The sequence below is a fragment of the Streptomyces sp. JK94 genome (assembly GCF_053613315.1).
In genome coordinates this window covers 281,545-339,215 of sequence record NZ_JBSICH010000006.1, presented here as the reverse complement: position 1 = coordinate 339,215, position 57,671 = coordinate 281,545, and the positions used below count along the sequence as shown (strand labels likewise).

Sequence of the window (57,671 nt, the reverse complement as noted above, 5' to 3'; positions counted from 1 at the left end):
GTGCCGGACGGCGGCACGGAGGTCGAGCTGGAGATGGAGAGGGCGGAGAAGACGTCATGAGCGACCCGACCGAGGGGAACGGAACGGCGGGAGCGGGCGGGGCGGACGAGTCCGCACAGCCGGCGAACGGCGGCACGGGGGAGCGCCACGTGCGCGTGGTGCTCGTCGACGACCACCGCATGTTCCGCACCGGCGTCCAGGCCGAGATCGGCCAGACCGCGCAGACGGGGGTCGAGGTCGTCGGCGAGGCAGCCGACGTCGACCAGGCCGTCACCGTCATCACCGCGACGCGGCCGGAAGTGGTGCTCCTCGACGTGCACCTGCCGGGCGGCGGCGGGGTCGAAGTGCTGCGCCGCTGCGCTCCGCTGATGAGCGACGCCGAGCAGCCCGTCCGCTTCCTCGCGCTGTCCGTCTCGGACGCGGCGGAGGACGTGATCGGCGTGATCCGGGGCGGCGCGAGGGGGTACGTGACCAAGACGATCACCGGTACGGACCTGGTCGACTCCGTCTTCCGCGTCCAGGAGGGCGACGCCGTCTTCTCCCCGAGGCTGGCCGGGTTCGTCCTCGACGCGTTCGCCTCGACCGACGCCCCGCCGGTGGACGAGGACATGGACCGCCTCACCCAGCGCGAGCGGGAGGTGCTGCGCCTGATCGCCCGCGGTTACGCGTACAAGGAGATCGCCAAGCAGCTGTACATCTCGGTGAAGACGGTCGAGTCCCACGTGTCGGCGGTGCTCCGCAAGCTCCAGCTGTCCAACCGCCACGAGCTGACCCGGTGGGCGACGGCGCGACGGCTGGTCTGACCACCGGCCCGGCGCGTCACACCACCCGCGTCGCCCCCGCGAACGGCATCTGGTCGACGGGGGCGAGGCGGACCGGCGCCGAGGGGTTCGGGGCGTGGATCATCCGGCCGTTGCCGACGTAGATACCGACGTGACTGATGCCGGAGTAGAAGAAGACCAGGTCGCCGGGGAGCAGTTCGGAGCGTGCGACGCGGCGGCCCGCGTCGATCTGGGCGTAGCTCGTGCGGGGCAGGGAGACACCGGCGGCGCGGTAGGCGGCCTGGACGAGACCCGAGCAGTCGAAGGCGTCGGGGCCGGTGGCGCCCCAGACGTAAGGGCTGCCGAGCTTCTGGTGGGCGTAGGCGACGGCCGCGGCGGCACGGGAACCGGGCGCCCGGGCCGCCGCGGAGAGGCCGGTCCGGGGGTCTGCCGGGGAGCGGGAGACGCGCTCGTCCGCGCCGTGGCCGAGGCGGGCGCGTTCCGCGGCCGTCAGCCCGGACAGCAGGCGGCGGGCCGCCTCCAGCTTGCCGGTGACGGTCGCGCGGTGACGCTTCAGCTCGGCCCTCCGCGACGTCAGCGAGGTCACCTCGACGCGTGCGGCGGCGCGCAACTGCTCCACGTCCCGCAGCTCCTCGCGCACCAGGGCCACGGTGGCCGACTGCCGGCTGCCCGCCCGTGCGACGAAGGCGGCGCCGTCGAGATACCGGTCGGGGTCGGCGGAGAGCGCGAGTTGCAGACCCGGGTCGAGGCCGCCGCTGCGGTACTGGGCCGCGGCTACCGAACCCAGCGCCTCACGCGCCGAGTTCAGCCGGTCCTCCTTGCGGGCGACCTCGTCCCGCAGATCCTCCAGGCGCCGCTCGGCGGCGTCGGCCCTCTCCTGCACGCCGTTGTACTTCTCGGTGGCGACCTCCGCCTGCCGGTACAGCTCGTCCACCCTGGCCTTGACCTGCGCCGGTGCCGGCTGCGGATCGGCGTGCCCGGTCCCGCCGCCCAGGCCCGTCGCGGTGGCCGCGCCCGCCAGGGCGATCGTGGCGGCCGTGCGGGCCGCCCCGCCGCCCGCCGGGCGCTGCTGCCGTGGCCTGCGGTGCGCTGCCACTGGAGCCCACGTCCTTCCGCACTCGTCATCCGCTCGTGCCGGCCGGTTCCGGTCACTCGGGGAGGACGGTAGGCGGGCGCGCGCAGCGACGGCGCCGAGTTGCGCGGAACTGTCGGTACCGGACCAGTCGATGGCCTTACGTGACCGCGGAACCCCCGCATGGCCGTCTGCTTCACGCAGAGTGATGACCGATACGCCGTTCCAGGGGCGGGGGAGGCGCCTGAGGTGTTATGCGGCGCGCCTGTGCGGCGAGGACGGCCCCGCCCCGTCCCGCATCCGCCGGTCCGGTGTCGGCGGGTGTCCGGGCCCGTAGCTAGGCTCCGGCCTCATGGACGTACTCATCCACCTCTTCGTCGGTCTCCACATCATCGGTATCGCGGCGCTCCTCGGAGGCTTCCTGACCCAGATGAAGGCGATGGGCCGGGGCACGGCCCGCTTCATCCCGGCGATGCTGCACGGGGCGCTGACGATGCTGGTGACCGGAGTGGCCCTGGTCGGTCTCCACCAGGCCCAGGACCACTCCGTCGACAACATCAAGATCGGCGTGAAGCTCGCCGTGCTGATCGTGATCCTCGGCCTGGTCTACGTGAAGCGCGACGACCAGAAGGTGGAGAAACCGCTGTTCGGCCTGGTGGGCCTGCTGACCGTCGTGAACGTCTTCATCGCGGTGCTGTGGACCTGAGTTCCCCGCCGTCCGCGCCCGCCGGCCGCAGCCCCGCCCGGGCCTGGACGACCGCCCCGGCCCCGACCGCCAGCCACGCGGCCACCGCGATCCACAGCAGCACCCGACCGGGGGCGTCCAGCCACGGGACGTCGACGGCGGCGGCGACGGACAGGGTCGCCGCCGCCGTCATGCCGAGGGGAAAGGCGGTCGACCAGCGGCGCACGTCGTAGCGGACCCGGGGCCAGGCGATCTCGGCGGCGAGGAGCACGGCGTACCAGGCCAGGTCCAGGGCCAGCAGGAAGACGGTCAGGTCGTGCAGGACGGCGCTGTCGTCCTCGTTCCACATGTACATGCCGGTCCCGGCCGCCGCGAGCAGCTGGGCACCGGCGAGCGCGGAGATGGCGAGCGCGCCGCCCGCCAGCCAGTGGTCCCCGTTCCCCCGGGCCACCTGCCGCAGGTCGAAGCGGAACAGCGCGATCAGGTACAGCACGATCCCCAGCCAGAACGGCACCAGGGACGCGTACGCCAGCCAGGGCGCCGAGGTGGCGGCGGCGAGCGTGGCGCCGAGCACGGCGAGCCCCTCCGTGGCCACGCAGCCCAGGAACACCGCCCCCGGCATCCGGCGCCCCCGGCGCCGTACGACCACCAGCAGCAGAACCGGCCACAGCAGTACCGCCAGCACCAGCAGGGCCGCCGCCGGGACGGGCCAACCGAGCAGGGAGAGGCGGGTGCCGAGCACGGTCGTCGCGGCGACGGCGGTGAGCGCGCCCGGCGTCCCCGCCCGCGTCACCCACCGCGTGCGCTCGACCAGCAGCAGGTGGCCGAAGTTCGCCGCCAGGGTCAGCCAGGCCGCGCAGGCCAGGACCAGGGTGACGCGGGACAGGAGCTGGTGGCCCGTCAGGTGCAGGCCGATCGACAGGATGCCGGTCGCCATCACCGCGGCCCCGGCCGCCGGCGGACGCTGCGCCCACCAGGCGCGCAGAGGGTGGGGGGTGGTGCCCGATGACATGCGCCCGATGCTAGAGAGCCGTGCGGCTCAGGCCGGGCGCACCACGCTGTGGACCGACGACTCGCCGTCGTAGAAGATCGACTCCTCACGGACGTACGCGCCCGGCTTCGGGGCGTGGATCATCATGCCGTTGCCGATGTAGAGGCCGACGTGGCCGAGGTTGTCGTAGAAGAAGACCAGGTCGCCGGGTTGCGCCTGGGAGACCGGGACGGTCGTGCCGGCGTTCACCTGGTCGTAGGTGGTACGCGGCAGCGTCACGTCCGCGGCCTTCCAGGCGGCCTGGGTGAGGCCCGAGCAGTCGTAGGAGCCGGGGCCCGCGGCGCCCCACACGTACGGCTTGCCGATCTGGGCGCGGGCGAAGGCGAGTGCCTTCTCGGCCTTGGTGCCGTACGAGGCGTCAGGCGGGGTGGCATCCGACGTACCGGTGCCGCCGGAGGACCCCGACGAGCCGGAGGAGCCGGAGGCGGAGGAGCCCGACGAACCGGAGGCGGTGCCGCTTTCCCGCTGGGCGGCCCGTTCCTGCCGTTCCCGCTCCTCGGCCTGCTCTCTCGCGAGCTCCGCGGCCTTGCGGGCGGCCTCCTCCTGCTTCTTCCTCTCGATCGCGGCGAGCCGGGCCTTCTCCTCGGCGGTCAGCTCCGACAGCAGCTCGCGCGCGGTGGAGAGCTTCCGCTGGACGGTGGCCTTGGCCGTCTGCAGGTCGTTCTGCGACTCGGTGAGCGTCGCGAGGCTCTCGGTGGCCTCGCGGCGCTTCTGCATCGTCTCGGACTGCTGGGTGACGTAGTCGTCGACCGCGTCCTTCTGGCGGTCGGTGAGCCTGCCCAGCAGGTGGTCGCGGTCGACGTAGTCCTGCGGCGAGTCCGCGAGCAGGAAGGTCGCGGTCTCCGGGATCGCGGAGCCCGTGCGGTACTGGGCGGCGGCGAAGGACCCCAGCTCCTCGCGCGCCTCGTTGAGCCGCTGGGTGCGCTTCGCGACGTCGTCGAGGAGGGTGTCCACGCGCTTGCGCTGCTTGGACGTCTTCTCCTTGGCCGCGTTGTACTTCTCGGTCGCCGACCCCGCCTGGCGGTACAGGTCGTCGACCTTCTTCTCGACCTCTTCGAGGCTCGGCCTGCCGTCGTCCGACGGGGCGGCGGTGGCCGTCTGGGACAGCAGGGCCACCGAGGTGATGGCCGCCGTGGCGAGGGCCGGGGTCCGTATGCCTGCGACGCGCGTACCCGTGGGACGCGACTTGCGGTGCGACGCCAAGGAGGCGACTCCTTCCAACCGTCCGCCTACCGGGTTAGCTGTCGGGTTCGGGCGGTGGTTCGGAAGGGTTGCCCTACGGCGGGTCCGCCCCGTCGGGGGCGTTCGGCCGATTCACCCCAAGGTGCTCGGTTGGGTCCCCGGCTCCGGGCGCCGTGCGGGCACGCCGGACTCGGCGGAGGCCGCGCGGCCCGGCGACGTTCGCCGGAGGGGGCCGTGCGGCCTGCCCGCACCGTAGCCAACTCGTGAGGCCGCTGTGAAGGTTGGTGGGTGATATGCCCGATACATTTTCGTGACCTCCGGTGCGGGCGTCACTCTTGGTGCGAGGACCCGCAGCAGGGCGTGCCCGAAGCCGGGATACCGGCCGTTTTCCGGGGTGGCGCCGGGTTGTCGGTGGGGCGCCCTAGACTCGGAGAGCGATGAGCAGCCTCTTTGACGACAGCTTCCTGGCGAGCCTCCAGACCCCCCGCGGTCACGAGGAGGAGCCCCCGCCCCCGCCCGAGGACGATCACGCACCGGAAGCGGTGCCGCACGATCTGTTCGCCGGGAAGTTCGACACGCCTCCGGACCGCGACACCCACTACCGGGACGGCGCCCCGCGCCCCGCCCTGGACCCGGCCGCGCTCCTGGAGGGACTGAACGAGAACCAGCGCGCCGCCGTCGTCCACTCCGGCACCCCACTGCTCATCGTGGCCGGCGCCGGGTCCGGCAAGACCCGCGTCCTCACCCACCGCATCGCCCACCTGCTGGCCGAGCGGAGCGTCCACCCCGGCCAGATCCTCGCGATCACCTTCACCAACAAGGCCGCCGGCGAGATGAAGGAGCGCGTCGAGCAGCTCGTCGGCCCGCGCGCGAACGCGATGTGGGTGATGACCTTCCACAGCGCCTGCGTCCGCATCCTGCGCCGGGAGTCGAAGAGGCTCGGTTTCACGTCGTCGTTCTCGATCTACGACGCCGCCGACTCCAAGCGCCTGATGGCCCTGGTCTGCCGGGACCTCGATCTCGACCCGAAGAAGTTCCCGCCGAAGTCCTTCAGCGCCAAGATCTCGAACCTGAAGAACGAGCTGATCGACGAGGAGGACTTCGCCGCCCAGGCGAACGACGGCTTCGAGAAGACGCTCGCCCAGGCGTACGCGCTCTACCAGTCGCGGCTGCGCGAGGCCAACGCCCTCGACTTCGACGACCTGATCATGACGACGGTCAACCTGCTCCGCGCCTTCCCGGACGTCGCCGAGCACTACCGCCGCCGCTTCCGGCACGTCCTGGTCGACGAGTACCAGGACACCAACCACGCCCAGTACTCCCTGGTCCGCGAGCTGGTCGGCACCACCGAGCACCCCGTCGACGTACCGCCCGAGGCCGAGGTCCCGCCCGCCGAGCTGTGCGTGGTGGGCGACGCCGACCAGTCGATCTACGCCTTCCGCGGCGCCACCATCCGCAACATCCTCCAGTTCGAGGAGGACTACCCGGACGCCACGACGATCCTCCTGGAGCAGAACTACCGCTCCACCCAGACCATCCTCAGCGCCGCCAACGCGGTCATCGAGCGCAACGAGTCCCGCCGTCCCAAGAACCTGTGGACCAACCAGGGCGAGGGTGCGCGGATCACCGGCTACGTCGCCGACACCGAGCACGACGAGGCCCAGTTCGTCGCCGACGAGATAGACCGCCTCACGGACGCGGGCGAGGCGAAGGCCGGCGACGTCGCCGTCTTCTACCGCACCAACGCCCAGTCCCGCGTCTTCGAGGAGGTCTTCATCCGCGTCGGCCTGCCCTACAAGGTCGTCGGCGGCGTCCGCTTCTACGAGCGCAAGGAGGTCCGGGACGTCCTGGCCTACCTGCGGGTGCTGGCCAACCCCGAGGACTCGGTGCCGCTGCGGCGGATCCTCAACGTCCCCAAGCGGGGCATCGGCGACCGCGCCGAGGCCATGATCGACGCCCTCTCCCAGCGGGAGAGGATCAGCTTCCCGCAGGCACTCAAACGCGTCGACGAGGCGTACGGCATGGCCGCGCGCTCCGCGAACGCCGTCAAGCGGTTCAACGCCCTCATGGAGGACCTCCGTACGATCGTCGAGTCCGGCGCCGGACCGGCGACCGTCCTGGAGGCGATCCTCGAACGCACCGGGTACCTCGCCGAGTTGCAGGCCTCCACCGACCCGCAGGACGAGACCCGGATCGAGAACCTCCAGGAACTCGCCGCCGTCGCCCTGGAGTTCGAGCAGGAGCGGGCCGAGGGCGAGGAGACCGGGACCCTGGCCGACTTCCTGGAGAAGGTGGCGCTGGTCGCGGACTCCGACCAGATCCCGGACGAGGAGGACGGCGGCGGCGTCGTCACCCTGATGACCCTGCACACCGCCAAGGGCCTGGAGTTCCCGGTGGTCTTCCTCACCGGCATGGAGGACGGCGTCTTCCCGCACATGCGCGCCCTCGGCCAGGCCAAGGAGCTGGAGGAGGAGCGGCGCCTGGCGTACGTCGGCATCACGCGCGCCCGGGAGCGGCTGTACCTGACCCGGTCGACACTGCGCAGCGCCTGGGGGCAGCCGTCGTACAACCCGCCCTCGCGCTTCCTGGAGGAGATCCCGACCCCTCACCTGGAGTGGAAGCGGACCGGGGCGAACGGGCCCGCGTCCGCCGCGCCCGTGTCGGGGGTGGCGGCCTCGCTGTCCTCGTCCCGGTCCCGCTCGTCGGCGTCCGGTGCCTCCGGCTTCGCCACGCGACGGACCGCCGAGAAGCCGACGGTCTCGCTGGCCGTGGGCGACCGGGTCACGCACGACCAGTTCGGGCTCGGCACGGTGGTCGCGGTCAAGGGCACGGGGGGCAACGCCGAGGCGACGATCGACTTCGGGGAGCCCAAGCCGAAGCGGCTGCTCCTGCGGTACGCGCCGGTGGAGAAGCTCTGACGGACCGTCGAGGGCGCGCAACGGCATGAGCCCCGTCGGCCGACGGGGCTCATGCGGGCTGCTGAGACGTTACTCCGTCACTGCGGATCGAGGCCGTGGCTGCGCAGCCACGAGAGCGGGTCGATCGCCGAGCCGCCCGAGGGGCGCACCTCGAAGTGCAGATGCGGTCCGGTCGAGTTGCCCGAGTCGCCGGAGGACGCGATCGCTTCGCCTGCTTTGACCGTCGAACCGGAGGGTACCTGGTAACCGGAGAGGTGGCAGTACCAGGTCTCCGTGCCGTCCTTCGCGGTGAGGATCATCATGTTCCCGTACGCGGCGTTGTACTGCGTGCGGACCGTGCCGTCGGTCGCGGCCACCACCGTCGTGCCGTAGGCGACGGGGAAGTCGATGCCGCTGTGCACGGACATCCAGTTGATGCCGGCCTGGCCGTAGTACGCGCTCAGTCCGTGCTGCGCGACCGGGAGCGCGAACTTGGGGCGCAGCCGCTCCTTGCGCGCGGCCTCCTCCGCCGCCCGCCTCTTCTCCAGGGCCTGCTCGGCCTTGAGGTCGATGCGTTCCTGCGTCCTGCTGGCCCGGTCGGCGAAGTCGTCGGCTCCGGCGGCGAGGCTGGTGAGCTGGGTGTCCAGCTTGTTGTTGGCGGTGGACGGCTTCACCGGCGCGGCCCCCGCGTCCGCCGCGGAGGCCGTGGTCTCCGTGCCGTCGTCGCCGGTCAGGCCACCGACGGAGGCGGCGGCGATACCGGCGACGCTCATCACGCAGGCCGACGGGACGGCGATGGTCATCATCGCCGAGCGCTTGACGGGCTGGCGTCGGCGGGAACGGGTCCCCCCGCGGGAGGCGGTGCGTGCACCCGGGGCGAGGACGGCGGGGGCGACCTCTTCCTGGCCCTCCAGGAGGGAGGCCACGAGGGGGAGTTCGCCGGTGGCGGCCGGCTCTTCGTCGTGCGAGCCGGATGCGTCGGCGGGCGGGGCGTCCGGTGTGCCGCTCTCCGGAGAGTCCGGGGCGGCGCCGTCCACGTTCCACTGCGTGGCGTCGTAGGCGCCGGAGTCCAGGGTGCCGTCGTCGAACGTGCCGGTCGCGAACTGACCGGTCTCGAAGGTCTGTGTGCCCCAGTCCCACTGCTGCGTCCGGTCGGCCGGGTTCCCGGACTGGTCCGGCCGGGACCAGGCGCCGGTGTCCCACTGGCCGGTGGCCTCGGTGCTCGACGCCTGCGACGGTACGGCCCCCAACCGGGTCGGGTCGGCCGTCCACTCGGCCGTGTCATAGGCGCCGGCGGTGTCGTGGGCTCCGGTGTCGTAGGTGCCGGTGTCGTAGACGGTCTGCTGGGCCGCGTACGCGTCGTGGTCCAGGGCCGGTCCGCTGCCGGTGGACCACGCCGTGGCGTCGTAGGCACCCGTGGTGTCGTGCGCGCCCAGGACGCCGTGGGTACCGGCGTCCTGGCCCGGAAGGCTGCCGAAGAGAGGGTCCGAGTCGAAGGTCGTGGCGGTACCGGAGGGAAAACCGGTGGTGTCGTAGCCGCCGTACGTGGTGAGGTCGCCGTACTGGGCCTCCCCTGTGCCGTACGACGCGTACTGCGCCGGAGCGGCTTCGGAAGCCGATACCGGGGTGGTCGTGGTCCCCGGCGGGTGACGGTCGTTCACCAACTTCTCTTTCGCCTCGACAACAGGGGCTGCCAGAGCAGTGCGGCGACTGTACCCGGCGGTATACGGGCACGACAATCTTCCCCAGGTTTCACGTCCGAAGGAAACGGGCAATCGCCCGTGTTTTGGGGGACGGCGGGCAACAGTTTGGCTTTGTGTTCGACGTTTGTTCGAAGCTGAACGGGTTGCGGCGGGCGATGTCCGGACCTTCAGCTCTCCGGATGCCCGCCGAGAGGCGTCAGGCGACCGTCAGGCCGTCGGAGTGCCTGCCGGCTCCGGAGCCGGATTCCGGGACGGCGGTGTCGAGCGCCTGCCGGACTCCGGTGGCCACGGCGGGGTGCACGGGCAGGGCGAGGTGGCCGATGCCGCTCACCCGCACGTTCTGGACGGTCAGGTCGGGGTGGTCGAGGCACGCCGTCTCCAACGGGTCCATCACGCGGTCCAGATCGCTCCAGAAGCTGACGAACCGCGTACGGCAGCCCGGCGCGGGCCGGGTCAGTTCCTCGAGCACCGTCGATCCGGGGCGCATCTGGCGCACGATCGGGTGCGCGTTCGCCAGGGGGACCACCCGGGTTCCGGCGTGCGGCGTGCCGAGTGTCACGAGCGTCCGGACGCGGAGGTCTCCGCCGAGCCGCTGCACGTAGTACCTCGCGATCAGCCCGCCGAGGCTGTGTCCGACGATGTCGACCCGTTCGCTGCCCGTCCGCTCGCAGATCTCCTCGATGTGCCGCCCGAGCAACTCGGCCGCGGTGCGGATGTCGCAGGTCAGAGGGGAGTAGTTCAGCGACTCGATCTGGTGCCTGCCGTGCTGGGCCAGGCTGCGGCGCAGGAGCAGGAAGACCGACCGGTTGTCGATGAAGCCGTGCAGCAGGACCACGGGAGAGCTGGTGGGGGTTGGGAGGCGCCGAGCGGGTGGGACGGGGTCCGGGTCCTGGGAGTCCGTCGCCGGCAGGGCGCAGACGGGGCGGCGCTCCTGGATGAGTCCCGAGGGATAGAGCAGCAGATGCCCGGCGAGGATCGCGGCCTCCAGGGCGCTCGCCTTGAGGAGGGTCAGGGAGAGCCCGGTCAGCCGGTTCGGCAGGGCCGCCAGCCCCGACAGTCCCGGCAGCCCCGTCACCCCTGGAAGGGCGGGAAGGCTGGGCAGAAGACGCTGGCAGAGCGGGAGTAGGGGCAGTGCTGCCGTGGTGACCTTCATGGGCCGACCTCCTGTCGGCACGCGCAGGGACGCCTCTGTCCCCCGTGTGCCCTTGTGGAGAGTCGTGACACCAGTGTTTCGTGATGTTTACGAGGTTTGCCCGATCGGGTGTGCCGCTGCGCCACGTCAGGGCCCTGTGAGGCCGGTGGGTCCTGTGAGCCCTCTGGTGTCGGTGATGCGGCGACGAGGCCCGCTGCTGCTCCTGGCCGGCCCTCGCTGCGGCTCTCCGTACGCGTGTTGCCGCCGCGCCCCGGAGTGGTGCGCGGCGAACGTGTCCACCGTGTGATTTCCCCCTCTGTATCCACCGCGAAACAGCCGGTTGCGGGATGCTGGAGATAACGTTCGTTCACTTCCCCGGACGATGTGGTGCGGGGCGTCCGTGCCGTGGAGGCGTGCGACGTGTGCGCCTGGGTGCGATGTGCGCCTTGCGCGTGCCGGCCCCCGCGCTCGTGTGTACGGCGTCGGCGAAGTGTGCGGTACTTGTCGGTACGGATGGATGTAGTCGCTTCATGGAGGCAGTGATGGGTGTGGCAGCCGGTCCGATCCGCGTGGTGGTGGCCAAGCCGGGGCTCGACGGCCACGATCGCGGGGCCAAGGTGATCGCGCGGGCCCTGCGTGACGCCGGTATGGAGGTCATCTACACCGGGCTCCACCAGACACCCGAGCAGATCGTGGACACCGCGATCCAGGAGGACGCCGACGCGATCGGACTGTCCATCCTCTCCGGTGCGCACAACACGCTCTTCGCCGCCGTGATCGAGCTGCTCGGGGAGCGGGACGCGGCGGACATCCTGGTCTTCGGCGGCGGGATCATCCCCGAGGCCGACATCGCGCCGCTGAAGGAGAAGGGCGTCGCGGAGATCTTCACCCCCGGCGCGACGACGGCGTCGATCGTGGACTGGGTACGGGCGAACGTGCGGGAGCCGGCGGAGGCGTAGGCGCCCGCGCGGCCGACGAGGCGGGTGCGGCGACGGTCGGTGAGGCGGGTCCGGCGACGGTCGGCAGAGGCTGTCTGTCCGCGGTCGTCGGGGCCTGTCCGCCTGCGGTTGTCGGAGCCTGTCCGACCGCAGGTGGCGGAGGCTGTCCGACCGCTTTCCGGGTGGGCGTGCTTGATGCCGACGCCGATGCAGGTGGGGCGGTGGGCAGTGGGCGGGCGCGGTGCGGACCGGGCAGGCGGTGCGTGCGGGGTCCTCGGTGGGGACGCCGGCCCGCGTGGTCCGTTCCTCTGCCTGTCTGCCCGCCCCACCGGCGTTGGCGGCGCGCGCCTCATGCCTCCGGTGCCGCCCCCAGTTCCTCGGCCATCGCCGCCCGCAACCGCAACGTCGTGACGAGCCGTTGGAACGCCTCCGCCCAGTACCCCCCGGCTCCCGGCGACGCGCCCTCCGCTTCGTCCGGTATCGCCAGCAGTCCGTCGAGGCGGCCCGCCTCCGAGGGGTCGAGGCAGCGCTCGGCCAGCCCCATGACGCCGCTGAAGCTCCACGGGTAACTCCCGGCGTCCCGAGCGATGTTGAGCGCGTCGACCACGGCACGTCCCAGCGACGGCGCCCACGGCACCCCGCACATGCCGAGCAGCTGGAACGCTTCCGAGAGTCCGTGCGTCGCGATGAATCCGGCGACCCACTCGGCCCGTTCCCCGGCCCCCAGCGTGCCGAGCAGTTTGGCCCGCTCGGCCAGGGACACCGCGCCCGGGCCCCCGGCTTCGGGTGCCGTGGGTGCTCCGAGCAGGGCCCTCGCCCACACCCCGTTCCGCTGACGTACCGCGGCCCGGCACCACGCCGCGTGCAGGTCGCTCCGCCAGTCGTCCGTCACCGGCAGGGCGACGATCTCCTCGGGGGTGCGGCCGCCGAACCGGGACGACCAGGCGCCGAGCGGGGCCGCCTCCACCAACTGGCCCAGCCACCACGCCCTTTCTCCCCGGCCCGAGGGCGGTGTGGCCACGACGCCGTCCCGCTCCATGCCCGGGTCGCACTCGTGGGGCGCCTCGACGCCGATCGCCGCCGGGTCCCGGGCTCGGTCGAGGAACACGCACGTCACGGCCCGTGCCGCCATCCGTGCGGCCAGCGCCGAGTCCGGCAGGGCCGACAGCAGCTCCGCCGCCGTCGCCCGAACGTTGCGGCTGCGGTCGGCCAGTGCCCGCTCGAGGAACGGCTCGTCCGCCGGCTCCAGTCCCGACCGCAGCGAGTCGAGGAACATCAGCCGGTCCTCGGCCCGCTCCGTGGCCCAGGTGGAGGCCAGCAGCCCGCGGGCGCCGGCGGGGTCGCGGGCGCGCAGGGACGTCAGGAGGGCGACCCGCTCGGCGAACAGGCCCTCCTCCCAGAGCCGCCGCACCTGATCCGCGGCGTCGGGGCCGGGCAGTGCGGTGTCCCCGCCCGGTGCCGCGCGCAGGGCGAACCGCCAGTCCGGGTTCAGCCGGGCCAGCCACAGGGCGCGGGGCCCCGCGAACGTCAGCGCCGCCGGACGCAGGTCCGTACGTCCCCGCGCCGCGTCCAGCAGGGCCGGCAGCGTCTGGGGTGGTGCCGCGAAGCCACGGGCGTTGGCCGTCGCCAGCCACTGGGGGAGCAGCTCCATCAGGTCGGGCGCGGTGCCTCGACGGCCGCCCGCCGGGCCGGGGCGGTCTGCGAGCAGCGTCATCAGCCGACGGGCGGCCGCGGCCGGCAAGGGTGGGCGGCAGTCCTCGGGAGCCGGCTCCGGACGCCGGCCCGCACGTGCCGGGCGCAGTCCGGCGCGCCGGCGGACGGTCTCCGCCGCCGCCGCGTCGAGCAACGCCGTCGGCGCGTGCGAGCCGGGCGCACACCCCGGAGGGGTCCGTCGGTCCGTGCCGAGCAGTGCGGAGGTGACCAGGTCCGCCCAGAGTCCGGACGCGCGGGAGGCCGCCGGCCCCGGAGTGGGGGAGGGGGAAGCGGTGGTCTCGGGTTCGGCGGCTGCCGTGGTGCGAGGGGCGGCCGAGGAGGCGCGGGCGGGGGCCGGTACGAGGGCGTCGGCGGGAGTGGGTGTCCTGCTCATGCGGTTCCCTTCCGGGTGCGTTCCGTCTTCATGCGGCGGCACGGGTCAGCACAGCGAGACCGCCGCACCCGGCCCGGCCGGCCAGGCCGTCAGCGGTGTGAAGCCCCGGTGGCCGAACTCGCCGAAGACCCGCACGGGCGCACCGCCCGACAGGGCGACCAGGCGCCACAGACCCGGACGGCCCCCGGCCGGGGCCCACAGCGGCAGCGCCGTGTCCTCGTCGGCGTCCGCGAGCTGCCAGTGGTCGCCGTCCGGTACCGGGACGACCCGCTCCAGGGTCACCGGCACCGACTCGAGCCACGGGTCGTCGCGCAGCACCTCGCCGTAGCGCGCGGCGGCCCGGGAAGCCGTCACGCCCTTCGGGCGTATGTCCGCGGACGTGGGCGGCGCGAACTGCTCGCCCAGGGCGACTCGCTGCCGCCCGCCGCCCGGGTACGCCGACACCTCGGCCTCCAGGGTCGACCCGACCGGCAGCGCCATCTCCGGCGCCCGGCCCGCGGCGCCGTAGGAGAGGAGCAGCGCGGTGCGCTCCGTCCCCGCGCCGTACAGCCAGATGCGACGGGTCGTCAGCCGGGTGTCCACGGTGTCGTGCTGCGCGAGGACCAGCCAGCGGTCCCGCACCGGCGGGCCGTCCGCGGAGGCCGGCAGGCCGACCCGTGAACGGACCGTGGCCGCCAGGCCGTCCGGGAGCCGCTCCCGGCGCAGCCAGCCCTGGTCGAGCAGGTGGAGAAGAGCGCACTCCTCCAGCATCCGCACCGGCCAGCCGGGACCGGACGACGGTATGCCCCCCAACTCCCGCACACGCGCGGCCAGCCCCGGCGCCTGGGCGTCGACCATGCGGGCCGCCGTCTCCTCCCACAGCCCGTAACCCGCCTGCTCGGCGCCGGCCAGGCCGCCGCGCAGCAGGTCCGTCAGCCGCTGCTCCAGCTCCGTCGCCCCCGCGGTGATCCGCTCGGCCCGCTGCTCCGCCCGCCGCCGTGCGGCCTTCGCGTCACCCGGTCCGACCGCGGAACCGGCCGAGCCCGCCGCCCTCGTGCCCTCCGTACGCCCGCGCCGGCCGGCGATCCACCGCTCCGCCCAGTCCGGCGCCCCGCCCTCCGGCACCGCGTCGGCTCCGCCCGCCCAGAGCAGCAACAGCCCGATCGCGTGCTTGCACGGGGACTCGAGGCTCGGACAACCGCACTCGTACGCCGGCCCGGACGCAGCCGCGACGTCGACGACCGTCCGGTACGGTCCGCTGCCGCTGCCGCTGCCGCTGCCGCTGCCGCTGCCGCTGCCGCTGCCGCTGCCGCTGCCGCTGCCGCTGCCGCTGCCCTTGCACAGCCCCCACACCATCCCTTCCCCGCTGCTCCCCACCTCGGACCACGGCGCGGCCACGCCTAGCTCGCTCCCCGCTTCGCGTGATGCGGCGTCAGGCGCCAGTGCCAGCACCTGCTCCGCGGTCCGGCGCACCCCCTGCTGAGTCATGCCATCGAAGGTAGATCCCCCCACTGACAATCGACCGGACGAGGGCGTCGTCGCAGGTCAGAGCAATTGTCAGTGGCGTGGTGCACCGTGGATGCCAGATCGAACCGGCCGAGCTGGAGGGGGACCAAGCCATGCCTGTGTCCGCAGAACCGACGTCCGTCGACCCGGGCCGGACCGGGGCGGAGTCCGCCGCGGAAGCGTTGCGGCCGCACGCCGAGCACGCGTTCGCGGCCGAACTCGCCGCGCTGGCCGCGCAGGACGACCGTCCGCGCCCGGCCCGCTGGCAGCTGTCACCGTGGGCCGTCGCCACCTACCTGCTCGGCGGCACCCTCCCCGACGGCACGGTGATCACACCGAAGTACGTGGGCCCGCGCCGCATCGTCGAGGTCGCCGTCACCACACTCGCCACCGACCGGGCCCTGCTCCTGCTCGGCGTGCCCGGGACCGCGAAGACCTGGGTGTCCGAACACCTCGCCGCAGCGGTCAGCGGCGACTCGACCCTGCTGGTGCAGGGCACGGCCGGCACGCCCGAGGAAGCCATTCGCTACGGCTGGGACTACGCACAGCTGCTCGCCCACGGACCGAGCCGCAAGGCCCTCGTACCCGGCCCGGTGATGCGGGCCATGGCGGAGGGCATGACCGCCCGCGTGGAGGAACTCACCCGCATCCCGGCCGACGTACAGGACACGCTCGTCACGATCCTGTCGGAGAAGACCCTGCCCATACCGGAGCTGGGCCAGGAGGTGCAGGCGGTCCGCGGATTCAACCTCGTCGCGACCGCCAACGACCGCGACCGCGGGGTCAACGAACTCTCCAGCGCCCTGCGCCGCCGTTTCAACACCGTGGTGCTGCCGCTGCCGGAGACCGCCGAGGCCGAGGTCGAGATCGTCGCACGCCGCGTCGACCAGATCGGCCGTTCCCTCGACCTTCCCTCGGCGCCCGACGGCATCGACGAGATCCGCCGCGTGGTCACCGTCTTCCGGGAGCTGCGCGACGGGCTGACGGGCGACGGCCGTACGAAGGTGAAGTCGCCCAGCGGCACGCTGTCCACGGCCGAGGCGATCTCCGTCGTCACCAACGGCCTCGCCCTGGCCGCCCATTTCGGTGACGGGGTGCTGCGGCCCGGCGACGTGGCCGCGGGCCTCCTCGGTGCCGTCGTCCGCGACCCGGCCGCCGACCGAGTCGTCTGGCAGGAGTACCTGGAGACGGTCGTCCGCGAGCGCGACGGCTGGAAGGACTTCTACCGGGCTTGCCGGGAGGTGTCCGCGTGAACGGCACACGGACACGGACGCGACTCCGGACGGGTGCTCCGGTGTCCGGCGAGACGGGGGCCGGCGAGGACTCGGCCCGGACCCGGTGGCGAGGGGGGACGGAATGACGCGCACCGACAGGACCGGGGGCGGCGGGCCGGGCGGGCCCGGGAGCGGTGCGGCAGGGAGCGGTACGGCCGGTGGTGCCGGTGCCGCCGGTGGCGCAACGCTGCTTCTCGGGGTGCGCCATCACGGGCCCGGTTCGGCCCGGGCGGTCCGGACGGCGCTGGAGGAGGCCCGGCCGGGTGTCGTACTGATCGAGGGGCCGCCCGAGGCCGACGCCCTGATCCCGCTGGCGGCCGACGAGGACATGCGGCCGCCGGTCGCGCTGCTCGCCCACACCGTGGACGAGCCCGGCCGCTCGGCCTTCTGGCCGCTGGCCGAGTTCTCCCCGGAGTGGGTGGCCCTCCGCTGGGCCCTGGAGCACGACGTGCCCGCCCGTTTCATCGACCTCCCGGCCACGCACACGCTGGCGTGGCAGGAGCCGGACGGCACGGGGGAGGGGACGGACGGGCCGGATCACGGGGAGTCCGGCCCGGGCGAGAAGGCCGGACCCGCCGCCACCCTCACCGCCGTCCGGGCCGATCCGCTCGCCGTCCTCGCCGGGGCCGCCGGCTACGACGATCCCGAGCGCTGGTGGGAGGACGTCGTCGAGCACCGGGGCGCGGAGGACCGGGACGCGTTCGCGCCGTTCACGGCACTGGAGGAGGCGATGGGGGCGCTGCGGGAGGCGGAGGGGGGCGGCGGACGCGACCGGGATCTCGTGCGGGAGGCCTCCATGCGGCTTCAGGTACGGGCGGCGCAGCGCGAGTTCGCCCAGGGGGTCGCCGTGGTCTGCGGAGCCTGGCACGTGCCCGCGCTCCGGCGCAGGGTCACCGTCGCAGCCGACCGCGCGCTGCTGAAGGGGCTGCCCAGGACCAAGGTGGACATGACCTGGGTGCCCTGGACCCACCGCAGGCTGTCCCGGGCCAGCGGGTACGGGGCGGGGATCGAGTCGCCGGGCTGGTACGGGCATCTGTTCGCCGCGCCGGACCGGCCCGTCGAGCGGTGGCTGACCGGAGTGGCGGGGCTGCTGCGGGAGGAGGACCGCGTCGTCTCTTCGGCGCACGTGATCGAGACGGTGCGGCTGGCCGAGGCCCTTGCGGCGATGCGCGGCCGTCCGCTGCCCGGGCTGAGCGAGACGACGGACGCCGTGCGGGCGGTGATGTGCGAGGGCTCGGACGTCCCGCTGGCGCTGGTGCACGACCGGCTGGTCGTGGGGGACGTGCTGGGGGAGGTGCCCGCCGGGGCGCCCGCGGTGCCCCTGCAGCGGGACCTCGCCCAAATCCAGCGGAGGCTGAGGCTCAAGCCGGAGGCGCTGGAGCGGGAGCTGGAACTCGACCTGCGCAAGGAGACCGACGCGGGGCGCAGCAGACTCCTGCACCGGCTGCGGCTGCTCGGCGTCGGCTGGGGCGAGCCGGCCGCCTCGCGGGGCAGCACCGGCACGTTCCGGGAGGCATGGCGGCTGCGGTGGGAGCCGGAGCTGTCGGTGCGGGTCGCCGAGGCCGGGGTGTGGGGCACGACCGTGCTCGCCGCCGCGACCGCCAGGGCGGAGGCGGACGCCGTCACCGCGCAGGGCCTCGCCGAGGTCACCGCGCTCGCCGAGCGCTGCCTGCTGGCCGAACTGCCGGACGCGCTGCCGCCGGTGATGCGGATACTCGCCGACCGGGCGGCGCTCGACATGGACGTCGGCCACCTCGCCCAGGCGCTGCCGGCCCTCGTCCGCTCACTGCGCTACGGCGACGTGCGCGGTACCGACACCGGCGCGCTGGCCGAGGTCGCCGCGGGTCTCGCCGAACGGGTCTTCGTCGGTCTGCCCCCCGCCTGCGCCGGGCTGGACGCCGACGCGGCGGAGGAGATGCGCCGGCACGTGGACGCCGTGCACGGGGCGGTGGGACTGCTCGGCGACGCCCCGGCGCCCGGCCATGGCGCCCTGCGGTCCCGCTGGCAGGCCGTGCTGCGGACCCTCTCCGCGCGGAACACCGTGCCCGGTGTCGTCCGGGGGCGGGCCGTACGGCTCCTGCTGGACGATGGCGCGCTCGCGCCGGAGGAGACGGCGCGGCTCATGGGGCAGGTGCTGTCCCCGGGGACGGCACCGGCGGACGCGGCGGCGTGGATCGAGGGCTTCGCGGGCGGCGGCTCGGGCGGCGGCATGCTCCTCCTCCACGACGAGGGGCTGCTCGCGCTGGTCGACGCCTGGCTGACCGGCGTGCCGGCGGAGGCGTTCACGGACGTCCTGCCGTTGCTGCGGCGCACCTTCTCGGCGTACGAGCCGGGAGTCCGCCGCAGCCTCGGTGAACTGGTCCGGCGCGGACCGGAGGGGCGGGGGAGCACGACCACGGCCGGCTCCGGCCCACCCGGTTTCGCGGCCGAGCCCGACACCGGGCGCGCCGACGCCGTACTGCCGGTGATCCGGTTGCTGCTGGGGCTGGACGAGGCGGAGGTGCCAGATGCGGTGGACGCGACGCGTGCGGGGGAGGCGGACGAGGCGGGTGCACCCGTGAGGGGCGCGCACGACAGGGACGCGCACGACAGAGGCACGCACGCGACGGGTGGGCGTGCGACCGGTGTGACGCACGCGGTGCACGTGGTTCGAGCAGCCGGCAGGGCAGACGCAGCGGACGTGATAGCCGGCACGCCGGGTGCCGGGCCCGGTGCTGGCACAGGCCCCGGTGTTGAAAAAACAGGCCCCGGCGTCGGACCCGGTGCCGGGACAGGCCTGGGTACCGGAACGAACCCCGGTGCCGGAGCGGTGGCGGGTGGCGGGTGGCCGGGCGCCGGCCACAACGACCCGGTGGGGGTGGACACATGACGACCGAGCCGGCGCCAGCCGACACGGCACAGGAACGACTTCGGCGGTGGCGGCTGGTGCTCGGCGGCGACCCGGCGGACGGCACCGGCTGCATGCTCTCCGGCCGGGACGCCGCGATGGACGGAACACTCGCCGCGCTCTACGGGAAGGGGGACAAGCCCCGGGCGGGGCGGGGCCGTTCGGCGGGGCTCGGGGCCTCCGCGCCCGCCGTGGCGCGCTGGCTGGGGGACGTCCGGACCTACTTCCCCTCCTCCGTCGTGCAGGTGATGCAGCGGGACGCGATCGACCGGCTCGGTCTCACCACGCTCCTGCTGGAGCCGGAGATGCTGGAGGCCGTGGAGGCCGACGTGCACCTCGTCGGCACGCTGCTCTCCCTGCACAAGGCGATGCCGGAGACCACGAGGGAGACGGCGCGGGCTGTCGTCCGCAAGGTGGTCGAGGACCTGGAGAAGCGGCTCGCCACCCGCACTCGGGCCACCCTCGCCGGAGCCCTCGACCGCAGCGCCCGCGTCAGCCGGCCCCGTCACCACGACATCGACTGGAACCGCACGGTCGCGGCCAATCTGAAGCACTACCTGCCCGAGTACCGGACGATCGTGCCGGAGCGGTTCATCGGTTACGGGCGGGCGTCCCGTTCCGCGAAGAAGGAGGTCGTCCTCTGCGTCGACCAGTCGGGATCGATGGCGGCGTCCGTCGTGTACGCCTCGGTCTTCGGCGCGGTACTGGCGTCCATGCGGGCGATCGACACGCGGCTCGTCGTCTTCGACACGTCGGTCGTCGACCTCACCGACCAGCTCGACGACCCGGTCGACGTGCTGTTCGGCACGCAGCTCGGCGGCGGTACGGACATCAACCGTGCGCTGGCCTACTGCCAGTCGCAGATCACTCGGCCCACGGAGACGGTGGTCGTGCTGATCAGCGACCTGTACGAGGGGGGCATACGCAACGAGATGCTGAAGCGGGTCGCGGCGATGAAGGCGGCGGGGGTGCAGTTCGTGACGCTGCTGGCGTTGTCCGACGAGGGGGCGCCCGCCTACGACCGCGAACACGCGGCGGCGCTCGCCGCGCTGGACGCGCCGGCCTTCGCCTGCACGCCCGGTCTCTTTCCGGAGGTGATGGCGGCGGCGATAGAGAAGCGGCCCCTGCCGATTCCGGATGCCGGGTGACGACGGACGACGTGACGACATGTGACGTGATGACGTGACGACATGTGACGTGATGACGTGGCGACATGTGACGTGGCGACATGTGACGTGGCGACGCGATGACGTGGTGATCAGAAGTGGCCTGATCCCTGACAGTAAAACGGACATGACGGCCCATCGGTGACCGCGGGCTTGCGTACCCTCCGGAGGTCCGTGCGAGGATCGCGCGTCGTATCGATGCGTTGTTCGACGCCCGTGCTGTTCGGTGGGTTGTCCGGCGCACGATCCGTTCCGTCACTCGGAGGAATCTTCCCCCTTGACCTGGTCAGCAGTTCTGCCCGGTGCCGCCCTGCGCGTGATGCGTGCGGCGGCCGGGCGGCGTGCGCTGCACGTGGTGCTGCTGGTGGGCGGGTTGTTCGTGCTCGGGGTGCTGTGCGGGGAACGGGCGCAGGCGGCCGAGACGGTGCCGTCGGTGGGGGAAACGGTCCGTGAGGCGGTCGACCTCCCCTTCGGCTCCTCCCGGGCGGAACGGCAGCCGGCTGCCCCGCAGCCTTCCCGGACCGACCAGGAGCACAGCTTGCGCCAGAGTCAGGCCGGGGCCGGGGCCGGGGCCGGGGCCGGGAGCGGGGCCGGGGGCCTGACCCCGGGCTTTGAGACTTCCCGAACCGGTCAGGAGTCACGGGTCGCGCAGACCACCGACGCAGTGGTTTCCGGGCTTCGCCCTGCGCCTGTGGGGGCTCGTCCGATCGCTTCGGGGATTGGCCCCGTCGTGGAAGACGTCGTCCGGTCCGTACAGGAGCGGATCCTGCGGCCGGCGGGAGACGCGGTGGAGACGGTGACCGACGGGCTCGGTGGGGTCGCGCGGGTGGAGGTGCCGCCGTCGGAGGTGGTGCCGCTTCCCGTCGCACCCTTGCTGCCGCCGTCGCCCCAGCTTCCGGCGCTGCCGGACCTGCCGGATCCGCCCAGCCTGCCGGACCCGCCCAGCCCGATGGACCCGCCCGGTCGGGTGATGCCGGGCAGCCCGGCCCCCGAGCCCCGTCCATCGGTTCCCGAGCCGGCCGTCTCCGACACCTCCGACACCTCCGAGGTCATCGGCGTCCGAGGTTCCTCCGACGGAGCCGCAGGCGCCGCGTCCGCCGCTCCGGGGCCGCAGCGCGTCGCTGTCGGGCCGTACTCCGCGCCGCGCGTCGACCCCCACCGCGCCGCACCCGCCCCCACCGGCCAGGACCCCCTCCAGGCCCCCGTCCGCCGGGTGCCCGCCGGCGACCCCGACGGCACACTGGGCACCGGATCAGGCGCCGACCACGGCACGCCGCGCCACGGTGACGCCCACGCGGTCACGTCGTACCCCCGGATCCCGTTCCGGCTCGTGCCCGGTGCCCTCGTGCGCACCGAGGGAGCCGAGACCCGGGACCGCTACCGGGACATTCCCGTCTCTCCCGCCTAGTACGGGACCTTTTCCCGCCGCAGATCCCGCGGGGCGGGATGGTGTGCCCGCCGTCCGGACGCTGTCGTCTCCTCCGTCACTTCTCCGGTCGGCCGGCGCCGGTCGCCGTGCAGAGCCGCCGGTCCCCGGCCCGCCCTCAGTGGCCGGCCGCGGTGGCGCCTCACCGGCCCGGCATCCGGACACGCCCCCAGCTCTTCGGAGGACCTCACGTACCCGTGCACCAGGTCATCCGCGGCTCCGTCGTCTTCGCCGACTCGTACGGGGCCTGACCACCGACCACCTGGACCTCAGGTGGACCACGGACTCCGCGGGGCGCACGGCCCCGGACGGTCCGGCCGAAAGCCGTCGGCCGCCGTCCGGTCCCAGCTCCGCGGATCAGGACGGCCGCTCCCCATTGGGGTGGGGATCAGCCGTCCGCTCCCCGAGGACCGCACCGCTGCGGCCCCTCGGGGCGTTTCACGGGCCTCACCGGGTCAACCCCAACCCGGTGAGGCCCCACCCCCGGCCCGCCCCGCACGCGCCAGCCCATTCCTCAACCCGTCCGCCAGTCCGTCCGTCGCCCCGCCCGTCGGTTTCTCCGCCGCCTGGGCTGCCGGTTCGTCTGCCGTCATGCCCGTCGGTCCGTGTGGCGCCGTGCCGGTCGGCTCGTCCGCCGTCCCGCCCGTGGATGCGGGGCCGGCGGTTCGCGGAGCCCTCTCCCACCGCCCCGCGTCGCCCTCACTCCCGGCACGCCGTGCCAGTGAGCGCGGCATCATGTGACAGGCATCACCGCTCAGGTGTGACCCACGATTTAGAGACCCTCCGCAACCGGCGATAACCTGCGAGACGGACATGCCGCGCGCTCGGACACCGTGTGCGCCTCCCTTGTGACTCACGGCGGACGTCACGTTGCCCTCGCGGCACGCCCACGCAGACAACGAACCGCGAGATCACTGATAGGGACGGAAGCGCGTGGACCTGTTCGAGTACCAGGCGAGGGACCTCTTCGCCAAGCACGATGTACCGGTGCTGGCCGGTGAAGTCATCGACACGCCTGAGGCGGCGCGCGAGATCACCGAGCGTCTGGGCGGCAAGTCCGTCGTCAAGGCGCAGGTGAAGGTCGGTGGTCGCGGCAAGGCCGGTGGCGTGAAGCTGGCCGCCTCGGCGGACGAGGCCGTCGCCCGCGCGACGGACATCCTCGGCATGGACATCAAGGGCCACACGGTCCACAAGGTGATGATCGCCGAGACCGCCCCCGAGATCGTCGAGGAGTACTACGTCTCCTTCCTCCTCGACCGCGCCAACCGCACCTTCCTCTCCATCGCCTCCGTCGAGGGCGGCGTGGAGATCGAGGAGGTGGCGGCCACCCGTCCGGAGGCCGTGGCCAAGACCCCGATCGACGCGATCGACGGCGTGACGCCGGAGAAGGCGCGCGAGATCGTCGAGGCGGCGAAGTTCCCGGCCGAGGTCGCCGACAAGGTCGCCGACATCCTGGTCCAGCTGTGGGACACCTTCATCAAGGAGGACGCCCTCCTGGTCGAGGTCAACCCGCTGGCCAAGGTCGTCTCCGGCGACGTCATCGCCCTCGACGGCAAGGTGTCGCTGGACGACAACGCCGAGTTCCGCCACCCCGACTTCGAGGCCCTCCACGACAAGGCCGCGGCCAACCCGCTCGAGGCCGCCGCCAAGGAGAAGAACCTCAACTACGTCAAGCTCGACGGCGAGGTCGGTATCATCGGCAACGGCGCGGGTCTCGTCATGAGCACCCTGGACGTCGTCGCGTACGCCGGTGAGAAGCACGGCAACGTGAAGCCCGCCAACTTCCTGGACATCGGTGGCGGCGCCTCCGCCCAGGTCATGGCGAACGGCCTGGAGATCATCCTCGGCGACCCGGACGTCCGCTCCGTGTTCGTCAACGTCTTCGGCGGCATCACCGCCTGCGACGAGGTCGCCAACGGCATCGTCCAGGCGCTGAAGCTCCTGGAGGACCGCGGTGAGAAGGTCGAGAAGCCGCTCGTCGTCCGCCTCGACGGCAACAACGCCGAGCTGGGCCGCAAGATCCTCACCGACGCCAACCACCCGCTGGTCCAGCGCGTCGACACCATGGACGGCGCCGCCGACAAGGCCGCCGAGCTGGCTCACGCCGCCGCCAAGTAAGCACTCAGGACGAGGACACCAACACACCATGGCTATCTGGCTCAACAAGGACAGCAAGGTCATCGTCCAGGGCATGACCGGCGCCACCGGCATGAAGCACACCAAGCTCATGCTCGGTGACGGCACCGAGGTCGTGGGCGGCGTGAACCCGCGCAAGGCGGGCACCTCCGTGGACTTCGACGGCACCGAGGTACCGGTCTTCGGCACCGTCAAGGAGGCCATCGAGAAGACCGGCGCCAACGTCTCCGTCATCTTCGTGCCGGAGAAGTTCACCAAGGACGCGGTCGTCGAGGCCATCGACGCCGAGATCCCGCTGGCCGTCGTGATCACCGAGGGCATCGCCGTGCACGACTCGGCGTCGTTCTGGTCGTACGCCGGCAAGAAGGGCAACAAGACCCGGATCATCGGTCCGAACTGCCCCGGCATCATCACCCCGGGCCAGTCCAACGTCGGTATCATCCCGGGCGACATCACGAAGCCGGGCCGCATCGGCCTGGTCTCGAAGTCCGGCACGCTGACGTACCAGATGATGTACGAGCTGCGTGACATCGGCTTCTCGACCGCCGTCGGCATCGGTGGCGACCCGATCATCGGCACCACGCACATCGACGCGCTCGCCGCGTTCGAGGCCGACCCCGAGACCGACCTGATCGTCATGATCGGCGAGATCGGCGGCGACGCGGAGGAGCGTGCGGCCGACTTCATCAAGGCCAACGTGACCAAGCCGGTCGTCGGCTACGTCGCGGGCTTCACCGCGCCCGAGGGCAAGACCATGGGCCACGCCGGTGCCATCGTCTCCGGTTCGTCCGGCACCGCCCAGGCGAAGAAGGAGGCCCTGGAGGCCGCCGGCGTCAAGGTCGGCAAGACGCCGACCGAGACGGCGAAGCTCGCCCGCGCCATCCTGGCCGGCTGACACAGCCTCGTCGGCCGAGCACCTGTCCGGCCGATCCCGTACGCCGAGTGGCCCGCCCCCGATCACGGGGGCGGGCCACTCGGCGTACGGCGTCACACGGCGTCGCGTCACACGGCATCGCGCCGCACGGGTCCGGGCCTGCCATACGAGCCCGGTGACGTCGTACCCGTCGGATCGCGTCGTGCGATTCCGGGGCGTCGTACGAGCCCGGCGGCGTCACTCGAGGCGGGGCGTCAGCCGCTCCGGCCCGTCCTGCAACTGGTCCCGCAGCTTCTGCCGCAGCTCCAGCTCCTCGTCCGACAACGCCCCCGGCACCACCCGGGGCGGCACTCCGCGCACCGTCTCGCCCGGGGAGACGGGCGGTTCGTAGTGTGTAGGCGCGGTGCGCAGGGTCAGGGCCGTGGTGCCGATGAGGGCGACCGTGAACGCGATCGCGGCCCGGGTCAGGAACCGGGCCCGGCGTTCACTGCCCCTGCGCACCACCGTCGGCCCGGCCGCCCGCAGCCGCTCGGCCGAGGCCAGCTCGGCCAGCCGCTGGTGCAGTACCTGCGGGTCGGCCAGTTCGGGCAGCCGGCCGGCGACGGCCTCGCGGGCCCGCAGCAGCCGGTGCGCCGCCGTCGGGGTGCTCGCCTCCGTCTCCGCGGCCGTCTCGGGCAGGTCGAGTCCCACACCGTCGTACAGCACGAGCGTGCGGCGGCGCGGCGGCGGCAGCCTGAGCAGGGCGTTGAGCAGGGTGCGGTCGCCGGGATCGGCGGGCGGGGGTTCCGGGTGCCGGTGGCGCAGCCGGAAACGCTGCCAGGGCGAGAGCGCGTACTCGTACGCCGTCGCCCGCACCCAGCCCACCGGGTCGCGGTCGCGAGCGACCTCCGGCCAGCTTTCCCAGGCCACCTGGAAGGCGCGCTCCACCGACTCGCGCGCCAGCTCACGACGACCGGTCAGCAGATAGGTCTGCCGTACCAGGGCGGGGGCACTGAACTCGTAGAGGGCGTCGAAGGCCTGAGCGGGGGTCAACGCCACCGTCTCGGGACCGGGCGCCGGCCGCGGCCCCGCGGACCCCGGGCCCGAGGTGTGACCCGACCCGGCTCCCGTCCTTGGCCCCGCTCCGGTCCTTGACCCCGCTCCCGTCCCCGGCCCGGCTCCGGTCCTCGGCCCCGGTTCCGGCCGCTGCCCGGGACCCGACCCCGGCCCGGGACCCGACCCTGCCCCGGGGCCCGCCCCCGACCCGGGTGGTGACTCCGACCCGGGTGGCGACTCCGGTGCTGGTCCCGCCTCCCCAGCAGGAGCGGGTCCCGGCTCACGTCTCGGCCCCGGTCGCCGTCCCGCCGTCCCTGGCTCTCGTCCCGTCTCGGCCTCTGGGACCGCCCCGGCCTCTGGGACCGTCTCGGCCTCTGGGACCGCCCCGGCCTCTGGGACCGCCCCGGCCTCTGGGACCGCCCCGGCCTCTGGGACCGCCCCGGCCTCTGGGACCGCCCCGCCCTCCGGGGCCGCCCCCGCCTCCTGGGTCCTCCCCGGTGCCCGCTCACCGAGCGGCTTCGCGGGAAGTACGAGGCTGTCGGCGGCCTCCGTGGCGGCGCCCGGTCCGGCGCCGACGGACACGACGACGGGCACCGGCTTCGCCCGGTGCGACGCCGCCTCCTCGGCCAGGGTGTTCAGCAGTTTCGCGTACGCCTCCCGTTTCCGGCCGCGCGGAGTCGAGCGGCCGCTCTCCCACGCACGGACCGTCTCGCGGGTGACGCCCACCCGCGACGCGAGCTGATGCTGCGTCAGCGCGGCGGCCTCACGCAGGCGTCGGCGTGCCTTGGGCGGAGGCAGCGGGGTCGCAGGGCTCCGTGTCACTGGACGCCCCTTCGTACGAAAAAGTACATAAACATATATTGAGCGACACAACGGTCCTTCGCCTGTTACGCCGGTAAAGCGCGTGTCGTTGGGAGCATGGCGGTCGTGACCCAGACGACCGCTCACCGAGCCCCGTTGTCCCTGCTGCGCACCCGGTGGCGCGACCGGTCGCCCGGGCTGGCCGCCGGCCTCCTGGGCGGCGTGTTCGCCGCGGCGCTGGGGCTGGTCTCCTGCGCCGCACTGGTGGCCCTGCTGTGGATCAGCTCGCCGTACCCCGACAGCGGACCCGGCGGTGCCCTGCACGTCGCCTCGGCGCTGTGGGTGCTGGCGCACGGGGTCGAGCTGGTCCGCCTCGACACGCTCTCCGGCGCTCCCGCGCCCGTGGGCGTCACCCCGTTGCTGCTGCTCCTGCTGCCGGTGTGGCTGGTGCACCGGGCGGCCCGGGACGCCACGGACCCCGGGGACGGCGTGGGGGTGGCCGTGGGAGCGGGCCCGCGGGCGGGGGCCGGGGTGCACCTGGGCGGGAGTCCGGACGCCGGGCCGCCGCCCGTCTCCGCGCGCATCGCCTGGGCGGGGGTCGTCCTCGGCTACCTCGCCGTCGCCGCGCCCGTCGTGCTGTACTCGGCGGACGGTGCGCTGCGGCCCTCCTGGTGGTGGGCGGTGGTGTGGCTGCCGCTGGTCATCATGGGTGCGGCGGGCGCGGGCGTGTGGACGGCGTTCGGTCGTCCGGGCGGTCCGGTGGGGCGGGCGCTGCGTGTGCTGCCCCGGAACCTGCGGGAACTGATGGTGGAGCCGGACGCGCGCCTGGGCGCCGCGACGCGCGCCGCGGGCGCCGGTGCGGCGGTGCTGGTCGGCGGCGGGGCGCTGCTGCTCGCGGTCTCGCTGGTGTGGCACGGAGCCGCGGTGCAGGAGGCGTTCCTGCGACTGACGGAGGGGTGGTCGGGCCGGTTCGCCGTGCTGCTGCTCTGCCTGACGCTGGTGCCGAACGCGGCGGTGTGGGCGTCGGTGTACGCCCTGGGCCCCGGGTTCGTGCTCGGCACCGGGCATGTCGTCGGTCCCCTCGCCTCCGCGCCCGCTCCGCTGCTGCCGCCGTTCCCGCTGCTGGCGGCGGTGCCGGACGCGGGTCCTGGCACCCCGTTGCACTGGGCGGCCGGAGCGGTGCCGCTGGTGGCGGGGGTGGTGGTGGGGTGGTTCACGGCACGGGCCGCGACGGCGGCGGTGCCGGAACGCGTGGAGGACGCCGGGTCGTGGTCGTGGCGGCGGACCGTTGCCGCCGCCGCACTGGCCGCCCTTCTGTGCGCGGTCCTCGTCGCGCTGCTGGCCGCGTTGGCGGGCGGGCCGCTCGGCGGAGCCGCCCTCGCCGGTTTCGGCCCGGTGTGGTGGCAGGCGGGTGGCGCGGCGTTCGTGTGGATCGCGGTGGTGGCGGTCCCGGTGGCAGCGGTGACGCGGGCGTGGCGGAAGCGGGGTGCCGCCACCAGGCAGACGCCGGAGGCGGAGGACGGGAACTCGGGCGACGGGGCCTCGGGCGGAGGGGCCTCGGACGACGGCGGTGGGCGTCGGTGGGGACTGGGGTCGCTGCCGTTCGCGCTGCCCCGCCGGGAACGCAGGGAGGCGGCGGAGGACGGCGACGAGGGCGGGGCGGGGGAGGCGCGGGAGGCGGACGAGGGTGCCGTGCCCTTCGGGCTCTACGACGGGGACGGCGCCGGCGGCGACAAGGCGCCGTACGACCTCCTGCCGGTCGATTCCCTCGCGGAGCCGCCCCGGGGGCCCTGAGGGGCGGGGGTGCGTCGATCGTCCGGGGGCTTCTCACCCCGCCGCCGGTGCCCTTCCCGCCCTCGGGTACCGCCGCCCGCAGCGCTCGCCTCACCCTGCCGGACTCACCCCCCCCGGACGCTCCCGGACCGGACCCGGACCGGACCCGGACCGGAACGGACCTGACCGGCGAGACCGGACCCGGACCAGACCGTGCCGAATCACCGTGCCGTGACCGTCAGCCCTGCGTGCCCAGCAGCTCCCGGAGCTGTTCCGGGAGGAGGGTGTCGCAGGACTGTTTCGCCTCGTTGGTCAGGGCGTCCTTCCGGCAGGTGTAGTAGTCGTTGTAGACCAGCTGGGCGCCGAAGGACACGGCGACCAGGAGGATGGCCAGGGAGGACGTGACCAGGCCGCTGATCGCGGCAGTGCGCTGCGGGCGGCCGGTCTGGTCCGCGGGCGGGGCCGGGGTGTCCGGATCGGAGGCGGCGCGGGGCTTGGCGCGCAGGGCGCTGATGCCCCAGTAGAGCGCGAGCGCGCCGAGCAGCAGGGCCACGTACGGCCAGTCGAAGATCGCGAAGAAGAGGGCCCACATGCCGCTGAGCAAGGCGTAGCGGGCACGCCGCTGGGTGGGGTCCGTGGCGTCCCAGCGCGGACCCGTGCCACCGCCCGAGCCCTCGGGGTCGGATTGGGGAGCGCCGGGCCGCTCGCCGAAGCCGCCGGGGGAGCGGCCCGGCTGCCGGTCGCTCCACTGACGACCCCACGGGGAGCGGCCGCCCTCACCCTGGGAACTGGAGGAGCCCTGCTGGTCGTCCTCGTTCGACGGGTGACGCGGCTGCCACGGGCGGTCCGGCATGCCCTCCGGGGGCGGTGCGAACGGATTGTCCTGCTCGCCGGCGCCTTCCCGTGCGCCGTCGTTCCCACGGTTCGACGGGGTGTCGGGCGGTGAGGAGGGGCGCTCCCGCAGCAACACGGTGCTGCGCTCCCCTGGCTGCGCCGACTGCTGGGGGAGCGTGAGCAGTCGCAGGCTGCGGTCCGGCATCAAGTGAGCGTCTTCCCCTTGGCGATCTTGGCGGTAAGGAACGGGCGAGCTGGTCGGCCCGACTGGTGAACGCTTGACGTGCGGGCCGCGTTCCCGGTCCGGTTCCCCGCAGACGCTACCTCCCGGCCGCGCCCCCGTCCCGAGGGGGCCGCCCGGTGTGCCGGTATCGTTGCTGACGGTCGGCCGCTTCGTAGACTTCCCCGTATCCCGGGGCGCGAAGCATTCGTACGACTGCACAAACCGACGACGTGTGCGACCGACGTCCGTGCGCGACCGGCGTCCGTGCGCGACCGGCGAACGTGCAAGACCCGGCGGTCGGGTCGGGCACGACCGCCGGCCGACGCGGCCGACGGCCGTACGAGACCGACAGCCGTACGAGACCGACCGCACCGACCCGCTCCCCCGAGAAAGGCCCCCACCGTGGCCGCCAAGCCCGTGGCCCAGCGAGCCAAGCGCCTCGTCGTGCTGGTCTCCGGATCCGGCACCAATCTGCAGGCGCTCCTCGACGAGATCGCCGCCACCGGCGTCGAGGCCTACGGCGCCGAGATCGTCGCGGTCGGCGCCGACCGCGACGGCATCGAGGGGCTCGCGCGCGCCGAGCGCGCCGGCCTGCCGGCCTTCGTACGCAGGGTCAAGGACTACGGGACCCGCGAGGAGTGGGACGCGGCGCTCGCCGAGGCCGTCGCCGCCCACGAGCCGGACCTCGTCGTCTCGGCCGGGTTCATGAAGATCGTGGGCAAGGAGTTCCTGGCCCGCTTCGGGGGGCGGTTCGTCAACACCCACCCCGCCCTCCTCCCCAGCTTCCCGGGAGCCCACGGCGTGCGGGACGCGCTCGCGTACGGCGCCAGGGTCACCGGCTGCACCGTCCACTTCGTCGACGACGGCGTCGACACCGGGCCGATCATCGCGCAGGGCGTGGTGGAGATCCGGGACGAGGACGACGAGAGCGCTCTGCACGAGCGCATCAAGGAAGTCGAGCGAAGGCTGCTCGTCGATGTCGTGGGGCGGCTCGCCCGCAACGGCTATCGCATCGAGGGACGAAAGGTAGTTATCCAGTGACCGCCGAGAGCAACAAGCGGGCCATCCGCCGCGCGCTGGTCAGCGTCTACGACAAGACCGGGCTGGAGGAGCTGGCACGGGGCCTGAACGAGGCGGGCGTCGAACTCGTCTCCACCGGGTCCACGGCCGGCCGCATCTCCGCCGCCGGCGTCCCCGTCACGAAGGTCGAGGAGCTCACCGGCTTCCCCGAGTGCCTGGACGGGCGGGTCAAGACCCTGCACCCCAAGGTGCACGCCGGCATCCTCGCCGACCTGCGCCTGGACAGCCACCGCGAGCAGCTCGGCGAGCTGGGCGTGGAGCCGTTCGACCTGGTCGTGGTCAACCTCTACCCGTTCCGCGAGACCGTCGCCTCGGGTGCCACCCCCGACGAGTGCGTGGAGCAGATCGACATCGGCGGCCCCTCCATGGTCCGCGCCGCCGCCAAGAACCACCCCTCGGTCGCGGTCGTCACCAGCCCCGCCCGGTACGCCGACGTGCTCTCCGCGGTCCAGGACGGCGGCTTCGACCTCGCCGCCCGCAAGCGGCTGGCCGCCGAGGCCTTCCAGCACACCGCCGCGTACGACGTGGCCGTCGCCTCCTGGTTCGCCTCCGCCTACGCGCCCGTGGACGAGTCGCGGTTCCCCGACTTCCTCGGCGCCACGTACGACCGCGCGCACATCCTGCGCTACGGCGAGAACCCGCACCAGCCCGCCGCGCTCTACACCTCCCCCGAGGGCGGCGGCCTCGCGCAGGCCGAGCAGCTGCACGGCAAGGAGATGTCGTACAACAACTACACGGACACGGACGCCGCCCGCCGTGCCGCGTACGACCACGACGAGCCCTGCGTCGCGATCATCAAGCACGCCAACCCGTGCGGCATCGCGGTCGGCGCGGACGTCGCCGAGGCGCACCGCAAGGCGCACGCCTGCGACCCGCTGTCCGCGTTCGGCGGCGTGATCGCGGTCAACCGCCCGGTGTCCAGGGAGATGGCCGAGCAGGTCGCGGAGATCTTCACTGAGGTCGTCGTCGCGCCGGACTACGAGGACGGCGCCCTCGAAGTCCTCGCCAGGAAGAAGAACATCCGCGTGCTGCGCGCCCCCGAGGCACCCGCCGCCCCGGTCGAGGTCAAGCCCATCGACGGCGGCGCCCTGCTCCAGGTCACCGACCGGCTCCAGGCCGAGGGCGACGACCCGGCCGGCTGGACGCTGGCCACCGGCGAGGCGCTCTCCGAGGCCGAGCTGGCCGAGCTGGCCTTCGCCTGGAGGGCCTGCCGCGCCGTCAAGTCCAACGCGATCCTCCTCGCCAAGGACGGCGCCTCCGTCGGCGTCGGCATGGGCCAGGTCAACCGGGTCGACTCCGCCAAGCTGGCGGTGGAGCGCGCGGGCGCCGAGCGTGCGCAGGGCGCGTACGCCGCCTCCGACGCGTTCTTCCCCTTCCCGGACGGCCTGGAGATCCTCACCGCGGCCGGCGTGAAGGCCGTGGTCCAGCCCGGCGGCTCGGTCCGCGACGAGCTGGTCGTCGAGGCGGCGAAGAAGGCCGGTGTGACGATGTACCTCACCGGGACGCGGCACTTCTTCCACTGACACGGCCCTTCGCCGCCGGATCGAGCGGGAGGACCCGCAGCCTCTCCGGGCCGCGCCGGCGACGTGCCGCCCGCTGGACGAGTTCCCGCGGGTGCGTCAGCCGGCGCGCGGCCCGGCCGGGAGGGGGCGAGGACGCCTCGCCCCCTCCCGGCTCCCCCTCTCAGCAGCGCGCGATCCACCTGTGGGACAGCGGGGCGTACGTGCCCGCCAGGTTCCCCTGGTTGCGCTGGGAGGTGCAGCCGGTGCGGTTCCGGGCGTTCTCCCGGGTGACGTCCTCGCCGACGGGGGTGAAGTCGCGGCCCCGGAAGTACGCCACGGCGCCCAGTCCCGTCGAGTCGTCGCTGCTGTTGTTGAAGACGGACTCCACCGGCCGGTCCCGGGTCCACATGCAGGTGTCCGCCCCGGACAGCCAGTCCGGGTCGTCCTCCTCCCAGCTGCACATCTCCCCCGCGCCGTTGGGCTGGCTGAAGAAGCAGACGGAGTCGGCCGGGCAGCGGTGGTACCCGTACGTCGGCTCCTCGTCCTGGCGCGCCGCGTACAGCGCCGAAGCCGTGGCCACCGCCAGCACCACCGCCACCAGGGCGCTCACCGGCACGGTGCGCCGACGACGGCGCGCCCGCGGCCTCGGCAGACGGGCCGAGGGGGACGTGCCCGCGACCCGCTCCACCCGCCGCAGGAGCGAGGCCGTGCCGGCGGTGCGGTCGGTCCGTTCCTCATGCGTACGGGCCAGGCAGTCGGAAACGATCTCCCGCCAGGCGTCGGGAAGCCCGGGGGACAGGCGCAGCTCCTCACGGCCGCGCGCGTAGCGCATCGCCGCGTCGGACCGTGCCTCCGGCGTGCTGCCGGGCAGGGGGAAGCCCCCGGTCAGGACCACGTGCGCGAGGACACCGAAGGCCCAGAAGTCGGCCGACGGGCGGACCCGCGTCCCGCGCTCGTCGACCTCGGGCCACAGGAGTTCGGGCGGGGTGTAGTCGGGGGTGGCGAAGACGGGGGCGTAGGCGTGCGTACCTTCCATCTCCGCGGCCATGTTGAAGTCGGCGAGCCGGGCCGAACCGTCCTTCATCAGCAGTACGTTGGCCGGTTTCAGGTCCCCGTGCACCCAGCCGGCGTGGTGCAGCTGGTGCAGGCCCTCGCAGACCTGGGCCAGCAGGGCGGGCCCGGCGTCCGGGCAGGGGCCCCGGGCCAGTACGGCGTCCAGGGAGCCCTCGGCCCGCTCCAGCACCAGGACGGTGGCACCGTCCAGCTCCGGGTGGTCCGGGTCGTCGACCGTCAGCGTGTCGTACATCCGGATCAGCCGGGGCGAGCGCAGCCGCCGCAGCAACTGCACCTCGCGTTCGGCCAGGTCGCGCAGGTGGTGCAACTGGCGCGGGGTGCGGGTGTCGGTGGCCAGGAACTTCAGCGCCGCCCGGTGCGGCAGCCCGTCACCGCCGAGGGCGCGGCCGGCCGTCGCGTCGGAGGTGCGGCCGGTCGCGCCGGACGGGTGGCGGGTCGTATCGGAAGGTCGTCGGGTCGCGTCGGAAGGGTGGCGGGCCGTGTCGGAAGGGTGGCGGGTCGCTCCGGACGGGTGGCGGGTCGCTTCGTAGACCGTGGCGAACGCGCCGGACGCGAGGGGCTCGCGCACCTCCCACGGCCCGATCCGGTAGCCCTTCGGCACCGGCACCGCGTACGGCCCCCCGGTCACCGCGCCGCTCCGCTCGGGGCCGGGGCGAGCACGACGAGGTCGTCCTCGCGGACCAGGTCGAAGCGGAGGGCGAGCGAGGCCAGGGACTCCTTCTTGCCGTGCGTGCGCCTGCCGGGCTCCGCCGCGTCCGGGCCGGGGCGCAGCCGCAGCTTGACGGCCAGGTAGTCGATGTTCCAGTAGACGGCGGAGCGGCTGACCTTCGGCCAGCTGGGACGCAGCCGTTCCACGATCTCCTCGACGGCGGGCAGCGGGGCGCGGGGCTCACCGCGCAGGCGCCGCTCGCACAGGGCGGCCAGCACCGCGAAGTACCGTTTGGTGCGGTCCAGAGCGAAGGCCGGGACGGTGCCGGCCCCCTCCAGCCCGTGGCGCTCGACGCTGCGGAAGGCGTGCCGCGGTGCCCAGACGTCGAAGGTGAGCAGGTCACCCGCGGCGGGCAGGGTCACACGCGCCAGTTCGAACGGTACGGGTGCCTCCACGCGGCCCGGCGCGACCTTGATGTGCTCGCCGGCGCCCTCCGGGTTCTCCACCACGTAGGTCTGGTCCTCACTGAGATTGCTCAGCAGCCAGAACGTCCGGTGCGCCGTGATCTCCCCGGCGATCCGCGGCACTCCCGCGTGGGCGATGGAGAGCCCGCCCCCGGATCCGGCCCTGCCGAACTCGATGCGCTCCCCGGCGCCGATCCTCAACTGCTCGTCCACACGGCCGCACGACGGCGGCACGACGATGACGCTGTACATGGAGTCGTCCCCCTCCCCCGATTGCTCGGGGTCCACCTTCCCCAGTCCAACAAGGGGCAGGGTACGGGAGGCGGATGAGGGCGGCCCAGGCATTCGGACGCCGGGCGGGTCGGACGAGTGCGGCACGGCGCGAGGCGGCCCCCGGCCCCCGTGGCGGGAACCGGGGGCCGCCGTTCGGCAGGTCCGGTGAGCGGTGCGGCGCGGATCAGCAGGGGCGCAGCGACCAGATCGGGTCCCAGGTCGCCGTGCCCGCCTGGTAGGCCGTCGAGGTCCAGCGGACGCTGCCGTCCCGGTTGAAGAACTTGGCGACCGTGCCCGGCGTCTGGTTGTTGGTGAACGGGCCGTCACCGGTCCAGTTGGTGAGGTTCCACGTCTGGCACTTGTAGAAGTCGAACTTGGTGCCCTTGACGACCATGCACAGGTGGCCGTAACCGCAGGCCAGGTCCTGGGCACCCATGGTCCGGGGCGCCTTGGTGACGGTCAGGCCCTCGTACTTCACCGCGTCCGCGGTGACCTGGAGGGGCTCGGGCCTGTCCGCCAGCACCCGGTCGGCCGCCTGCTGGAGCGCGGTCACCCGGGTGCCGTCCGGGCCGGTGGCCGGGTCGGCGGCCGTGGCGGCGGCCGTGGAGCCGGCGACCAGGGCCGAGGCCGCGAGGAGCAGCGCGGCGGGCTTGATGATGTTCACTGTTGTTCCCCCATGAACGTCGGTGTCGTACCGCCGAAGCGGTGTGCTCACACCGTGCCCGGGACGCCCGCCGGGCGGTACCTCGCACCTCTCAGGGTCACTCCGCGGCCCGGGGCGTGTACTCCTTGAGCTGGTGGGCGACGCGGTCGGCGTAGTCGCGGTACTTCGGGGGAATCCCGCCCGCGTCGTTCACCTTGTCGTACGACGTCCGGTAGGCCACGGCGATCAGTACCCGGCGGTCGCCCGGCAGGCGGGCGTCGAGCCGCGGCGCGATCCAGCACAGGTACCGGCCCATCGCCGGGATGGACTCGGCGGGCGGGAACGGGGGTTCCGGGACGCTCTCGCCGGGGGTGCCGTCCGCGTTCATCCACCAGCGCAGCACCTTCGGGGTCCAGCGGGCGATGCCGTACTCGTTCCGGGCGGGGTCGGAGAGGGCCGGGTCGAAGTCGCTCTCCACCTTGAGCATGGCGGCGATCAGGGGCGAACTGACCTCCTCGCGGCGGCAGTCGTGCGCCGTCTCGACGATCAGCAGCCGGTAGGCGGGCGGCACGTCCCGGTCGGTGCGCAGCTCGTCGGCGCCGTAGGAGGCGGCGGAGACGTTGGCCGCCGTGCCGCCGGCGCCCCGGACGGCCGGGCCGGAGCCCCCGCCGCCGTCGCGGACGGCGAACCCGTACCCGAGTGCGGCGGCGGCCACCGCGGCGGCAGCGGCGGCGAGGGCCACCCGCCGGCGGCGCGTGCGGTGCGGCGGGACGGGCCGGCCGGTACCGCCCGCGGCCGCCGCCACGCGGCGCAGCAGCGCGTCCGTGCCGATGCGTTCGGCGTGCGTGCGGGTCAGGCACGCCCGTACGATCTCCCGCCACTCCTCGGGCAGCGCGGGCGACAGCCGCAGCTCCTCGGTGCCGCGCGCGTAGGCGGCGCCCGCGTCGCGGCGGGCCGTCGGGGTGGCGCCGGGCAGGGGGAAGGAGCCGGAGAGCACGAGGTGGGCGAGGACGCCGAACGCCCAGACGTCGGCGGAGGGGCGGATGCGGCGGCCGCGTTCGCCGATCTCGGACCAGAGGAGTTCGGGCGGGGTGTAGTCGGGGGTGGAGAAGGCGGGGGTGTAGGCGTGGGTGCCTTCCATTTCGGCGGCCATGTTGAAGTCGGCGAGCCGGACCGAACCGTCCCTCATCAGCAGCACGTTGGCCGGCTTCAGGTCTCCGTGCACCCACCCGGCGCGGTGCAGCTGGGCCAGGCCCTCACACACCTGCGCGACCAGCTCGGCGCCGCCGGCGGGCCGGGGTGCCGCGGACAGCAGGGCGGACAGGGACCCCTCCGCCCTCTCCAGTACGAGGACGGTGGCGCCGTCGAGGGCGGGACGGGCCGGATCGTCGACGACCAGGGTCTCGTACATCCGCACCAGCCGGGGCCGGCGCAGCCTGCGGTGCAACGCGACCTCCCGCTGGACGAGTTCCCGCAGGTGCGTCAGCTGGCGCGGGGTGCCCGTACCGGTGGGCAGGAACTTCAGGGCGGCCGTGGCCGGCAGCGTCGCGTCGGCGCCGGCGACGCGACGGGCCTCGTACACGCTGCCGAAGGCGCCCGTCGCGATCGGCGCCCGCACCTCCCAGCCGCCGACCCGGTAGCCCTTCGGGACGGGGACGGCGTACGGCTCGGTCACCGGGGCGCCCGGCGCGGCGGTGCCGCGAGGACCACGAGGTCGTCCTCCCGCACGAGGTCGAAGCGGAGCGCCATGGAGACCAGGGACTCCTTCTTGCCGTTGAGCCGCGCGCCCGCCTCCGCCGTCTCCGGGGCCGGCTTGAGCCGGAGCTTCACCGCCAGGTAGTCGATGTTCCACTGGACGGAGGTGCGCGACGCGGCCGGCCAGCCGGGCCGCAGCCGCTCGACGACCTGCTCCACGGTCGGCAGCGGCGCGTGCGGCGCGCCGCGCAGCCGCGGTTCGCACAGCGCGGCCAGGACCGCGAAGTACCGCTTGGTGCGGTCGACGGAGAAGGCCGGGGCGGTCGGCTCGCCGTCGGCGCCGTCCTCGGCGCGCCAGTAGTCGTGGCGCGGCGCCCACACCTCGACCGGCAGCAGGTCGCCCGCGGCGGGCAGCACGATCCGCGAAAACTCGAAGGGCACCGGGGCGTCCAGCCGGCCCGGCGCGACCTTGATGTGTTCGCCGGCGCCCTCCGGGTTCTCCACCACGTAGGTCTGGTGGGCCGAGAGGTTGCTCACGGTCCAGAAGGTGCCGTGGGCGGTGATCTCACCGGCTCTGCGGGACACCCCGTCGTGCCCGATCAGCAGGCCGCCCTCGGGCACGGACCGCCCGAAGACGAGCCGTTCGCCGGGTGCGAGCCGGAACTGGGTGCGGGTGGGTTCGTCCTCCGTGGTCGGTGGAGGTACCACGATGATGCTGTACAAGGTGCGTCTCCCCGTGCCTGACGGCTACCCACGTCAGACTATGGCGACGCACCGGGGCCGTGCCCCCCTTGTACGGGTGAGACACGGCCCAGGGACGTGATTGGCGAGAAAGCGTTCAGTGCCGCGTCAGTAGCGCGGGCGCTTGAACCAGGCGGCACCGTTGGAGTTGCCGACGAAGACCGCGATCAGGATGCCGAGCACCAGGTGGATGATGCCGAAAAGAGTGAACGGGTAGACGGCGATGACCGCGGTCAGGATGCCGAAGACCAGCGCGGTTATGCGCAGACCGCTGCCGCCGGACTTGAACTTCACGGCCAGGACGGCCGCCCAGACGCCCCACACCAGCGCGAGCACCGCGATGCCCCACAGCGCGCCGGTCGGGTAGTCGGCCAGTTCCTCGAACGCGGGGTCGTCCTGCGCCTGGTCGACGGCCACGGCCGAGAAGGCGAACAGGACCGTGCCGATCACCTGGAGGCCGACGATCACCCACAGCATGACCCGGGCGGCGCTGACGGTGCCCGGCATCGTGGTGGGAGCGCCGCCGCCGTAGGGCTGCTGCACGGGCGGTGCCGACGGGTAGCCGTAACCGGGCTGTTCCTGCTGCTGGGGGTAGCCGTAGCCGGGCTGGCCCTGGGGCGGCTGCTGGGGGTGGCCGTGGCCCTGCTGCTGGCCCTGCGGCGCACCGTAGGGATTGTTCGGGTCGCCGAAACTCATGGCGGGACTTCCTCCGTCGCTGTCATCTGCGGGGACGACGCGCGGCCCGACTCGGAGGAGGTCTGCGTAGCGGTTCGCCCCCCCCGGTACGGCCCCGCGGCACTGTGCTCCCCAATCGTTCTTGACCGGTCTCATACTTGTCCAGCCCGGCAGCAAGGTGTTGTGCAAGTGCAACAACGCCGATCATGGCCGGACGGGGCGGGACCCGTCCCGTCGTGCCCGGCGGGCGTCGCGTCGCTGCCGGACCGGCGCCCGGCTGCTGCCGGACCGGCACCCGGCCGTCGTCCGGATCGCGGCCGGATTGGAACCGGGGGCCGGTCATCCGCGAGGATGGGGGCATGACCGCCCAGATTCTCGATGGCAAGGCCACCGCAGCCGCGATCAAGTCCGAACTGACCGCCCGCGTGGCGGCGCTGAAGGAGAGGGGCGTCACGCCCGGCCTCGGCACGATCCTCGTCGGGGACGACCCCGGCAGCCAGAAGTACGTGGCCGGCAAGCACCGCGACTGCGCCCAGGTCGGCATCGCGTCCATCCAGCGCGAACTTCCGGCCACGGCGACGCAGGAGGAGATCGAGGCGGTCGTCCGCGAGCTGAACGAGGACCCGTCCTGCACCGGCTACATCGTCCAGCTCCCGCTGCCCAAGGGCATCGACGAGAACCGCATCCTGGAACTGATGGACCCGGACAAGGACGCGGACGGCCTGCACCCGATGAACCTCGGCCGCCTCGTCCTCAACGAGCCGGCCCCGCTGCCCTGCACCCCCAACGGCATCCTCACCCTGCTGCGCCGCTACGGCGTGGAGATCAAGGGCGCCGAGGTCGTGGTCGTCGGCCGCGGTGTCACCATCGGCCGTCCGATGCCGCTGCTGCTCACCCGGCGCAGCGAGAACGCCACCGTGACCCAGTGCCACACCGGCACCCGCGACCTGGCCGCCCACCTCAAGCGCGCGGACATCGTCGTCGCCGCCGCCGGCTCCCCCCACCTGGTCCGCCCCGAGGACGTCAAGCCGGGCGCCGCCGTCCTCGACGTCGGCGTCTCCCGCAACGCCGAGGGCAGGATCATGGGCGACGTCCACCCCGGCGTGGCCGAGGTCGCCGCCTGGATCTCCCCGAACCCGGGCGGTGTCGGCCCCATGACCCGGGCCCAGCTGCTCGTCAACGTGGTGGAGGCGGCGGAGCGCAGTGCCGGCTGACGAGACCCGCGCCGAGGGCCCGGGGCGGAGTGCGGTGCCGGCTGACGAGACCCGCGCCGAGGGCCCGGGGCGGAGTGCGGTGCCGGCTGACGAGACCCGCGCCGAGGGCCCGGGGCGGAGTGCGGTGCCGGCCGATGAGACCCGCGCCGAGCGTCCGGGGCGCGCGCAGGACGCGGAGCGCCCGGAGGAGTTCACCGTCCGGGACCCCGTCAGCGCGCCCGACGCCGAGGGCAGGCCACGGCGGACCACCCGCCGGTTCCCGCTCTTCACGCGCGACACCGCGCGCCCCGAGGGCGGCGGCCGGGCCGCGACCGGCGACGCGCCGGCGCCCGCCCGGCAGTGGCCGATCCTCTTCGTGGTCGGCCTGGTGGGGACCGGCCTGCTGCTGACCGCGCTGGACGTCTTCCGCTGGGGGACGCTGCTCATCGGCACCGCCCTGCTGGCCGGCGCCGCGCTGCGCTGGGCGCTGCCCGACGTCGGCATGCTCGCCGTGCGTTCCCGCTTCACGGACATCGCCACCTACGGCGTCCTCGGGCTCTCCATCGTCCTGCTGGCGATGATGGCCCAGCCGGACCCGTGGCTGGAGATTCCGTTCCTGAAGGACACCCTGCACTTCACGGTGAGCTGAGCCCCGACCGGGCCCCGTCCTGCCCCTCCCGCCCGCCTCCGGGCGATGAGGGGGAGGCGCGGACGGGCCCCGGGGGCGAGGTACGGCGGCCCGTCCTCACCCCCGTGAAAGGACGGGCCGCCGCCGGAACCAACCCTCCTGCACGTGGAACGCCCTGTTCAACGCCTGTAAGGCCGCTGTGGCACGGAAGTGACCGTTCCGCTACTCCGTCACGCGCGCCGTGAAAAACACGGTTCGGTGCGGGACACGGCGGCGCCGGTGGGACACTGGACCACGGTCCGGTGGGCGTACGACGGTGCACGCCCACGGCCCCTGTGCTCCTGTGCGCCCCCACCCCGGGAACTGAGATCCTGACCGGGCGCATCCCTGTGGGTAGCCAGAACGGGGACTCCGTGCGGGACGCCGCGCGCGAGGACCAAACGGGGAACGAACAGCACGTCACCGGGGGGAAGAGGGGGAAGCAATGCCTCGTTGGAAGGCCTTGCCGGATGAACTCGATCCGCAGATCAAGGAGTTCACCAGCCAGGTGCGCCGACTCGTGGACCGCAGTGAGCTGGGCATCGCGTCACTGGCCGACGCCACCGGCTACAGCAAGACGTCCTGGGAGCGTTACCTGAACGGCCGGCTGCTGGCGCCGAAGGGCGCCATCGTGGCCCTGGCCGAGGTGACGGGGACCAATCCCGTCCACCTGACGACCATGTGGGAGCTGGCCGAGCGCGCCTGGAGCCGCTCGGAGATGCGCCACGACATGACCATGGAGGCCATCCGGATATCCCAGGCGCGCGCCGCGCTCGGCGAGACGGGCACGCACGCGGCCGCGTCGGGCCACGGCGGCAGGAGCGGCAGGGCGGGCCGGACCCGCCACGGCGGCGGCGCGACGGCCACGCCCGGGATCGCCGGACCGGCCGGTGTCGCGCCCACACTGCCCCCGTCCGTCCCCGCACAGCCGACGGCCGCCGACAGCGCCGACTCCGCCGTCGGCACGGTCCGGGGCGGCGGCGCGCCGAGCGCTCCCTCCGTCCCGGCCTCCGGCGGCGCCTCCGACGGCAACTCGTGGGGCATGGCCGGATACCGCGGACCGGCGCCGACCGGCGACCGCACGGCATGGAACGGCACCGGGACGACCGCGGGCCCCGCGGCCCCGTCGGCTTACGCCGCTTCGGACCACCACGGTCCCCCGGGCGCGTACGGGGAGTCCCCGCGCAGCGGCTCCCGGGCGCGGGGCGGGTCCGCCGGGAGCGGCGGCAAGCGGATGGCGGCGTTCGTCGCGGGTGTCGTCGGCGTGCTCGTCGTGACCGCCGGCGCCTTCTTCCTCCTGGACGGCGGCGGGGACAGGACGGACGAGGGCGCCAAGCCCTCCCCGTCGCCCACCGTGAGCACCGACCCCGCGCTGCCGCCGGGTGTGGAGTGCAGCGGCGACGCCTGCACCGGCAAGGACCCGGAGGTCATGGGCTGCGGCGGCGACCTGGTCACCACCGCCGCCACCGCCACCGTCGGCACGGCCGCCGTCGAGGTCCGCTACAGCAAGACCTGCGGCACCGCGTGGGCCCGCGTCACCCAGGCCGCGCAGGGCGACGAGGTCCAGGTGAGCGCGGACGGCGGGAACGAGCAGACGGGCACGGTCGCCGCGGCCGGCGACACCGTCGCCTACACCCCGATGGTGGCGGTGACGTCCCCGGCCGACGCCGAGGCGTGCGTGACCCTGGCGTCGGGCCGGAAGGGCTGCACGGAGTGACCGGCGGTGGGCCGGCGGCGGTCGGCGACCGGCGGATCGATCGGCGGGCCTGACCGGCGGGATCGATCGGCGGGCGTGACCGGGAGGGGCCGTACCCCGCGGCGGCGGCCACCCGGTGCCACGACCGCACGGAGCGGGACGGACCCACGGTCAGGGGGCCGCGTCAACCGGTCGGGCGTACGGCGAGCGGGCGGCCCGGGCCCCCTCCGGCAAGCCTCTGACCAGGAAGGATCGCCCCGGAGAAGAAAGTTCGCCCGCGGCAGGCATGGCGCGCGCCCTCTCGGGAACGCGAGAAGTACCCCCACGGGAGTCCGGCAACGGCACCCCCGAACGGCGGTCGCCTTCCCCCTCTCCCGGACAGGCGACCGCCTCTCCATGTCCGCGTTCCGGCCCCCGCCCAGTGCCCCGGCGACCCGCCGGTATTCCTGTGGGCCTGGCCACACCGACCCGGACGTCCCGGACACCGCGGGCGCGATAGCCTGACCGCTGCATCGATCTCTTGATACCAAGAGATCGATCAAACGCCCGGGGCAGGGACGCCCCACCGCCAGCTGTCATACGGAGAACGCCATGACCCGCACTCCCGTGAACGTCACCGTCACCGGCGCGGCCGGCCAGATCGGTTACGCCCTGCTCTTCCGCATCGCCTCCGGCCAGCTGCTCGGCGCGGACGTGCCGGTCAAGCTGCGCCTCCTGGAGATCACCCCGGCGCTCAACGCCGCCGCGGGCACCGCGATGGAGCTGGACGACTGCGCGTTCCCGCTCCTCCAGGGCATCGACATCACCGACGACCCGAACGTCGCCTTCGACGGCGCCAACGTCGCCCTCCTCGTCGGCGCCCGCCCCCGCACCAAGGGCATGGAGCGCGGCGACCTCCTGGAGGCCAACGGCGGCATCTTCAAGCCGCAGGGCAAGGCCATCAACGACCACGCCGCGGACGACATCAAGGTCCTCGTCGTCGGCAACCCGGCCAACACCAACGCCCTGATCGCCCAGGCCGCCGCCCCGGACGTACCGGCCGAGCGCTTCACCGCGATGACCCGCCTGGACCACAACCGCGCGCTGACCCAGCTCGCGAAGAAGACGGGCTCGTCGGTCACCGACATCAAGCGCCTGACCATCTGGGGCAACCACTCCGCCACCCAGTACCCGGACGTCTTCAACGCCACGATCGCCGGCAAGAACGCCGCCGAGGTCGTGAACGACGAGACGTGGCTGGCCGACGACTTCATCCCGACCGTCGCCAAGCGCGGCGCCGCCATCATCGAGGCCCGGGGCGCCTCGTCGGCCGCGTCCGCCGCCAACGCCGCCATCGACCACGTCCACACCTGGGTCAACGGCACCGCCGAGGGCGACTGGGCCTCCATGGGCATCCCGTCGGACGGCTCCTACGGCGTCCCGGAGGGCCTGATCTCCTCCTTCCCGGTCACCTGCAAGGACGGCACGTACGAGATCGTCCAGGGCCTGGAGATCAACGACTTCTCCCGCGCCCGCATCGACGCCTCCGTCAAGGAGCTGTCGGAGGAGCGCGACGCGGTCCGCGGTCTCGGCCTCATCTGAGACCCGCCGCTCTCCGGGCTGCCCGCGGGCGGCCCCGCACGGGCCCCGTCCGGTCACGACCGGACGGGGCCCGTTCCCGTTCCCGTTCCTGTTCCCGCTCCCGCTTCCGTCAAGGTGGCCGCTCCCCGTCACCGGCAGGCCCGCCCCGCCACCGACCAGGCCCGTGCCCCCGCGCCCGACCAGGCCCGTGCCCCCGCGCCCGACCGGGCCCGTGCCCCCGCGCCCGACCGGGCCCGTGCCCCCGCCACCGACCGGGCCCGTGCCCCGCATCCGACCGCCCCGCCGTCCTGCCTTGCCCCCCTTCACCCCTTTTCCGAGTGAGGCGCCGCACTTTCGGCCGTCGATCCGGCATGCATACGGGGCCGTTGGGCAGGGGCTCACGGTCCCCGGGAGTGACACGCGTGTGACGCAGGGGGGTTGACCAGGAACGGAAGGCAACGTCGATCATGGCGAACCGAACGGAAACACAGGCGGAGCGGGCGCACCGGACCATCCACGCGGGAGGTGAGTGGCTCGCGGCGTCCTCCGGCGCCACCCGTGACATCCTCGACCCCGCGGACGCCCTGCCCTTCGCCGTGGTCGCCGAGGGCGATCAGAAGGACACCGACCTCGCCGTGGCCGCCGCCCGGCGCGCCTTCGACGCGGGGGAGTGGCCGCGCACTCCGGTCGCCGAACGCGCCGCCCTGCTGCGCCGCGTGGCGGACCTCCTGGTGCGCGACCGCGAGAAGCTGGGCCTGCTGGAGAGCCGCGACGCGGGCAAGACCGTCGAGGAGGGCCGGGTCGACATCGACTGCGTCGCCGACGCCTTCCGCTACTTCGCGGACCTGGTCGCCGGCGAGGCCCCCGGCCGCGTCGTCGACGCGGGCACGCCCGACGTCCACAGCGTCGTCGTGCACGAACCCGTCGGCGTCTGCGCGATGATCACACCCTGGAACTACCCACTGCTCCAGGCCAGCTGGAAGATCGCCCCGGCGCTCGCCGCCGGCAACACCTTCGTGATCAAGCCGAGCGAGATCACCCCGCTCACCACCGTCGCCCTGATCGACCTGCTGGTCGAGGCCGGACTCCCCACCGGCGTCGCCAACCTCGTCACCGGCCCCGGCCACACCGTCGGCGCCCGGCTCGCCGAGCACCCCGACGTCGACCTGGTCTCCTTCACCGGCGGCCTGGCCAGCGGCACCAAGGTCGCCCAGGCCGCCGCGGTCACCGTCAAGAAGGTCGCCCTCGAACTCGGCGGCAAGAACCCCAACGTCGTCTTCGCCGACGCCTGTGAGACGGAGGAGGGCTTCGACACCGCCGTCGACCAGGCCCTCAACGCCGCCTTCATCCACAGCGGCCAGGTCTGCTCCGCCGGCGGACGCCTCATCGTCGAGGAGTCGGTGCGCGAACGCTTCGTCGCCGAACTCGCCCGCCGGGCCCGGAAAATCCGCCTCGGCCGCGGCACCGAGGAGGGCGTCGAGTGCGGCCCGCTCGTCTCCGGGCAGCAGCGCGCCAAGACCGAGGACCACGTCGCCTCCGCCCTCGCCGAGGGCGCGGTGCTGCGCTGCGGCGGCAAGCGCCCCGAGCCGTCCCCCCAGCGACCGGAGAGCGGCTACTTCTACGAGCCGACCGTCCTCGACCAGTGCCACCGTGAGATGAGGATCGTACGGGAGGAGGTCTTCGGACCGGTCCTCACCGTCGAGACCTTCCGCACCGAGGACGAGGCCGTCGCCCTCGCCAACGACACCGAGTACGGGCTCGCCGGCGCCGTCTGGACCGCCGACGCGGGCCGCGCCCGCCGGGTCGCCGGCCGGCTGCGCCACGGCACCGTCTGGATCAACGACTTCCACCCCTACCTGCCGCAGGCGGAGTGGGGCGGCTTCGGCAAGAGCGGCGTCGGCCGCGAACTGGGCCCCGCGGGCCTTGCCGAGTACCGCGAGAGCAAGCACGTGTACCAGAACCTCGCCCCGAAGCCCGTCCGCTGGTTCGCAGGCTGACCGTACTCCCGCACCTTCCGTCCCCACGCTCCCTGGAGTAACCCCATGCCCGAGACCACCCATGTCTACGACTACGTCGTCGTCGGCGGCGGCACCGCGGGATCGGTGATCGCCTCCCGCCTCACCGAGAACCCCGACGTGACCGTCGCCGTCATCGAGGGCGGCCCCAGCGACGTCGGCCGCGACGACGTGCTGACCCTGCGCCGCTGGATGGGCCTGCTCGGTGGCGAGCTGGACTACGACTACCCCACCACCGAGCAGCCACGCGGCAACTCGCACATCCGGCACAGCCGCGCCCGTGTACTCGGCGGCTGCTCCTCCCACAACACCCTGATCGCCTTCAAGCCGCTGCCGTCCGACTGGGACGAGTGGGAGGCCGCCGGCGCCAAGGGCTGGGGCGCGGTGCAGATGGAGGCGTACTACGCCCGGCTGAAGAACAACATCGTCCCGGTCGACGAGAAGGACCGGAACGCGATCGCCCGCGACTTCGTCGACGCCGCGCAGAAGGCGCTGGAGGTCCCCAGGATCGACGGCTTCAACAAGAAGCCGTTCACCGAGGGCGTCGGCTTCTTCGACCTCGCCTACCACCCCGAGGACAACAAGCGGTCGTCGGCGTCGGTGGCGTACCTGCACCCGGTGATGGACGAGCGCACCAACCTGACGCTCATGCTGGAGACCTGGGCGTACCGGCTGGAGCTGGACGGCACCCGCGCCGAGGGCGTCCACGTCCGCACCAAGGACGGCGAGGAGATCCTCGTCAGGGCACGCAACGAGGTCGTGCTGTGCGCCGGCGCCGTGGACTCCCCGCGCCTGCTGCTGCACTCCGGCATCGGCCCCCGCGAGGACCTCGAAGCGCTCGGCATACCCGTGGCGCTCGACCTGCCCGGTGTCGGCGAGAACCTGCTCGACCACCCCGAGTCGGTGATCGTGTGGGAGACCCACGGCCCCCTCCCGGAGAACTCCGCGATGGACTCCGACGCCGGCCTGTTCGTGCGCCGCGACCCCGGGCACGCGGGCCCCGACCTGATGTTCCACTTCTACCAGATCCCCTTCACGGACAACCCGGAGCGCCTGGGCTACGAGCGCCCGGAGTTCGGCGTCTCGATGACCCCGAACATCCCCAAGCCGAAGTCCCGCGGCCGTCTCCACCTCACCAGCGTCGACCCCTCCGTCAAGCCCGCCCTGGACTTCCGCTACTTCACCGACGAGGACGACCACGACGGCCGCACCCTCGTCGACGGCATCAGGATCGCCCGTGAGGTCGCCAGGGCCGAGCCGCTGGCCGGCTGGCTCAAGCGCGAGGTCTGCCCCGGCCCGGACGTCACCGGCGACGAGGAGCTGAGCGAGTACGCCCGCAAGGTCGCCCACACCGTCTACCACCCGGCCGGCACCTGCAGGATGGGTGCCGCCACCGACGAACTCGCCGTCGTCGATCCCGAGCTGCGCATCCGCGGCCTCCAGGGCATCCGCATCGCCGACGCCTCCGTCTTCCCGACCATGCCCGCCGTGAACCCGATGATCGGCGTGCTCATGGTCGGGGAGCGCGCCGTCGAGCTGATCGGCGGTGACGCCCGATGAGTACCGCCGCCGGCACCGCCACCCCGCCGGGCGAGTCCGGGGCAGCCGCCCCCGTCTTCTCCGTCGACGGCCTGTGGAAGGTCTTCGGCCCGAAGGCCGCCCGCGTCCCCGCCGACCCGCGGCTCGCCGCCCTGGACGCCGCCGAACTGCGCTCCCGCACCGGCTGCACGGCCGCCGTCCGGGACGTCTCCTTCGACGTGCGCAAGGGCGAGGTCTTCGTCGTCATGGGCCTGTCCGGCTCCGGCAAGTCCACCCTCGTACGCTGCCTGACCCGGCTGATCGAGCCGACCGCGGGCTCCATCGCCATCGACGGCGAGGACGTCCGCGCCATGGACAGGTCCCGGCTGCGCGAACTGCGCCGCCACCGCGCCGCGATGGTCTTCCAGCACTTCGGCCTGCTCCCGCACCGCACGGTCCTCGACAACGTGGCCTACGGCCTGGAGGTCCAGGGCATGGGCCGCGCCGCGCGCCGCGAGCGGGCCGCCGCGATCGTCGCCAAGGTCGGTCTGGAGGGCCTGGAGCACCGCCGCCCCGGCCAGCTCTCCGGCGGCCAGCGCCAGCGCGTCGGCCTCGCCCGGGCCCTCGCCGTCGACCCCGAGGTACTCCTGTTCGACGAGCCGTTCAGCGCCCTCGACCCGCTGATCCGGCGGGACATGCAGGAGGAGGTCGTCCGGCTGCACCGCGAGGAGGGCCGCACGATGGTCTTCATCACCCACGACCTCCAGGAAGCCCTCAAGCTCGGCGACCGCATCGCCCTGATGCGCGACGGCCGCGTCGTGCAGCTCGGCACCCCCGAGGAGATCGTCGGCTCGCCCGCCGACGACTACGTCCGCGCGTTCGTCCGCGACGTCCCGCGCGAGCAGGTGCTCACCGTCCGTACGGCCATGCGCCCCGCCGCGTCCGCCGACGCGGCCGGGACCGGCCCGGCGCTCGGACCCGACGCCACCGTGTCCGAGGCCATCGAGGCCGTCGCCCGGGCCGGCGCCCCGGCCCGCGTGATGGACGCCGGACGCTGCCTCGGCGTGGTCGACGCGGACGCGCTGCTCGGCGTCATCGCCGGCACGGAACGCCCCGGGGAGGCTGATGTCCGCCAGCCGGACCCCGTCGAGGAGGCGGATCAGCGCAAGGAGGCGGTCTGATGACCACGGCCACCGCCACCGCCACCCGCCCCGTGCTCCCCGGCGTCCTGCGCCGGCCGGCCGTCCGCAAGCTGCTGACCCTCGCCGTGGCCGCCGCGGTCCTCGTCCCCCTGGCCGTCGCCCAGTGGTCCGGCGGCACCTGGCCGGGCGCCCTCACCGTCGACGTCTCCGGGCCGCTCGGCAGGGCCAGCGACTGGATCATCGACAACCGCGACAGCCATCCGCTGTTCCTCCACTTCCTCGGCCACGTCAGCAACGCCGTCGTCATCGCCGTACGCGCCGTGTACCTCGCCCTCCTCGCCGTCGGCTGGGCCGGGGTCACCGCGATCGGCGCCCTGGTCGCCTGGCGGGTGGCCGGCGTCCGGCTCGCGCTGGGCACGGCGGCGGCCTTCCTGGCCTGCGGGCTGCTCGGCATGTGGGTGCCGACCATGCAGACCCTCGCCCTGATGGCCGTGGCCGTCCTCGCGTCGGTCGTCGTCGGCGCCCTGCTGGGCCTCGCCGCCGGCCTCTCCGACCGGATGGACCGCGTCCTGCGCCCGGTGCTCGACACCATGCAGGTGCTGCCCGCCTTCGCCTACCTCCTCCCCGTCGTCCTGGTCTTCGGCATCGGCGTCCCCGCCGCCGTCCTGGCCACCGTCGTCTACGCCGCCCCGCCCATGGCCCGGCTCACCTCGCTCGGCCTGCGCGGCGCCGACAAGGAGGTGCTGGAGGCCGTCGAGTCCCTCGGCACCACCGCCCGCCAGCGGCTGCTGACCGCCCGGCTCCCGCTGGCCCGCAAGGAGCTCCTCCTCGGCGTCAACCAGACGATCATGATGGCGCTGTCCATGGCCGTCATCGCCTCCGTCATCGGCGCCGGCGGCCTCGGCGACCGCGTCTACCAGGCGCTCGCCTCCGTCGACGTCGGCGCGGCCCTCGCGGCCGGCATCCCGATCGTGCTGCTCGCCGTCGTCCTGGACCGCGTGACCGGCGCGGCGGGGGAGCGGCTCGGGGAGCCCGGGAAGTCACCGCTGACCTGGCTGTACGTCCTCGCCGCCGCCGCGGCCGTCGCGGTCGCCGGACGGCTCGCCGGCCTCCTCGACTGGCCCGGGGCGTGGGAGGTGAACATCGCCGAGCCCGTCAACCGGGCCGTCGACTGGATGACCGCCCACCTGTACTCCGGCGTGCCCGTCGTCGGCGGCACCGCCGACTGGGCGGCGCACTTCACCAGCTGGGTCCTCAACCCGCTCCGGGACGGCCTGCAGTGGCTGCCCTGGTGGTCCGTACTCCTGATCGTCGCCGCGACGGCCTGGCTGATCGGCACCTGGCGCACCGCGCTCACCGCCGCCCTCGCCATGGCCGCCATCGGCGTGCTCGGCGTGTGGAACCCCTCCCTGGACACGCTCTCGCAGGTTCTGGCGGCCGTCGCCGTGACCCTGGTCATCGGCTTCGCCGCGGGCATCGGCGCCGCCCGCAGCGACCGCTTCGAGCGCGCACTGCGGCCGGTGCTGGACGTCTTCCAGACGATGCCGCAGTTCGTGTACCTGATCCCGGTCGTCGCCCTCTTCGGCGTCGGCCGCGCACCCGCCGTCGCCGCCGCGGTCGTCTACGCCCTCCCGGCCGTCGTCCGCATCACCACCCAGGGCCTGCGCCAGGTCGACCCGGCCGCGCTGGAGTCGGCCCGTTCGCTCGGCGCCACCAGCGGACAGCAACTGCGGCAGGTGCAGCTCCCGCTGGCCCGCCGGTCCCTGCTGCTCGCCGTCAACCAGGGCGTCGTCCTGGTCCTCGCCGTCGTCATCATCGGCGGCCTGGTCGGCGGTGGCGCGCTCGGCTACCAGGTCGTCCTCGGCCTGGCGCAGGGCGACCTGGCGACCGGCCTGGTGGCCGGCGCGGCGATCGTCTGCCTCGGTCTGATGCTCGACCGGGTCACCCAGCCCACCGGACGCCGTACGAAGAAGGGAGCCTGAGATGTCCCGCAGGCGGATCACGGCGGCCGTCGCCGTCCTGGCGCTGGCCACCGGGTGCGGCGCCGCCGACATGACCAGGCAGGCGTCCCCGTTCGCCAACGCCCAGGGCGCCAGGACCGTGACCCTGTCCGTGCAGTCCTGGGTCGGCGCCCAGGCCAACGTGGCCGTCGCCCAGTACCTGCTGGAGCACGAGCTGGGCTACCGCGTCGACACCGTCCAGGTCGACGAGGTCCCCGCCTGGGACGCGCTCAGCCAGGGCCGCGTCGACGCCATCCTGGAGGACTGGGGCCACCCCGAGCAGGAGCAGCGGTACGTCGAGGAGAAGAAGACCATCGCCCCCGGCGGCGACCTCGGCGTCACCGGGCACATCGGCTGGTTCGTGCCCACGTACTTCGCGGAGAAGCACCCGGACGTCACCGACTGGAAGAACCTGAACAAGTACGCCGAGCTGCTGCGCACCGCGGAGAGCGGCGGCAAGGGCCAGCTGATGGACGGCTCCCCGTCCTACGTCACCAACGACAAGGCCCTGGTGAAGAACCTGGACCTGGACTACCAGGTCGTCTTCGCCGGCTCCGAGGCCGCCCAGATCACCCAGATCGAGCAGTTCGCCAAGGAGGAGAAACCCTTCCTGACCTACTGGTACACCCCCCAGTGGCTGTTCGAAAAGGTCCCGATGACGGAGGTGGAGCTGCCGCCCTACGAGGAGGGCTGCGACGCCGACCCGGAGAAGGTCGACTGCGCCTACCCGGTCACCCCGCTGCAGAAGTACCTCAACGCCGGCTTCGCGAAGGACGGCGGCGAGGCGGCGGAGTTCCTGAAGAGGTTCAGGTGGACGACCGAGGACCAGAACGAGGTCTCCCTGATGATCGCCGAACAGAAGATGCGGCCCGAGGTGGCGGCGAAGAAGTGGGTGGAGGGCCACGAGTCCGTCTGGAAGCAGTGGCTGCCGTGACCTTCGGGTCCTGAGGCCCTCAGGTCTTGAGGCCTTCAGGTCTTGGGGCCTTCAGGTCTTGAGGCCTTCAGGTCCTGGGGCTGTCAGGTCCTGGGGCCCTCACGTCCCGAGATCCTCGCGGACGGCCCCGGGGCGCCGGGCCGGGCCGCCCGGGCCCCGCCGGGCGACGGCGCCCGGATCCCGCAGTGCGGACCGGACGCCGTCGGCCAGGGGCGTGGTGCGCGCCGCCACCACTAGTGCTGACCCGGCGTGTAGTGCCCCGGCGTCAGCCGGCACGTCACGCCGAACCGGTTCCAGGCGTTGATCACCGTGATCGCGGCGATCAGGTGCGCCATCTCGGCCTCGTCGAAGAACCGCGCGGCCTTCTCGTACACCTCGTCCGGCACGAAGCCGTCCGTCAGCACGGTGACCGCCTCGGTCAGCTCGATCGCCGCGAGCTCCCTCTCCGTGTAGAAGTGCCGCGACTCCTCCCAGGCGGCGAGCTGCACGATCCGCTCCACGCTCTCCCCGGCCGCGAGCGCGTCCTTGGTGTGCATGTCGAGGCAGAACGCGCAGTGGTTGAGCTGGGAGGCGCGGATCTTCACCAGTTCCTTCACCTTGAGGTCCAGCCCCTCGCCCGCGGCCTTCTCCAGCCGCAGCATCGCCTTCCAGACCTCGGGGGCGTGCTTGGCCCACTCCAGCCGGGGGGTCTGCTCGGGGGCGAAGGCGTCGGGGGCGGTGGTCGTCGTGTCCGTCGTGTGCGTCGTCATGCCTCGACACTAGAAGCGAGGCAGCCCAGGAGTATGGTCCATTCCCATGGGGGAACCGTGGGCCACTTTCGGCGTCGACCTGCACCTGGACCGGTCCGGCCCCGGGCTGCGCCGCGGCCTCACCGACGCCCTGCGCGAGGCCGTCCGCAGCGGCCGGCTGGCCGCCGGCACCCGGCTGCCCTCCTCCCGCTCGCTCGCCGCCGACCTGGGCGTGGCGCGCAACACCGTGGCCGAGGTCTACGCGGACCTGGTCGCCGAGGGCTGGCTCGCCGCCCGCCAGGGCTCCGGCACCCGGGTCGCCGACCGGACACCCGCCGCCCCGGCCCACCACCCGGCCCCGCACCGCCCGGCCCCGCACCGGCGGGAACCGGCCCGGCCCGCCTACGACCTCGTCCCCGGCACGCCCGAACTCGCCTCCTTCCCCCGCGCCCAGTGGCTCCGGGCGGCCCGCCGCGCCCTGACCGCCGCCCCCGACCTGGCCCTCGGCTACGGCGACCCCCGCGGCCGGATCGAACTGCGCACCGCGCTCGCCGGCTACCTCGCCCGCGCCCGGGGCGTGCGCGCCGACCCCGACCGGATCGTCGTCTGCGCCGGCTTCCTCGGCGGCCTCGGAGTCCTCACCGAACTGCTGCGCGCCAGGGGGGAGCGCTCCGTGGCGGTCGAGTCCTACGGGCTGCCGCACCACCGCCGGCTGATCCGGCGCGCCGGCCACGCCATGCCCCCACTGGGCTTCGACGACCGCGGCACCCTCCCCCCGGGCGACCCGGGCGACCCGGGCGACCCGGGCGACCCGGGCGACCCGGGCGACCCGGTCACCGCCCGGGCCGTCCTGCTGACCCCCTCCCACCAGTTCCCCCTGGGCCAGCCCCTGCTCCCCGAGCGCCGCACCGCCCTGATCGACTGGGCCCGCCGCACCGGCGGAGTGATCCTGGAGGACGACTACGACGGCGAGTTCCGCTACGACCGCCAGCCCGTCGGCGCCCTCCAGGGACTGGACCCCGACCGCGTGGTCTACCTGGGCACCGCCAGCAAGTCCCTGGCCCCCGCGCTGCGCCTGGGCTGGCTGGTGCTGCCCCCCTCGCTCGTCGAGGAGGCCATGGACGCCATGGCCGGCCGCACCCCGGGCGTCCTCGACCAGCTGACCCTCGCGGAGTTCATCGGCTCCGGCGACTACGACCGGCACGTGCGGGCCGCCCGGCTGCGCTACCGGCGCCGCCGCGACGCCCTGGTCGCCGCCCTCGCCGAGCGCGCCCCCGAGGTGCGCGTCACCGGCATCGCCGCCGGACTGCACGCCGTCCTGCGGCTGCCGCCCGGTACCGAACAGCAGGCCGTCCGGGCCGCCGCCTGGCACGGACTCGCGGTCCAGAGCCTGTCCACCTTCCGCCACCCCGAGGCGGACGTCGCCCCGCTGGACGCCCTCGTGGTCGGCTACGGCACCCCGCCGGACCACGCCTGGGCGGGGGCCCTGGACGCGCTGTGCCGGGCGCTGCCGTAAAGTCCCCCGGCGACGGCCGTGCACTCGATCGGCCCAACTGTCGTATAGCAGGACGGACAACGGGGGAGAGACGGACATGGCGGAGACCCGGCGGCGGCTGCGGTCGAGCACCGTGGCGCTCGGCGGCATGGGTGTGCTCGCGGCGGCCCTGAGCGCGTGCGGCTCGGACCCCGACCGCCGCTGCGTGGACCGCGACAGCTACGACTACGTCTACGGCTACAAGGTCGTCGCCGACAAGAACTGCACGTCGGGCTCCTCCGGCGGCGCATACGGCAACGGCGGCAAGAAGCAGTCCGGCGCGTCGCGGGTGTCCGACGCCGACTGGTACTACGACGCCGACGTCCGCGACGGCTGGGCCGACGACGGCACGTTCAGCCGCAGCGAGGCCGTCGACCGGGGCGGTTTCGGCTGCTCCTCCGGCAGCGGCGGCGGCTGACCGCACATGGAACGCCGTACGACCACGCCCCGCGCCGGCTGGCAGCGGACCGTGGAGGAACAGGGCTGCATCTACCCCCTGACCCGTCACCCCGACGGCTCCCTGCGCCCCTACTGGGACGAGAGCGCGTACTACGTCTTCTCCCTCCCGGAGGTCGAGGCACTGGAGGAGGTCGTCGAGGAACTGCACCGCATGTGCCTCGCGGCGGCCGAGCACATCGTCACCGCCGGCCGCTTCGCCGACCTCGGCATCACCGACCCGCGGGTGGTCCGGGCGGTCACCGAGGCCTGGCACCGCCGCGCCGAACTCCCCTCCGTCTACGCCCGCTTCGACCTGCGTCACGACGGCACGGGGCCCGCGAAGCTCCTGGAGTACAACGCCGACACCCCGACCTCCCTCGTCGAGGCGGCCTCCCCGCAGTGGTTCTGGATGGAGGAACGGTTCCCCGGCGCCGACCAGTGGAACTCCCTCCACGAGCGCCTCGTCGAGGCCTGGCGCAAGCAGGCCGCCCTCCTCCCGCCCGGCAGCCCGCTGTACTTCGCGCACTCCGAGGCCGACGAGCTGGGCGAGGACCTGATGACGGTCGCCTACCTCAAGGAGACCGCCGAGCAGGCCGGCCTGGCCACCGAGTGGATCTCCATGGAGGACATCGGCTGGGACCGCCTCTCCGGCCGCTTCGTCGACACCGGGCTCCGCTTCATCCGCAGCATCTTCAAGCTCTACCCCTGGGAGTGGCTGACCACCGACCGCTTCGCCGGCCACGTCCTGGACACCCTCGACAACGGCGGCGGCACCGGCACCACCCTGTGGATCGAGCCCGCCTGGAAGATGCTGCTCAGCAACAAGGCGCTGCTGGCCGTCCTCTGGGAGCTCCACCCCGGCCACCCCAACCTCCTCCCCGCCTACCTCGACGGCCCGAGGGAACTGGCCGGCACCACCGGCTACGTCGCCAAGCCCCTCCTCGGCCGCGAGGGGGCCGGCGTCACGATCCACCGCCCCGGCACCGAGGCGCCCCCGCGCACCGAGCCGTGCTGCTACCAGGAGCTGGCCCCGCTGCCCGACTTCGACGGCAACCGCACGGTCCTGGGCGCGTGGGTGGTGGAAGGCGAGTCGGCGGGCCTGGGCATCAGGGAGTCGTCGGGCCTGGTGACGGACGAGTACGCCCGCTTCCTGCCGCACGTGATCCTCTGACACCCCGGCCTCCGGGGCGCGGCCGGCCGCCGTACGCCCGCGGACGGCACCGGCGGTACCGGGACGCACGCTCGCACCGGGACGCACGCCCGCACCGGGACGCACGCCCGCATCGCGGACACGCGCGGCCCCCCGCGGGCGGCACCCGCTAGGCTGGCCGCGGGCCGTGACTGGCGCGCTGGGATGGGACCAACCATCGGGGAGCGGCCCGAGCAGTCAGTGCCGTGCGCCTGGGCCGCCGTACCGTGAACGCCGAACGCAACGTCCGGAGGTCCCCGTGTCCGCAGAGCCCACCCCCGCTTCCACCGCCTACCGTGCCGCCCTCGACGTGATCCGCTCCGTCGAGCCGCGCGTCGCCGACGCCATCGGCCAGGAGGTCGCCGACCAGCGCGAGATGCTCAAGCTGATCGCCTCCGAGAACTACGCCTCCCCGGCCACGCTCCTGGCGATGGGCAACTGGTTCAGCGACAAGTACGCCGAGGGCACCATCGGCCGCCGCTTCTACGCCGGCTGCCGCAACGTCGACACCGTCGAGTCCCTGGCCGCCGAGCACGCGCGCGAGCTGTTCGGCGCCCGGCACGCCTACGTCCAGCCGCACTCCGGCATCGACGCCAACCTGGTCGCCTTCTGGGCCGTCCTCGGCGCCCGCGTCGAGGTGCCCTTCCTGGAGAAGGCGGGCGCCCGCCAGGTCAACGACCTGACCGACGCCGACTGGGCCGAGCTGCGCCAGGCCTTCGGCAACCAGCGCATGCTCGGCATGTCCCTGGACGCCGGCGGCCACCTCACCCACGGCTTCCGGCCGAACATCTCCGGCAAGATGTTCGACCAGCGCTCCTACGGCACCGACCCGGCCACCGGCCTCATCGACTACGAGGCGCTGCGCGCCTCGGCCCGCGAGTTCAAGCCGCTGATCATCGTGGCCGGCTACTCCGCGTACCCCCGCCTGGTGAACTTCCGGATCATGCGCGAGATCGCCGACGAGGTCGGCGCGACCCTCATGGTCGACATGGCCCACTTCGCGGGTCTGGTCGCGGGCAAGGTCCTCACCGGCGACTTCGACCCGGTCCCGCACGCCCAGATCGTGACGACGACCACCCACAAGTCGCTGCGCGGCCCGCGCGGCGGCATGGTCCTGTGCGACGACTCCCTCAAGGACCAGGTGGACCGCGGCTGCCCGATGGTCCTCGGCGGTCCGCTCCCGCACGTCATGGCGGCCAAGGCCGTCGCCCTCGCCGAGGCCCGGCAGCCCGCGTTCCAGGACTACGCCCGGCGCATCGTCGACAACGCCCGCGCGCTGGCCGAGGGCCTGACGCGGCGCGGCGCCACCCTGGTCACCGGCGGTACGGACAACCACCTGAACCTGATCGACGTGGCGTCCTCCCACGGCCTCACCGGCCGCCAGGCCGAGGCCGCCCTCCTCGACTCCGGCATCGTCACCAACCGCAACGCCATCCCGGCCGACCCGAACGGCGCCTGGTACACCTCCGGCATCCGCATCGGCACCCCGGCCCTGACCACGCGCGGTCTCGGCACGGCCGAGATGGACGAGGTCGCGGGCCTGATCGACCGGGTCCTGACCGCCACCGAGGCCGGCACCACCAAGTCCGGTGCCCCCTCCAAGGCCGCCCACGTCCTCGACGCGAAGATCGCCGACGAGGTCTCCCACCGCGCGACGGACCTGGTGGCGGGCTTCCCGCTCTACCCGGAGATCGACCTCGGCTGACGGCCGCCGACCGGGGAACGAGCCACCGGTGGAACCTGAGAGAATGGTGCGCATGGCGACTGACCGACCTCGCGTGCTCTCCGGAATCCAGCCCACCGCAGGCTCGTTCCACCTCGGCAACTACCTCGGCGCCGTCCGCCAGTGGGTGGCCCTGCAGGAGACCCACGACGCGTTCTACATGGTCGTCGACCTGCACGCGATCACGATCCCGCAGGACCCGAAGGAGCTGCGCGCCAACACCCGGCTCGCCGCCGCCCAGCTGCTGGCCGCGGGACTGGACCCGGACCGCTGCACGCTCTTCGTCCAGAGCCACGTCCCCGAGCACGCCCAGCTCGCCTGGGTCATGAACTGCCTCACCGGCTTCGGCGAGGCGAGCCGCATGACCCAGTTCAAGGACAAGTCCGCCAAGCAGGGCGCCGACCGCGCCTCCGTCGGCCTGTTCACGTACCCGGTCCTCCAGGTCGCGGACATCCTGCTCTACCAGGCCAACGAGGTCCCGGTGGGCGAGGACCAGCGCCAGCACATCGAGCTGACCCGCGACCTGGCCGAGCGCTTCAACGGCCGCTTCGGCGAGACCTTCACCGTCCCGAAGCCGTACATCCTCAAGGAGACGGCGAAGATCTACGACCTCCAGGACCCGACGGTCAAGATGAGCAAGTCCGCCTCCACGCCGAAGGGCCTCATCAACCTCCTGGACGAGCCCAGAGCCACCGCGAAGAAGGTCAGGAGCGCGGTCACCGACACGGACACCGTGATCCGCTTCGACCCGCAGGAGAAGCCCGGCGTCAGCAACCTCCTCTCCCTCTACTCGGTCCTCACCGGAGCCGGTGTCACCGAGCTGGAGGAGAAGTACGCGGGCCAGGGCTACGGCGCGCTCAAGACGGACCTCGCCGAGGTCATGGTCGAGTTCGTGACCCCCTTCCGGGAGCGCACCCAGCAGTACCTGGACGACCCGGAGTCCCTCGACTCCATCCTCGCCAAGGGTGCGGAGAAGGCCCGCGCCGTCGCCGCGGAGACCCTCGCCCGGACGTACGACAGGGTGGGCTTCCTGCCCGCCAAGCACTGACCGGCGGCACCGCACCCCGGCGCTGGACCCGGCAGGCCCGTGCGCCCC

43 protein-coding genes, 2 pseudogenes and 2 riboswitches (1 of these 47 running past the window's edge) are annotated in these 57,671 nt (G+C 73.5%); of the genes and pseudogenes, 28 read left to right on the top strand and 17 right to left on the bottom strand.

Annotation, left to right across the window (positions count from 1 at the left end; translation table 11 throughout):
• Both ACVV2G_RS06385 and ACVV2G_RS06380 read left to right on the top strand, forming a co-directional pair.
• A protein-coding gene (locus tag ACVV2G_RS06385; protein ID WP_453841600.1) for an ATP-binding protein crosses the window boundary here: on the top strand, positions 1–60 show its 3' end. 1,233 nt of this gene lie to the left of the window's left edge; 60 of the gene's 1,293 nt are visible here — the last part of the coding sequence; its start codon lies beyond the left edge, outside the window; it ends in the stop codon at positions 58–60.
• Positions 57–803 carry a LuxR C-terminal-related transcriptional regulator gene (locus ACVV2G_RS06380; RefSeq protein ID WP_453841599.1) on the top strand — a complete coding sequence of 249 codons (747 nt, stop codon included), beginning with the start codon at positions 57–59 and terminating at the stop codon, positions 801–803. The genes ACVV2G_RS06385 and ACVV2G_RS06380 overlap by 4 nt, the downstream gene beginning before the upstream one ends.
• A gap of 16 nt (positions 804–819) precedes the next feature.
• Here ACVV2G_RS06380 and ACVV2G_RS06375 read toward each other — a convergent pair whose 3' ends face one another.
• Positions 820–1,878 carry a C40 family peptidase gene (locus tag ACVV2G_RS06375; RefSeq protein ID WP_453841598.1) on the bottom strand — a complete coding sequence of 353 codons (1,059 nt, stop codon included), beginning with the start codon at positions 1,876–1,878 and terminating at the stop codon, positions 820–822.
• 328 nt (positions 1,879–2,206) lie between these two features.
• Between ACVV2G_RS06375 and ACVV2G_RS06370 the strand changes: the two genes are divergently transcribed.
• On the top strand, positions 2,207–2,560 hold the full coding sequence (locus ACVV2G_RS06370) for a hypothetical protein (RefSeq protein WP_453841597.1): 354 nt from the start codon (positions 2,207–2,209) through the stop codon (positions 2,558–2,560).
• On the opposite strand, the gene ACVV2G_RS06365 is transcribed toward ACVV2G_RS06370, so the two are convergent.
• Both ACVV2G_RS06365 and ACVV2G_RS06360 read right to left on the bottom strand, forming a co-directional pair.
• Positions 2,538–3,551 (bottom strand): tellurite resistance/C4-dicarboxylate transporter family protein, encoded by a 1,014-nt coding sequence (locus tag ACVV2G_RS06365; protein ID WP_453841596.1) that lies wholly within the window; start codon positions 3,549–3,551, stop codon positions 2,538–2,540. The two genes, ACVV2G_RS06370 and ACVV2G_RS06365, sit on opposite strands and share 23 nt — an antisense overlap.
• A gap of 27 nt (positions 3,552–3,578) precedes the next feature.
• Positions 3,579–4,793 (bottom strand): C40 family peptidase, encoded by a 1,215-nt coding sequence (locus tag ACVV2G_RS06360; protein ID WP_453841595.1) that lies wholly within the window; start codon positions 4,791–4,793, stop codon positions 3,579–3,581.
• Positions 4,794–4,800: 7 nt separating this feature from the next.
• Positions 4,801–4,978: riboswitch (cyclic di-AMP (ydaO/yuaA leader) on the bottom strand.
• Positions 4,979–5,209: 231 nt separating this feature from the next.
• Between ACVV2G_RS06360 and pcrA the strand changes: the two genes are divergently transcribed.
• Positions 5,210–7,690, top strand: coding sequence for a DNA helicase PcrA (gene pcrA / locus ACVV2G_RS06355; protein WP_453841594.1), 2,481 nt, complete (start codon positions 5,210–5,212; stop codon positions 7,688–7,690).
• 77 nt (positions 7,691–7,767) lie between these two features.
• Here pcrA and ACVV2G_RS06350 read toward each other — a convergent pair whose 3' ends face one another.
• Both ACVV2G_RS06350 and ACVV2G_RS06345 read right to left on the bottom strand, forming a co-directional pair.
• Positions 7,768–9,330, bottom strand: a complete 1,563-nt coding sequence (locus ACVV2G_RS06350; protein WP_453841593.1) for a M23 family metallopeptidase — start codon at positions 9,328–9,330, stop codon at positions 7,768–7,770.
• Positions 9,331–9,568: 238 nt separating this feature from the next.
• Complete coding sequence (locus ACVV2G_RS06345; protein WP_453841592.1) at positions 9,569–10,525, bottom strand: esterase/lipase family protein; 957 nt, start codon at positions 10,523–10,525, stop codon at positions 9,569–9,571.
• Between the two features lie 521 nt (positions 10,526–11,046).
• On the opposite strand from ACVV2G_RS06345, the gene icmB reads away from it, so the two are divergent.
• Positions 11,047–11,463 carry a coenzyme B12-dependent isobutyryl CoA mutase small subunit gene (icmB, locus tag ACVV2G_RS06340; protein WP_453841591.1) on the top strand — a complete coding sequence of 139 codons (417 nt, stop codon included), beginning with the start codon at positions 11,047–11,049 and terminating at the stop codon, positions 11,461–11,463.
• A 328-nt stretch (positions 11,464–11,791) separates the two neighbouring features.
• On the opposite strand, the gene ACVV2G_RS06335 is transcribed toward icmB, so the two are convergent.
• On the bottom strand, positions 11,792–13,528 hold the full coding sequence (locus tag ACVV2G_RS06335) for a DUF5691 domain-containing protein (protein WP_453841590.1): 1,737 nt from the start codon (positions 13,526–13,528) through the stop codon (positions 11,792–11,794).
• Between the two features lie 45 nt (positions 13,529–13,573).
• Positions 13,574–14,995 (bottom strand): SWIM zinc finger family protein, encoded by a 1,422-nt coding sequence (locus ACVV2G_RS06330; RefSeq protein ID WP_453841589.1) that lies wholly within the window; start codon positions 14,993–14,995, stop codon positions 13,574–13,576.
• Positions 14,996–15,126: 131 nt separating this feature from the next.
• On the opposite strand from ACVV2G_RS06330, the gene ACVV2G_RS06325 reads away from it, so the two are divergent.
• The 6 genes and pseudogenes from ACVV2G_RS06325 to sucD all read left to right on the top strand — a co-directional run bounded on the left by ACVV2G_RS06325 (position 15,127) and on the right by sucD (position 24,797).
• Positions 15,127–16,266 carry an ATP-binding protein gene (locus ACVV2G_RS06325; protein ID WP_453841588.1) on the top strand — a complete coding sequence of 380 codons (1,140 nt, stop codon included), beginning with the start codon at positions 15,127–15,129 and terminating at the stop codon, positions 16,264–16,266.
• Positions 16,267–16,369: 103 nt separating this feature from the next.
• A pseudogene (locus tag ACVV2G_RS06320) lies at positions 16,370–18,817 on the top strand (DUF5682 family protein); the annotation flags it as partial.
• Positions 18,818–19,152: 335 nt separating this feature from the next.
• Complete coding sequence (locus ACVV2G_RS06315) at positions 19,153–20,322, top strand: VWA domain-containing protein (protein WP_453841587.1); 1,170 nt, start codon at positions 19,153–19,155, stop codon at positions 20,320–20,322.
• Positions 20,323–21,070: 748 nt separating this feature from the next.
• Positions 21,071–21,748: a hypothetical protein gene (locus ACVV2G_RS06310; RefSeq protein WP_453841586.1), complete on the top strand. Its 678-nt coding sequence runs from the start codon at positions 21,071–21,073 to the stop codon at positions 21,746–21,748.
• A 951-nt stretch (positions 21,749–22,699) separates the two neighbouring features.
• The gene (sucC, locus tag ACVV2G_RS06305; RefSeq protein WP_453841585.1) at positions 22,700–23,884 is read left to right on the top strand and encodes an ADP-forming succinate--CoA ligase subunit beta; all 1,185 of its coding nucleotides are present in this window, start codon (positions 22,700–22,702) and stop codon (positions 23,882–23,884) included.
• Between the two features lie 28 nt (positions 23,885–23,912).
• A complete protein-coding gene (sucD, locus tag ACVV2G_RS06300) occupies positions 23,913–24,797 on the top strand; it encodes a succinate--CoA ligase subunit alpha (RefSeq protein ID WP_453841584.1) in 885 nt (294 codons plus the stop codon).
• A gap of 216 nt (positions 24,798–25,013) precedes the next feature.
• Here sucD and ACVV2G_RS06295 read toward each other — a convergent pair whose 3' ends face one another.
• Positions 25,014–25,814: a sigma factor-like helix-turn-helix DNA-binding protein gene (locus ACVV2G_RS06295; protein WP_453841643.1), complete on the bottom strand. Its 801-nt coding sequence runs from the start codon at positions 25,812–25,814 to the stop codon at positions 25,014–25,016.
• 672 nt (positions 25,815–26,486) lie between these two features.
• Positions 26,487–26,537: pseudogene (locus ACVV2G_RS06290) on the bottom strand (hypothetical protein); the annotation flags it as partial.
• Between the two features lie 192 nt (positions 26,538–26,729).
• On the opposite strand from ACVV2G_RS06290, the gene ACVV2G_RS06285 reads away from it, so the two are divergent.
• Positions 26,730–28,406, top strand: a complete 1,677-nt coding sequence (locus tag ACVV2G_RS06285) for a cell division protein PerM (RefSeq protein WP_453841583.1) — start codon at positions 26,730–26,732, stop codon at positions 28,404–28,406.
• Positions 28,407–28,623: 217 nt separating this feature from the next.
• Here ACVV2G_RS06285 and ACVV2G_RS06280 read toward each other — a convergent pair whose 3' ends face one another.
• Positions 28,624–29,424, bottom strand: a complete 801-nt coding sequence (locus ACVV2G_RS06280) for a hypothetical protein (RefSeq protein WP_453841582.1) — start codon at positions 29,422–29,424, stop codon at positions 28,624–28,626.
• 420 nt (positions 29,425–29,844) lie between these two features.
• On the opposite strand from ACVV2G_RS06280, the gene purN reads away from it, so the two are divergent.
• Positions 29,845–30,483 (top strand): phosphoribosylglycinamide formyltransferase, encoded by a 639-nt coding sequence (purN, locus tag ACVV2G_RS06275; protein WP_453841581.1) that lies wholly within the window; start codon positions 29,845–29,847, stop codon positions 30,481–30,483.
• Positions 30,480–32,045: a bifunctional phosphoribosylaminoimidazolecarboxamide formyltransferase/IMP cyclohydrolase gene (gene purH / locus ACVV2G_RS06270; RefSeq protein ID WP_453841580.1), complete on the top strand. Its 1,566-nt coding sequence runs from the start codon at positions 30,480–30,482 to the stop codon at positions 32,043–32,045. The genes purN and purH overlap by 4 nt, the downstream gene beginning before the upstream one ends.
• 160 nt (positions 32,046–32,205) lie before the next feature.
• Here purH and ACVV2G_RS06265 read toward each other — a convergent pair whose 3' ends face one another.
• From ACVV2G_RS06265 to ACVV2G_RS06240, 6 genes are all read right to left on the bottom strand, one after another.
• Positions 32,206–33,726, bottom strand: a complete 1,521-nt coding sequence (locus ACVV2G_RS06265) for a protein kinase domain-containing protein (RefSeq protein ID WP_453841579.1) — start codon at positions 33,724–33,726, stop codon at positions 32,206–32,208.
• On the bottom strand, positions 33,723–34,463 hold the full coding sequence (locus tag ACVV2G_RS06260) for an FHA domain-containing protein (protein WP_453841578.1): 741 nt from the start codon (positions 34,461–34,463) through the stop codon (positions 33,723–33,725). Before ACVV2G_RS06260 ends, ACVV2G_RS06265 begins: the two co-directional genes overlap by 4 nt.
• Positions 34,464–34,668: 205 nt before the next feature.
• Positions 34,669–35,148, bottom strand: coding sequence for a hypothetical protein (locus tag ACVV2G_RS06255; RefSeq protein WP_453841577.1), 480 nt, complete (start codon positions 35,146–35,148; stop codon positions 34,669–34,671).
• A gap of 97 nt (positions 35,149–35,245) precedes the next feature.
• Positions 35,246–36,802 carry a protein kinase domain-containing protein gene (locus ACVV2G_RS06250; protein WP_453841576.1) on the bottom strand — a complete coding sequence of 519 codons (1,557 nt, stop codon included), beginning with the start codon at positions 36,800–36,802 and terminating at the stop codon, positions 35,246–35,248.
• A complete protein-coding gene (locus tag ACVV2G_RS06245; protein WP_453841575.1) occupies positions 36,799–37,545 on the bottom strand; it encodes an FHA domain-containing protein in 747 nt (248 codons plus the stop codon). Before ACVV2G_RS06245 ends, ACVV2G_RS06250 begins: the two co-directional genes overlap by 4 nt.
• A gap of 126 nt (positions 37,546–37,671) precedes the next feature.
• A complete protein-coding gene (locus ACVV2G_RS06240; RefSeq protein WP_453841574.1) occupies positions 37,672–38,259 on the bottom strand; it encodes a hypothetical protein in 588 nt (195 codons plus the stop codon).
• A 338-nt stretch (positions 38,260–38,597) separates the two neighbouring features.
• On the opposite strand from ACVV2G_RS06240, the gene ACVV2G_RS06235 reads away from it, so the two are divergent.
• The 9 genes from ACVV2G_RS06235 to ACVV2G_RS06195 all read left to right on the top strand — a co-directional run bounded on the left by ACVV2G_RS06235 (position 38,598) and on the right by ACVV2G_RS06195 (position 50,963).
• Positions 38,598–39,452: a bifunctional methylenetetrahydrofolate dehydrogenase/methenyltetrahydrofolate cyclohydrolase gene (locus tag ACVV2G_RS06235; protein ID WP_453841573.1), complete on the top strand. Its 855-nt coding sequence runs from the start codon at positions 38,598–38,600 to the stop codon at positions 39,450–39,452.
• Between the two features lie 124 nt (positions 39,453–39,576).
• Positions 39,577–40,080, top strand: coding sequence for a DUF3017 domain-containing protein (locus ACVV2G_RS06230; RefSeq protein ID WP_453841572.1), 504 nt, complete (start codon positions 39,577–39,579; stop codon positions 40,078–40,080).
• A 463-nt stretch (positions 40,081–40,543) separates the two neighbouring features.
• Positions 40,544–41,815 (top strand): helix-turn-helix domain-containing protein, encoded by a 1,272-nt coding sequence (locus ACVV2G_RS06225; RefSeq protein WP_453841571.1) that lies wholly within the window; start codon positions 40,544–40,546, stop codon positions 41,813–41,815.
• Between the two features lie 570 nt (positions 41,816–42,385).
• Positions 42,386–43,375, top strand: coding sequence for a malate dehydrogenase (locus ACVV2G_RS06220; RefSeq protein WP_453841570.1), 990 nt, complete (start codon positions 42,386–42,388; stop codon positions 43,373–43,375).
• Between the two features lie 446 nt (positions 43,376–43,821).
• A complete protein-coding gene (locus ACVV2G_RS06215; RefSeq protein ID WP_453841569.1) occupies positions 43,822–45,351 on the top strand; it encodes an aldehyde dehydrogenase family protein in 1,530 nt (509 codons plus the stop codon).
• 45 nt (positions 45,352–45,396) lie between these two features.
• A complete protein-coding gene (locus ACVV2G_RS06210) occupies positions 45,397–46,929 on the top strand; it encodes a GMC family oxidoreductase (protein ID WP_453841568.1) in 1,533 nt (510 codons plus the stop codon).
• Positions 46,926–48,068, top strand: a complete 1,143-nt coding sequence (locus ACVV2G_RS06205; RefSeq protein ID WP_453841567.1) for a quaternary amine ABC transporter ATP-binding protein — start codon at positions 46,926–46,928, stop codon at positions 48,066–48,068. Before ACVV2G_RS06210 ends, ACVV2G_RS06205 begins: the two co-directional genes overlap by 4 nt.
• Complete coding sequence (locus ACVV2G_RS06200) at positions 48,068–50,011, top strand: ABC transporter permease (RefSeq protein WP_453841566.1); 1,944 nt, start codon at positions 48,068–48,070, stop codon at positions 50,009–50,011. The genes ACVV2G_RS06205 and ACVV2G_RS06200 overlap by 1 nt, the downstream gene beginning before the upstream one ends.
• A 1-nt stretch (position 50,012) precedes the next feature.
• Positions 50,013–50,963 (top strand): ABC transporter substrate-binding protein, encoded by a 951-nt coding sequence (locus ACVV2G_RS06195; protein ID WP_453841565.1) that lies wholly within the window; start codon positions 50,013–50,015, stop codon positions 50,961–50,963.
• Positions 50,964–51,196: 233 nt separating this feature from the next.
• Here the strand turns inward: ACVV2G_RS06195 and ACVV2G_RS06190 are convergent, their stop codons facing one another.
• Complete coding sequence (locus ACVV2G_RS06190) at positions 51,197–51,712, bottom strand: carboxymuconolactone decarboxylase family protein (RefSeq protein WP_453841564.1); 516 nt, start codon at positions 51,710–51,712, stop codon at positions 51,197–51,199.
• 46 nt (positions 51,713–51,758) lie between these two features.
• Between ACVV2G_RS06190 and pdxR the strand changes: the two genes are divergently transcribed.
• The 5 genes from pdxR to trpS all read left to right on the top strand — a co-directional run bounded on the left by pdxR (position 51,759) and on the right by trpS (position 57,623).
• Complete coding sequence (pdxR, locus tag ACVV2G_RS06185; protein WP_453841563.1) at positions 51,759–53,207, top strand: MocR-like pyridoxine biosynthesis transcription factor PdxR; 1,449 nt, start codon at positions 51,759–51,761, stop codon at positions 53,205–53,207.
• Between the two features lie 76 nt (positions 53,208–53,283).
• Positions 53,284–53,643 (top strand): hypothetical protein, encoded by a 360-nt coding sequence (locus tag ACVV2G_RS06180; protein ID WP_453841562.1) that lies wholly within the window; start codon positions 53,284–53,286, stop codon positions 53,641–53,643.
• Positions 53,644–53,649: 6 nt separating this feature from the next.
• Entirely contained in the window at positions 53,650–54,834 is a 1,185-nt protein-coding gene (locus ACVV2G_RS06175) for a glutathionylspermidine synthase family protein (protein WP_453841561.1), read from the top strand.
• 156 nt (positions 54,835–54,990) lie between these two features.
• Positions 54,991–55,077: riboswitch (ZMP/ZTP riboswitch) on the top strand.
• Positions 55,078–55,111: 34 nt separating this feature from the next.
• Positions 55,112–56,557 carry a glycine hydroxymethyltransferase gene (locus ACVV2G_RS06170; protein ID WP_453841560.1) on the top strand — a complete coding sequence of 482 codons (1,446 nt, stop codon included), beginning with the start codon at positions 55,112–55,114 and terminating at the stop codon, positions 56,555–56,557.
• Positions 56,558–56,609: 52 nt separating this feature from the next.
• Positions 56,610–57,623, top strand: coding sequence for a tryptophan--tRNA ligase (gene trpS, locus ACVV2G_RS06165; RefSeq protein ID WP_453841559.1), 1,014 nt, complete (start codon positions 56,610–56,612; stop codon positions 57,621–57,623).
• The last annotated feature ends 48 nt before the right edge of the window (positions 57,624–57,671 follow it).

Excerpts from the sequence above, each read along its gene's own strand:
- ACVV2G_RS06380 (WP_453841599.1), top strand. The coding sequence starts at position 57 with ATGAGCGACCCGACCGAGGGGAACGGAACGGCGGGAGCGGGCGGGGCG.
- ACVV2G_RS06370 (WP_453841597.1), top strand. The coding sequence starts at position 2,207 with ATGGACGTACTCATCCACCTCTTCGTCGGTCTCCACATCATCGGTATC.
- ACVV2G_RS06365 (WP_453841596.1), bottom strand. The coding sequence starts at position 3,551 with ATGTCATCGGGCACCACCCCCCACCCTCTGCGCGCCTGGTGGGCGCAG.
- pcrA (WP_453841594.1), top strand. The coding sequence starts at position 5,210 with ATGAGCAGCCTCTTTGACGACAGCTTCCTGGCGAGCCTCCAGACCCCC.
- ACVV2G_RS06345 (WP_453841592.1), bottom strand. The coding sequence starts at position 10,525 with ATGAAGGTCACCACGGCAGCACTGCCCCTACTCCCGCTCTGCCAGCGT.
- icmB (WP_453841591.1), top strand. The coding sequence starts at position 11,047 with ATGGGTGTGGCAGCCGGTCCGATCCGCGTGGTGGTGGCCAAGCCGGGG.
- ACVV2G_RS06335 (WP_453841590.1), bottom strand. The coding sequence starts at position 13,528 with ATGAGCAGGACACCCACTCCCGCCGACGCCCTCGTACCGGCCCCCGCC.
- ACVV2G_RS06330 (WP_453841589.1), bottom strand. The coding sequence starts at position 14,995 with ATGACTCAGCAGGGGGTGCGCCGGACCGCGGAGCAGGTGCTGGCACTG.
- ACVV2G_RS06325 (WP_453841588.1), top strand. The coding sequence starts at position 15,127 with ATGCCTGTGTCCGCAGAACCGACGTCCGTCGACCCGGGCCGGACCGGG.
- ACVV2G_RS06315 (WP_453841587.1), top strand. The coding sequence starts at position 19,153 with ATGACGACCGAGCCGGCGCCAGCCGACACGGCACAGGAACGACTTCGG.
- sucD (WP_453841584.1), top strand. The coding sequence starts at position 23,913 with ATGGCTATCTGGCTCAACAAGGACAGCAAGGTCATCGTCCAGGGCATG.
- ACVV2G_RS06285 (WP_453841583.1), top strand. The coding sequence starts at position 26,730 with ATGGCGGTCGTGACCCAGACGACCGCTCACCGAGCCCCGTTGTCCCTG.
- ACVV2G_RS06280 (WP_453841582.1), bottom strand. The coding sequence starts at position 29,424 with ATGCCGGACCGCAGCCTGCGACTGCTCACGCTCCCCCAGCAGTCGGCG.
- ACVV2G_RS06260 (WP_453841578.1), bottom strand. The coding sequence starts at position 34,463 with ATGTACAGCGTCATCGTCGTGCCGCCGTCGTGCGGCCGTGTGGACGAG.
- ACVV2G_RS06240 (WP_453841574.1), bottom strand. The coding sequence starts at position 38,259 with ATGAGTTTCGGCGACCCGAACAATCCCTACGGTGCGCCGCAGGGCCAG.
- ACVV2G_RS06235 (WP_453841573.1), top strand. The coding sequence starts at position 38,598 with ATGACCGCCCAGATTCTCGATGGCAAGGCCACCGCAGCCGCGATCAAG.
- ACVV2G_RS06225 (WP_453841571.1), top strand. The coding sequence starts at position 40,544 with ATGCCTCGTTGGAAGGCCTTGCCGGATGAACTCGATCCGCAGATCAAG.
- ACVV2G_RS06220 (WP_453841570.1), top strand. The coding sequence starts at position 42,386 with ATGACCCGCACTCCCGTGAACGTCACCGTCACCGGCGCGGCCGGCCAG.
- ACVV2G_RS06215 (WP_453841569.1), top strand. The coding sequence starts at position 43,822 with ATGGCGAACCGAACGGAAACACAGGCGGAGCGGGCGCACCGGACCATC.
- ACVV2G_RS06210 (WP_453841568.1), top strand. The coding sequence starts at position 45,397 with ATGCCCGAGACCACCCATGTCTACGACTACGTCGTCGTCGGCGGCGGC.
- ACVV2G_RS06205 (WP_453841567.1), top strand. The coding sequence starts at position 46,926 with ATGAGTACCGCCGCCGGCACCGCCACCCCGCCGGGCGAGTCCGGGGCA.
- ACVV2G_RS06200 (WP_453841566.1), top strand. The coding sequence starts at position 48,068 with ATGACCACGGCCACCGCCACCGCCACCCGCCCCGTGCTCCCCGGCGTC.
- ACVV2G_RS06195 (WP_453841565.1), top strand. The coding sequence starts at position 50,013 with ATGTCCCGCAGGCGGATCACGGCGGCCGTCGCCGTCCTGGCGCTGGCC.
- ACVV2G_RS06190 (WP_453841564.1), bottom strand. The coding sequence starts at position 51,712 with ATGACGACGCACACGACGGACACGACGACCACCGCCCCCGACGCCTTC.
- pdxR (WP_453841563.1), top strand. The coding sequence starts at position 51,759 with ATGGGGGAACCGTGGGCCACTTTCGGCGTCGACCTGCACCTGGACCGG.
- ACVV2G_RS06180 (WP_453841562.1), top strand. The coding sequence starts at position 53,284 with ATGGCGGAGACCCGGCGGCGGCTGCGGTCGAGCACCGTGGCGCTCGGC.
- ACVV2G_RS06175 (WP_453841561.1), top strand. The coding sequence starts at position 53,650 with ATGGAACGCCGTACGACCACGCCCCGCGCCGGCTGGCAGCGGACCGTG.
- trpS (WP_453841559.1), top strand. The coding sequence starts at position 56,610 with ATGGCGACTGACCGACCTCGCGTGCTCTCCGGAATCCAGCCCACCGCA.